The sequence below is a fragment of the Enterobacter cloacae complex sp. BZL2005 genome, from assembly GCF_049238885.1.
Lineage (GTDB): Bacteria > Pseudomonadota > Gammaproteobacteria > Enterobacterales > Enterobacteriaceae > Enterobacter > Enterobacter roggenkampii.
Map to the genome: position 1 here is coordinate 1 of NZ_JBMKGI010000019.1, position 53,673 is coordinate 53,673.

66 protein-coding genes, 1 other RNA gene and 1 other annotated feature (1 of these 68 only partly in view) are annotated in these 53,673 nt (G+C 54.4%); of the genes, 20 read left to right on the forward strand and 47 right to left on the reverse strand.

Annotation, left to right across the window (positions count from 1 at the left end; genetic code table 11):
* Window positions 1–305: 305 nt before the first annotated feature.
* The 3 genes from clpB to rluD all read right to left on the reverse strand — a co-directional run bounded on the left by clpB (window position 306) and on the right by rluD (window position 4,717).
* A complete protein-coding gene (gene clpB, locus ACOTXI_RS21695; protein ID WP_008502466.1) occupies window positions 306–2,879 on the reverse strand; it encodes an ATP-dependent chaperone ClpB in 2,574 nt (857 codons plus the stop codon).
* Window positions 2,880–3,008: 129 nt separating this feature from the next.
* Entirely contained in the window at window positions 3,009–3,740 is a 732-nt protein-coding gene (yfiH, locus tag ACOTXI_RS21700; protein ID WP_023344708.1) for a purine nucleoside phosphorylase YfiH, read from the reverse strand.
* On the reverse strand, window positions 3,737–4,717 hold the full coding sequence (gene rluD / locus ACOTXI_RS21705) for a 23S rRNA pseudouridine(1911/1915/1917) synthase RluD (RefSeq protein ID WP_058654398.1): 981 nt from the start codon (window positions 4,715–4,717) through the stop codon (window positions 3,737–3,739). Before rluD ends, yfiH begins: the two co-directional genes overlap by 4 nt.
* Window positions 4,718–4,848: 131 nt before the next feature.
* Between rluD and bamD the strand changes: the two genes are divergently transcribed.
* The 4 genes from bamD to pheA all read left to right on the forward strand — a co-directional run bounded on the left by bamD (window position 4,849) and on the right by pheA (window position 7,623).
* A complete protein-coding gene (gene bamD, locus ACOTXI_RS21710; RefSeq protein ID WP_008502469.1) occupies window positions 4,849–5,586 on the forward strand; it encodes an outer membrane protein assembly factor BamD in 738 nt (245 codons plus the stop codon).
* A 268-nt stretch (window positions 5,587–5,854) separates the two neighbouring features.
* Window positions 5,855–6,196, forward strand: a complete 342-nt coding sequence (gene raiA / locus ACOTXI_RS21715) for a ribosome-associated translation inhibitor RaiA (RefSeq protein ID WP_008502470.1) — start codon at window positions 5,855–5,857, stop codon at window positions 6,194–6,196.
* A 110-nt stretch (window positions 6,197–6,306) separates the two neighbouring features.
* Window positions 6,307–6,432 (forward strand) — a sequence feature (Phe leader region).
* Entirely contained in the window at window positions 6,308–6,355 is a 48-nt protein-coding gene (gene pheL / locus ACOTXI_RS21720) for a pheA operon leader peptide PheL (RefSeq protein ID WP_102000890.1), read from the forward strand. (Overlaps the previous feature by 48 nt.)
* A gap of 30 nt (window positions 6,433–6,462) precedes the next feature.
* The gene (pheA, locus tag ACOTXI_RS21725; protein ID WP_058654397.1) at window positions 6,463–7,623 is read left to right on the forward strand and encodes a bifunctional chorismate mutase/prephenate dehydratase; all 1,161 of its coding nucleotides are present in this window, start codon (window positions 6,463–6,465) and stop codon (window positions 7,621–7,623) included.
* On the opposite strand, the gene ACOTXI_RS21730 is transcribed toward pheA, so the two are convergent.
* Genes ACOTXI_RS21730 through aroF form a run of 3 tightly spaced genes read right to left on the reverse strand, consistent with a single transcriptional unit; the run spans window position 7,620 to window position 10,755 of the window.
* Complete coding sequence (locus ACOTXI_RS21730) at window positions 7,620–8,492, reverse strand: SMP-30/gluconolactonase/LRE family protein (RefSeq protein WP_058654396.1); 873 nt, start codon at window positions 8,490–8,492, stop codon at window positions 7,620–7,622. The two genes, pheA and ACOTXI_RS21730, sit on opposite strands and share 4 nt — an antisense overlap.
* 60 nt (window positions 8,493–8,552) lie before the next feature.
* Window positions 8,553–9,674, reverse strand: coding sequence for a bifunctional chorismate mutase/prephenate dehydrogenase (gene tyrA / locus ACOTXI_RS21735; protein ID WP_008502473.1), 1,122 nt, complete (start codon window positions 9,672–9,674; stop codon window positions 8,553–8,555).
* Window positions 9,675–9,684: 10 nt separating this feature from the next.
* The gene (gene aroF / locus ACOTXI_RS21740) at window positions 9,685–10,755 is read right to left on the reverse strand and encodes a 3-deoxy-7-phosphoheptulonate synthase AroF (protein WP_008502474.1); all 1,071 of its coding nucleotides are present in this window, start codon (window positions 10,753–10,755) and stop codon (window positions 9,685–9,687) included.
* A gap of 214 nt (window positions 10,756–10,969) precedes the next feature.
* Between aroF and ACOTXI_RS21745 the strand changes: the two genes are divergently transcribed.
* The 4 genes from ACOTXI_RS21745 (at window position 10,970) to ACOTXI_RS21760 (ending at window position 13,745) form a co-directional block, all read left to right on the forward strand.
* The gene (locus tag ACOTXI_RS21745; protein ID WP_058654395.1) at window positions 10,970–11,344 is read left to right on the forward strand and encodes a DUF2799 domain-containing protein; all 375 of its coding nucleotides are present in this window, start codon (window positions 10,970–10,972) and stop codon (window positions 11,342–11,344) included.
* A 138-nt stretch (window positions 11,345–11,482) separates the two neighbouring features.
* On the forward strand, window positions 11,483–12,034 hold the full coding sequence (locus tag ACOTXI_RS21750; RefSeq protein ID WP_021241999.1) for a YfiR family protein: 552 nt from the start codon (window positions 11,483–11,485) through the stop codon (window positions 12,032–12,034).
* Window positions 12,027–13,247, forward strand: a complete 1,221-nt coding sequence (dgcN, locus tag ACOTXI_RS21755) for a diguanylate cyclase DgcN (RefSeq protein ID WP_032675359.1) — start codon at window positions 12,027–12,029, stop codon at window positions 13,245–13,247. Before ACOTXI_RS21750 ends, dgcN begins: the two co-directional genes overlap by 8 nt.
* A gap of 12 nt (window positions 13,248–13,259) precedes the next feature.
* Window positions 13,260–13,745, forward strand: a complete 486-nt coding sequence (locus ACOTXI_RS21760) for an OmpA family protein (protein ID WP_008502478.1) — start codon at window positions 13,260–13,262, stop codon at window positions 13,743–13,745.
* A gap of 2 nt (window positions 13,746–13,747) precedes the next feature.
* Here ACOTXI_RS21760 and ACOTXI_RS21765 read toward each other — a convergent pair whose 3' ends face one another.
* From ACOTXI_RS21765 to ffh, 7 genes are all read right to left on the reverse strand, one after another.
* Window positions 13,748–15,118, reverse strand: coding sequence for a PepSY-associated TM helix domain-containing protein (locus tag ACOTXI_RS21765; RefSeq protein WP_058654394.1), 1,371 nt, complete (start codon window positions 15,116–15,118; stop codon window positions 13,748–13,750).
* Between the two features lie 24 nt (window positions 15,119–15,142).
* Entirely contained in the window at window positions 15,143–15,562 is a 420-nt protein-coding gene (locus tag ACOTXI_RS21770; RefSeq protein ID WP_058654393.1) for a DUF2946 domain-containing protein, read from the reverse strand.
* A gap of 132 nt (window positions 15,563–15,694) precedes the next feature.
* On the reverse strand, window positions 15,695–16,042 hold the full coding sequence (gene rplS / locus ACOTXI_RS21775) for a 50S ribosomal protein L19 (protein ID WP_002914145.1): 348 nt from the start codon (window positions 16,040–16,042) through the stop codon (window positions 15,695–15,697).
* A gap of 43 nt (window positions 16,043–16,085) precedes the next feature.
* On the reverse strand, window positions 16,086–16,853 hold the full coding sequence (gene trmD, locus ACOTXI_RS21780) for a tRNA (guanosine(37)-N1)-methyltransferase TrmD (RefSeq protein ID WP_008502493.1): 768 nt from the start codon (window positions 16,851–16,853) through the stop codon (window positions 16,086–16,088).
* A gap of 31 nt (window positions 16,854–16,884) precedes the next feature.
* The gene (gene rimM, locus ACOTXI_RS21785) at window positions 16,885–17,424 is read right to left on the reverse strand and encodes a ribosome maturation factor RimM (RefSeq protein WP_021241995.1); all 540 of its coding nucleotides are present in this window, start codon (window positions 17,422–17,424) and stop codon (window positions 16,885–16,887) included.
* Window positions 17,425–17,439: 15 nt separating this feature from the next.
* Window positions 17,440–17,688: a 30S ribosomal protein S16 gene (gene rpsP, locus ACOTXI_RS21790; protein WP_003863133.1), complete on the reverse strand. Its 249-nt coding sequence runs from the start codon at window positions 17,686–17,688 to the stop codon at window positions 17,440–17,442.
* Window positions 17,689–17,804: 116 nt separating this feature from the next.
* Window positions 17,805–19,166 carry a signal recognition particle protein gene (gene ffh, locus ACOTXI_RS21795; RefSeq protein WP_008502496.1) on the reverse strand — a complete coding sequence of 454 codons (1,362 nt, stop codon included), beginning with the start codon at window positions 19,164–19,166 and terminating at the stop codon, window positions 17,805–17,807.
* 166 nt (window positions 19,167–19,332) lie between these two features.
* Here ffh and ACOTXI_RS21800 point away from each other — a divergent pair, with 166 nt between their 5' ends.
* Both ACOTXI_RS21800 and ACOTXI_RS21805 read left to right on the forward strand, forming a co-directional pair.
* Complete coding sequence (locus ACOTXI_RS21800) at window positions 19,333–20,124, forward strand: cytochrome C assembly family protein (protein ID WP_032623031.1); 792 nt, start codon at window positions 19,333–19,335, stop codon at window positions 20,122–20,124.
* Window positions 20,125–20,142: 18 nt separating this feature from the next.
* The gene (locus tag ACOTXI_RS21805) at window positions 20,143–21,429 is read left to right on the forward strand and encodes an HlyC/CorC family transporter (RefSeq protein WP_025759264.1); all 1,287 of its coding nucleotides are present in this window, start codon (window positions 20,143–20,145) and stop codon (window positions 21,427–21,429) included.
* 52 nt (window positions 21,430–21,481) lie between these two features.
* Here the strand turns inward: ACOTXI_RS21805 and grpE are convergent, their stop codons facing one another.
* On the reverse strand, window positions 21,482–22,075 hold the full coding sequence (gene grpE, locus ACOTXI_RS21810) for a nucleotide exchange factor GrpE (RefSeq protein WP_008502499.1): 594 nt from the start codon (window positions 22,073–22,075) through the stop codon (window positions 21,482–21,484).
* A 122-nt stretch (window positions 22,076–22,197) separates the two neighbouring features.
* Between grpE and nadK the strand changes: the two genes are divergently transcribed.
* The 3 genes from nadK (at window position 22,198) to bamE (ending at window position 25,300) form a co-directional block, all read left to right on the forward strand.
* A complete protein-coding gene (nadK, locus tag ACOTXI_RS21815) occupies window positions 22,198–23,076 on the forward strand; it encodes an NAD(+) kinase (RefSeq protein WP_008502500.1) in 879 nt (292 codons plus the stop codon).
* A gap of 85 nt (window positions 23,077–23,161) precedes the next feature.
* A complete protein-coding gene (gene recN / locus ACOTXI_RS21820) occupies window positions 23,162–24,823 on the forward strand; it encodes a DNA repair protein RecN (RefSeq protein ID WP_058654392.1) in 1,662 nt (553 codons plus the stop codon).
* Between the two features lie 138 nt (window positions 24,824–24,961).
* A complete protein-coding gene (gene bamE / locus ACOTXI_RS21825) occupies window positions 24,962–25,300 on the forward strand; it encodes an outer membrane protein assembly factor BamE (protein ID WP_008502502.1) in 339 nt (112 codons plus the stop codon).
* Between the two features lie 108 nt (window positions 25,301–25,408).
* On the opposite strand, the gene ACOTXI_RS21830 is transcribed toward bamE, so the two are convergent.
* Both ACOTXI_RS21830 and ACOTXI_RS21835 read right to left on the reverse strand, forming a co-directional pair.
* Window positions 25,409–25,696, reverse strand: a complete 288-nt coding sequence (locus ACOTXI_RS21830; RefSeq protein ID WP_008502503.1) for an RnfH family protein — start codon at window positions 25,694–25,696, stop codon at window positions 25,409–25,411.
* Window positions 25,686–26,123 carry a type II toxin-antitoxin system RatA family toxin gene (locus tag ACOTXI_RS21835; RefSeq protein WP_008502504.1) on the reverse strand — a complete coding sequence of 146 codons (438 nt, stop codon included), beginning with the start codon at window positions 26,121–26,123 and terminating at the stop codon, window positions 25,686–25,688. The genes ACOTXI_RS21830 and ACOTXI_RS21835 overlap by 11 nt, the downstream gene beginning before the upstream one ends.
* Before the next feature lie 156 nt (window positions 26,124–26,279).
* Here ACOTXI_RS21835 and smpB point away from each other — a divergent pair, with 156 nt between their 5' ends.
* From smpB to ACOTXI_RS21850, 3 genes are all read left to right on the forward strand, one after another.
* Window positions 26,280–26,762 (forward strand): SsrA-binding protein SmpB, encoded by a 483-nt coding sequence (gene smpB / locus ACOTXI_RS21840; RefSeq protein WP_008502505.1) that lies wholly within the window; start codon window positions 26,280–26,282, stop codon window positions 26,760–26,762.
* A gap of 89 nt (window positions 26,763–26,851) precedes the next feature.
* Window positions 26,852–27,215: a transfer-messenger RNA gene (gene ssrA, locus ACOTXI_RS21845) on the forward strand.
* 126 nt (window positions 27,216–27,341) lie between these two features.
* Complete coding sequence (locus ACOTXI_RS21850; RefSeq protein ID WP_103786876.1) at window positions 27,342–27,824, forward strand: hypothetical protein; 483 nt, start codon at window positions 27,342–27,344, stop codon at window positions 27,822–27,824.
* A 26-nt stretch (window positions 27,825–27,850) separates the two neighbouring features.
* On the opposite strand, the gene ACOTXI_RS21855 is transcribed toward ACOTXI_RS21850, so the two are convergent.
* From ACOTXI_RS21855 to ACOTXI_RS21890, 8 genes are all read right to left on the reverse strand, one after another.
* Entirely contained in the window at window positions 27,851–28,069 is a 219-nt protein-coding gene (locus ACOTXI_RS21855; protein WP_103786877.1) for an ogr/Delta-like zinc finger family protein, read from the reverse strand.
* Between the two features lie 66 nt (window positions 28,070–28,135).
* On the reverse strand, window positions 28,136–29,236 hold the full coding sequence (locus tag ACOTXI_RS21860) for a phage late control D family protein (protein ID WP_103786878.1): 1,101 nt from the start codon (window positions 29,234–29,236) through the stop codon (window positions 28,136–28,138).
* Window positions 29,233–29,718 carry a phage tail protein gene (locus tag ACOTXI_RS21865; protein WP_103786879.1) on the reverse strand — a complete coding sequence of 162 codons (486 nt, stop codon included), beginning with the start codon at window positions 29,716–29,718 and terminating at the stop codon, window positions 29,233–29,235. Before ACOTXI_RS21865 ends, ACOTXI_RS21860 begins: the two co-directional genes overlap by 4 nt.
* Window positions 29,715–32,495: a phage tail tape measure protein gene (locus ACOTXI_RS21870; RefSeq protein WP_103786880.1), complete on the reverse strand. Its 2,781-nt coding sequence runs from the start codon at window positions 32,493–32,495 to the stop codon at window positions 29,715–29,717. Before ACOTXI_RS21870 ends, ACOTXI_RS21865 begins: the two co-directional genes overlap by 4 nt.
* Complete coding sequence (locus ACOTXI_RS21875; protein WP_000763315.1) at window positions 32,488–32,607, reverse strand: GpE family phage tail protein; 120 nt, start codon at window positions 32,605–32,607, stop codon at window positions 32,488–32,490. Before ACOTXI_RS21875 ends, ACOTXI_RS21870 begins: the two co-directional genes overlap by 8 nt.
* Before the next feature lie 14 nt (window positions 32,608–32,621).
* On the reverse strand, window positions 32,622–32,924 hold the full coding sequence (locus ACOTXI_RS21880; protein WP_001528658.1) for a phage tail assembly protein: 303 nt from the start codon (window positions 32,922–32,924) through the stop codon (window positions 32,622–32,624).
* Between the two features lie 54 nt (window positions 32,925–32,978).
* Window positions 32,979–33,494: a phage major tail tube protein gene (locus ACOTXI_RS21885; protein WP_024552851.1), complete on the reverse strand. Its 516-nt coding sequence runs from the start codon at window positions 33,492–33,494 to the stop codon at window positions 32,979–32,981.
* Window positions 33,495–33,503: 9 nt separating this feature from the next.
* Window positions 33,504–34,676 (reverse strand): phage tail sheath protein, encoded by a 1,173-nt coding sequence (locus tag ACOTXI_RS21890; RefSeq protein ID WP_103786881.1) that lies wholly within the window; start codon window positions 34,674–34,676, stop codon window positions 33,504–33,506.
* Window positions 34,677–35,065: 389 nt separating this feature from the next.
* Here ACOTXI_RS21890 and ACOTXI_RS21895 point away from each other — a divergent pair, with 389 nt between their 5' ends.
* A complete protein-coding gene (locus ACOTXI_RS21895) occupies window positions 35,066–36,070 on the forward strand; it encodes a hypothetical protein (protein ID WP_126287305.1) in 1,005 nt (334 codons plus the stop codon).
* Window positions 36,071–36,294: 224 nt separating this feature from the next.
* On the opposite strand, the gene ACOTXI_RS21900 is transcribed toward ACOTXI_RS21895, so the two are convergent.
* The 18 genes from ACOTXI_RS21900 to ACOTXI_RS21985 all read right to left on the reverse strand — a co-directional run bounded on the left by ACOTXI_RS21900 (window position 36,295) and on the right by ACOTXI_RS21985 (window position 46,331).
* Complete coding sequence (locus tag ACOTXI_RS21900) at window positions 36,295–36,717, reverse strand: tail fiber assembly protein (protein ID WP_023293622.1); 423 nt, start codon at window positions 36,715–36,717, stop codon at window positions 36,295–36,297.
* Between the two features lie 8 nt (window positions 36,718–36,725).
* Entirely contained in the window at window positions 36,726–38,030 is a 1,305-nt protein-coding gene (locus ACOTXI_RS21905; RefSeq protein ID WP_103786883.1) for a phage tail protein, read from the reverse strand.
* A complete protein-coding gene (locus tag ACOTXI_RS21910; RefSeq protein WP_102063550.1) occupies window positions 38,027–38,632 on the reverse strand; it encodes a phage tail protein I in 606 nt (201 codons plus the stop codon). The genes ACOTXI_RS21905 and ACOTXI_RS21910 overlap by 4 nt, the downstream gene beginning before the upstream one ends.
* The gene (locus tag ACOTXI_RS21915; RefSeq protein WP_103786884.1) at window positions 38,625–39,533 is read right to left on the reverse strand and encodes a baseplate assembly protein; all 909 of its coding nucleotides are present in this window, start codon (window positions 39,531–39,533) and stop codon (window positions 38,625–38,627) included. Before ACOTXI_RS21915 ends, ACOTXI_RS21910 begins: the two co-directional genes overlap by 8 nt.
* Window positions 39,520–39,879 (reverse strand): GPW/gp25 family protein, encoded by a 360-nt coding sequence (locus tag ACOTXI_RS21920; RefSeq protein WP_023306992.1) that lies wholly within the window; start codon window positions 39,877–39,879, stop codon window positions 39,520–39,522. Before ACOTXI_RS21920 ends, ACOTXI_RS21915 begins: the two co-directional genes overlap by 14 nt.
* Window positions 39,876–40,454, reverse strand: coding sequence for a phage baseplate assembly protein V (locus tag ACOTXI_RS21925; protein WP_103786885.1), 579 nt, complete (start codon window positions 40,452–40,454; stop codon window positions 39,876–39,878). The genes ACOTXI_RS21920 and ACOTXI_RS21925 overlap by 4 nt, the downstream gene beginning before the upstream one ends.
* 68 nt (window positions 40,455–40,522) lie before the next feature.
* Entirely contained in the window at window positions 40,523–40,969 is a 447-nt protein-coding gene (locus tag ACOTXI_RS21930) for a phage virion morphogenesis protein (protein ID WP_103786886.1), read from the reverse strand.
* Window positions 40,962–41,393, reverse strand: coding sequence for a phage tail protein (locus ACOTXI_RS21935; RefSeq protein ID WP_103786887.1), 432 nt, complete (start codon window positions 41,391–41,393; stop codon window positions 40,962–40,964). The genes ACOTXI_RS21930 and ACOTXI_RS21935 overlap by 8 nt, the downstream gene beginning before the upstream one ends.
* Window positions 41,356–41,604 carry an Rz1-like lysis system protein LysC gene (gene lysC, locus ACOTXI_RS21940; protein ID WP_223151184.1) on the reverse strand — a complete coding sequence of 83 codons (249 nt, stop codon included), beginning with the start codon at window positions 41,602–41,604 and terminating at the stop codon, window positions 41,356–41,358. Before lysC ends, ACOTXI_RS21935 begins: the two co-directional genes overlap by 38 nt.
* Entirely contained in the window at window positions 41,489–41,917 is a 429-nt protein-coding gene (gene lysB / locus ACOTXI_RS21945; protein WP_164928070.1) for an Rz-like lysis system protein LysB, read from the reverse strand. The genes lysC and lysB overlap by 116 nt, the downstream gene beginning before the upstream one ends.
* Window positions 41,914–42,291 carry a DNZ54_00345 family protein gene (locus ACOTXI_RS21950; RefSeq protein WP_126287303.1) on the reverse strand — a complete coding sequence of 126 codons (378 nt, stop codon included), beginning with the start codon at window positions 42,289–42,291 and terminating at the stop codon, window positions 41,914–41,916. The genes lysB and ACOTXI_RS21950 overlap by 4 nt, the downstream gene beginning before the upstream one ends.
* 4 nt (window positions 42,292–42,295) lie before the next feature.
* Window positions 42,296–42,805: a lysozyme gene (locus tag ACOTXI_RS21955; RefSeq protein WP_080154439.1), complete on the reverse strand. Its 510-nt coding sequence runs from the start codon at window positions 42,803–42,805 to the stop codon at window positions 42,296–42,298.
* Window positions 42,786–43,001, reverse strand: coding sequence for an HP1 family phage holin (locus tag ACOTXI_RS21960; protein ID WP_000171565.1), 216 nt, complete (start codon window positions 42,999–43,001; stop codon window positions 42,786–42,788). Before ACOTXI_RS21960 ends, ACOTXI_RS21955 begins: the two co-directional genes overlap by 20 nt.
* Before the next feature lie 3 nt (window positions 43,002–43,004).
* Complete coding sequence (locus tag ACOTXI_RS21965; RefSeq protein WP_000868184.1) at window positions 43,005–43,208, reverse strand: tail protein X; 204 nt, start codon at window positions 43,206–43,208, stop codon at window positions 43,005–43,007.
* The gene (locus tag ACOTXI_RS21970) at window positions 43,208–43,672 is read right to left on the reverse strand and encodes a head completion/stabilization protein (protein ID WP_103786888.1); all 465 of its coding nucleotides are present in this window, start codon (window positions 43,670–43,672) and stop codon (window positions 43,208–43,210) included. The genes ACOTXI_RS21965 and ACOTXI_RS21970 overlap by 1 nt, the downstream gene beginning before the upstream one ends.
* Window positions 43,673–43,765: 93 nt before the next feature.
* Window positions 43,766–44,416, reverse strand: coding sequence for a terminase endonuclease subunit (locus ACOTXI_RS21975; protein WP_103786889.1), 651 nt, complete (start codon window positions 44,414–44,416; stop codon window positions 43,766–43,768).
* A 3-nt stretch (window positions 44,417–44,419) separates the two neighbouring features.
* On the reverse strand, window positions 44,420–45,481 hold the full coding sequence (locus ACOTXI_RS21980) for a phage major capsid protein, P2 family (RefSeq protein WP_103786890.1): 1,062 nt from the start codon (window positions 45,479–45,481) through the stop codon (window positions 44,420–44,422).
* 16 nt (window positions 45,482–45,497) lie between these two features.
* Window positions 45,498–46,331, reverse strand: a complete 834-nt coding sequence (locus ACOTXI_RS21985) for a GPO family capsid scaffolding protein (RefSeq protein WP_024552864.1) — start codon at window positions 46,329–46,331, stop codon at window positions 45,498–45,500.
* Window positions 46,332–46,473: 142 nt separating this feature from the next.
* Here ACOTXI_RS21985 and ACOTXI_RS21990 point away from each other — a divergent pair, with 142 nt between their 5' ends.
* Genes ACOTXI_RS21990 through ACOTXI_RS22000 form a run of 3 tightly spaced genes read left to right on the forward strand, consistent with a single transcriptional unit; the run spans window position 46,474 to window position 49,999 of the window.
* Window positions 46,474–48,240: a terminase ATPase subunit family protein gene (locus ACOTXI_RS21990; RefSeq protein WP_103786891.1), complete on the forward strand. Its 1,767-nt coding sequence runs from the start codon at window positions 46,474–46,476 to the stop codon at window positions 48,238–48,240.
* Between the two features lie 23 nt (window positions 48,241–48,263).
* Window positions 48,264–48,947, forward strand: coding sequence for a terminase large subunit domain-containing protein (locus ACOTXI_RS21995; protein WP_230964503.1), 684 nt, complete (start codon window positions 48,264–48,266; stop codon window positions 48,945–48,947).
* Entirely contained in the window at window positions 48,944–49,999 is a 1,056-nt protein-coding gene (locus ACOTXI_RS22000) for a phage portal protein (RefSeq protein ID WP_061068629.1), read from the forward strand. Before ACOTXI_RS21995 ends, ACOTXI_RS22000 begins: the two co-directional genes overlap by 4 nt.
* Before the next feature lie 294 nt (window positions 50,000–50,293).
* Here the strand turns inward: ACOTXI_RS22000 and ACOTXI_RS22005 are convergent, their stop codons facing one another.
* The 5 genes from ACOTXI_RS22005 to ACOTXI_RS22025 form a co-directional block, all read right to left on the reverse strand.
* Complete coding sequence (locus ACOTXI_RS22005) at window positions 50,294–51,136, reverse strand: hypothetical protein (protein WP_103786893.1); 843 nt, start codon at window positions 51,134–51,136, stop codon at window positions 50,294–50,296.
* A complete protein-coding gene (locus ACOTXI_RS22010; protein WP_032706396.1) occupies window positions 51,136–51,354 on the reverse strand; it encodes a hypothetical protein in 219 nt (72 codons plus the stop codon). Before ACOTXI_RS22010 ends, ACOTXI_RS22005 begins: the two co-directional genes overlap by 1 nt.
* A 286-nt stretch (window positions 51,355–51,640) precedes the next feature.
* A complete protein-coding gene (locus ACOTXI_RS22015) occupies window positions 51,641–51,874 on the reverse strand; it encodes a DinI family protein (protein ID WP_001217561.1) in 234 nt (77 codons plus the stop codon).
* Window positions 51,875–51,885: 11 nt separating this feature from the next.
* A complete protein-coding gene (locus ACOTXI_RS22020; protein ID WP_048977490.1) occupies window positions 51,886–52,074 on the reverse strand; it encodes a hypothetical protein in 189 nt (62 codons plus the stop codon).
* 161 nt (window positions 52,075–52,235) lie between these two features.
* A protein-coding gene (locus ACOTXI_RS22025) for a replication endonuclease (protein WP_421633966.1) crosses the window boundary here: on the reverse strand, window positions 52,236–53,673 show its 3' portion. It continues 971 nt past the right edge of the window; only the last 1,438 of its 2,409 coding nucleotides appear in the window; its start codon lies off the right edge, out of view — the gene reads right to left on this strand; its stop codon occupies window positions 52,236–52,238.

Below are 53,673 nucleotides of genomic sequence, written 5' to 3' on the forward strand. Positions count from 1 at the left end.
TCTGATAAATTGTTAAAGAGCAGTGCCGCTTCGTTTTCGCTGCGGCGCGGGGTGTGCATATTACGCTTTCCCGCTTCAGAGTCAAGCGTTTATTTTCGCTATTCTCTACTGACCCGGCGGCGTGTGTGCCGTTATTCCGTGTCAGTGGAGGCGCATTATAGGGAGTAATTCCGAACCTGCAAGGATAAAGTGAAAATTATTTACTGACTGCTCACTTTCCAGGCAAACCTCACTCCAGACCTCAATTTTCGCCTGGTTTTTAAACAAAAACGAGCCGCAAGCGGCTCGTTTTTGCGTTTTGTGACTTACTGCACTGCCACAATACGATCGTCGTTGGCTTCCAGACGGATAATTTTACCAGGAACCAGTTCCCCGGAGAGGATCTGCTGCGCCAGCGGGTTTTCGATCTGCTGCTGGATAGCACGTTTCAATGGACGCGCACCGTACACCGGATCGTAACCATTCTTACTCAGCAGTTTCAGCGCATCGTCGGAGATGTGAATTTCATATCCACGCTCTTCCAGACGTTTGTACAGACGCTGCAGCTGGATCTGCGCAATCGACGCAATGTGTTTCTCACCCAGAGGATGGAATACCACCACTTCATCAATACGGTTGATGAACTCCGGACGGAAGTTATGGCTTACCACACCCAGCACCAGATCCTTCATGTGGCTGTAGTCCAGTTCACCGAAACGTTCCTGAATCAAATCGGAACCCAGGTTCGACGTCATAATGACAACCGTATTACGGAAGTCGACCGTTCTCCCCTGCCCATCGGTCAGACGCCCATCATCCAGCACCTGAAGCAGAATGTTGAACACATCCGGATGCGCTTTTTCCACCTCATCCAGCAGGATGACGGAATAAGGACGACGACGCACCGCTTCTGTCAGGTACCCACCTTCTTCATAACCCACATATCCAGGGGGCGCCCCGACCAGACGCGAGACGGAGTGTTTCTCCATAAACTCGGACATGTCGATACGCACCATCGCATCGTCGCTGTCGAACATAAAGTTAGCCAGCGCTTTGCACAGCTCGGTTTTACCGACACCCGTCGGCCCCAGGAACAGGAATGAACCAATCGGACGGTTCGGATCGGACAGCCCTGCACGACTACGACGAATAGCATTCGAAACCGCTTCAACCGCTTCATTTTGACCAATCACACGATTGTGGAGATCGTTCTCCATGCGCAGCAGTTTTTCACGCTCACCTTCCAGCATGCGCGCCACGGGAATACCGGTCCAGCGCGCCAGGACTTCCGCAATCTCGGCATCCGTCACTTTATTACGCAACAGACGCATCGTTTTACCTTCTGACTGCGTCGCTATCTCAAGCTGTTTTTCCAGCTCAGGGATTTTGCCGTACTGCAGCTCTGACATCCGCGCCAGGTCGCCCACGCGTCGAGCCTGCTCAATGGCAATTTTTGCCTGTTCGAGTTCAGCTTTAATGGTCTGCGTACCGGAAAGGGAGGCTTTCTCGGCTTTCCACTCTTCTTCAAGCTCAGAATACTGGCGCTCTTTATCGTCCAGCTCTTCATTGAGCATATCGAGACGTTTCTTACTGGCTTCATCAGACTCTTTCTTCAGCGCCTGCTGTTCCAGCTTGAGCTGAATGATGCGTCGGTCGAGTCGATCCAGCTCTTCCGGCTTCGAGTCAATCTGCATACGAATACTCGACGCCGCTTCATCAATCAGGTCGATCGCTTTATCCGGCAGCTGACGGTCAGCAATATAACGATGCGAAAGCGTCGCCGCCGCAACGATGGCCGGGTCAGTGATCTGCACATGGTGGTGCAGTTCATAGCGCTCTTTCAGACCACGCAGGATCGCGATGGTATCTTCAACGCTTGGCTCGGCAACAAACACTTTCTGGAAACGACGTTCCAGCGCAGCATCTTTCTCAATGTACTGACGGTACTCATCCAGCGTGGTGGCACCGACGCAGTGAAGTTCACCGCGCGCCAGTGCAGGTTTCAGCATGTTCCCGGCATCCATTGCGCCGTCTGCCTTACCGGCACCGACCATGGTGTGCAGCTCGTCGATAAACAGGATGACGTTACCTTCCTGTTTCGCCAGATCGTTCAGCACGCCTTTCAGACGCTCTTCAAACTCACCGCGGTATTTCGCACCGGCCACCAGCGCGCCCATGTCCAGCGCCAGTACGCGGCGGCCTTTCAGGCCTTCCGGAACTTCACCGTTCACAATACGCTGCGCCAGCCCTTCAACAATCGCGGTTTTACCGACACCCGGTTCACCTATCAGTACCGGGTTGTTCTTGGTACGACGCTGCAGTACCTGAATCGTACGGCGAATTTCTTCATCACGGCCGATCACCGGGTCAAGTTTGCCCTGCTCAGCGCGTTCGGTCAGATCGACCGTAAATTTCTTCAAAGCCTGACGTTGGTCTTCGGCTCCCTGATCGTTCACGCTTTCACCTCCGCGCATGTTCTCAATCGCCTGAGTCACATTAGCGGTGGTCGCACCGGCGGATTTCAGCAGGTCGGTCAAGGTACCGCGTGATTCAAGCGCCGCCAGAACAAACAGCTCTGACGAAATAAAATTGTCCCCACGTTTTTGCGCCAGCTTGTCGCAAAGGTTCAGGACGCGCACCAGATCCTGCGACGGCTGAACGTCGCCGCCGGTCCCTTCGACCTGCGGTAAACGGCTCAGCGCCTGATCGATAGCGGTGCGTAACTGGCCAGCATTAATGCCAGCGGACGTTAATAAAGGACGTACCGATCCCCCTTCCTGATTCAGCAAGGCGCTCATTAGATGAAGAGGTTCGATAAATTGGTTGTCGTGCCCCAGTGCGAGGGACTGGGCATCGGCGAGAGCAAGCTGGAATTTATTAGTAAGACGATCCAGACGCATAACTCCTCCCATAACAGGTCAAATTTGCTACTGGAGATTAAATGAGGTCATCCCTCAATTATTCAAGGTTAATGACCTGAATTATGTGAAAAGAAAACGGCACGTGCCGGATCGTCTTGATTCTTTAGGTTATATCAGCCAAATGAAACTTGCCATACGGCCCGTCGTCTTGTCGCGGCGATAAGAGAAAAAATCACCCTTTTCGGTGAAGGTGCAGCGATCGCCGCCGAAGATCTGCGTCACGCCGACGCGGTTCAGGCGCTGGCGGGCGAGCTGGTAAATATCGGCCAGATATTTATCCCCCGAAGGCAGGAAGGCGTCCACCGCTTGCGGATCTTTTTCCATAAAGGCTTCGCGAACTTCCGGCCCCACTTCAAAAGCGCGAGGGCCAATGGCCGGGCCAAGCCAGGCCATAATATTGGCGGGCTCATCCTTAAAGCAGGCGACGGTTTCTTCCAGCACGCCTTCACACAGTCCACGCCAGCCCGCGTGCGCTGCAGCCACCTCGGTGCCTGCACGGTTGCAGAACAGCACTGGCAGACAATCGGCGGTCATTACGGCACAAACGGTTCCCGGCGTATTGCTGTAAGAGGCATCAGCGCGTTTGGAAGCATAGGGCTCTCCCGTCAACTTCAGCACCGCCTTGCCATGAACCTGTTCCAGCCAGACCGGTTTCGACGGCAGGTTCCCCGCTGCAAACAGACGCCTGCGGTTCTCTTCCACGTGTTCCAGGTTATCGCCACAGTGTGCGCCGAGGTTCAACGACGCCCACGCGCCCTGGCTCACACCGCCAGTGCGGGTTGAACTGCAGGCAGCCACGCCGGCAGGCAATGGCCACTCCGGGACAATCAGTTTGGTCATAACCAGTCCACTTGATCCTTATGTTCTTCGAAATCAGCACGCATGGCGTCAATAAGGTCCACCATATCCTGCGGGATAGGCGCATGCCACTCCATCTGAATACCGGTGATAGGGTGATAAAGACGCAGCATGGTCGCGTGCAGCGCCTGACGATCGAGTTTACGCAATACGCTGATGAACTCATCCGACGCGCCTTTAGGCGGACGCGGACGACCACCGTAGACCTGATCCCCCACCAGCGGATGGGTAATGTGGGCCATATGCACGCGGATCTGGTGAGTACGTCCGGTCTCCAGACGCAGACGCAGGCGCGTATGAATACGGAAGTGCTCCATAATGCGGTAATGCGTCACCGCCGGTTTACCCATCGGATGCACCGACATATGGGTACGCTTGGTCGGGTGACGGCTAATGGGCTCTTCCACCGTCCCGCCAGAAGTCATATGTCCAATGGCTACCGCTTCATACTCACGGGTGATTTCGCGCAGCTGCAGCGACTCCACCAGACGGGTCTGAGCAGGAACGGTCTTCGCCACCACCATCAGACCGGTAGTGTCTTTATCCAGACGGTGCACGATGCCCGCGCGCGGAACATCCGCGATCGGCGGATAGTAATGGAGAAGTGCGTTAAGTACCGTACCGTCAGGGTTTCCCGCGCCCGGATGAACAACCAGGTCGCGCGGCTTGTTGATCACCAGAATGTCATCATCTTCATAGACGATGTCCAGTGGGATATCCTGCGGCTCGAAGCGGATTTCCTCTTCGATTTCAGCATTGATGGCGACAGCTTCCCCACCTAACACTTTCTCTTTTGGTTTGTCCCAGATCTTGCCGTTTACCATCACGCGCTGGTCAAGGATCCATTCTTTTATGCGTGAACGCGAATAATCAGGGAACAATTCGGCCAAAGCCTGATCTAAGCGTTGACCGAGCTGATTTTCGGAGACTGTTGCGGTGAGTTCTACTCGTTGTGCCATAAACTGCTTCTTCGTTTAACGTTGGGTTTTACGGCTTTGCCGTTTAATATAGTGTGCTATTGTAGCTGGTCTTAATCGGGAGCAGGAACAGAGTTTCTCCCGGACAAACATTTGAGGAAAGTCAAAACGTCATGACGCGCATGAAATATCTGGTGGCAGCGGCCACGTTGAGCCTGGCTTTGGTGGGCTGCTCCGGTTCAAATGAACAGGTCCCTGACAATCCGCCGAATGAAATCTATGCGACTGCACAACAAAAGTTGCAGGACGGTAACTGGAAACAGGCGATAACGCAACTGGAAGCGTTGGATAATCGCTATCCATTTGGTCCGTATTCGCAGCAGGTACAGTTAGATCTCATCTACGCATACTATAAAAATGCCGATCTGCCGCTGGCTCAGGCAACCATCGATCGTTTCATGCGTCTGAACCCGACTCATCCTAACATCGACTATGTGATGTACATGCGCGGGCTCACCAACATGGCGCTGGATGACAGTGCGCTGCAGGGCTTCTTCGGTGTGGATCGTTCCGACCGTGACCCGCAGCATGCGCGTGACGCCTTCAATGACTTCTCTAAACTGGTGCGCGGCTATCCAAACAGCCAGTACGTGACCGACGCCACCAAACGTCTGGTGTTCCTGAAAGATCGTCTGGCGAAATATGAATACTCCGTGGCGGACTACTATACCCGCCGTGGCGCATGGGTTGCCGTGGTTAACCGCGTAGAAGGTATGCTGCGTGATTACCCGGATACTCAGGCTACGCGCGACGGCCTGAAGCTGATGGAAAATGCTTACCGTCAGATGCAGATGACCGCTCAGGCTGAAAAAGTGGCGAAAATCATCGCCGCGAACAGCAGCAACACCTGATTTTGCCTCAATGCAAAACGGCAGCCCGAAGGCTGCCGTTTTTTTATTCGTTTCTGAGCGTCGCTGAAGCGCGTTAGCCTCAACACATCCAGTCAACTATGGCCTCAATTTTTGCCTTCTACAAGGTAAATCTCACCTCTTCCTGCCCTGCCTCACAAAAAAGATTCCCTGACAAAAACCGACAAAATAACGTGATCTAAATCACACATTTTGACATTAGGTCGGGTATGCTGGAATCACCAAGACGGAAAGACAAGAGGTAAAATTTATGACAATGAACATTACCAGTAAACAAATGGAAATTACTCCGGCAATTCGCCAGCACGTCGCAGACCGTCTCGCCAAACTGGATAAATGGCAAACACATTTGATTAATCCACATATCATCCTGTCCAAGGAGCCGCAGGGTTTCATCGCTGACGCAACTATCAATACTCCAAACGGCCACCTGGTCGCCAGCGCAAAACATGAGGATATGTACACCGCAATTAACGATTTGATCAACAAGCTGGAACGGCAGCTCAATAAAGTGCAACACAAAGGTGAAGCCCGTCGCGCCACAACGTCGGTGAAAGACGCCAGCTTCGCGGAAGAAGTTGAAGAAGAGTAATCCTTTAAATTGAGTGTACCGCCAACGCGCCTTCGGGCGCGTTTTTTGTTTTTTATTGACAGGGTGAAAACAGTACGGGTACTTTAACGGTATCACTCACAGGATGACTTTATGAAACCTACGCCGTTCTTCTTCGCATTCTTTTTTACCTTCCCCTGAACGGGAGGCGTTTCGTCGTGTGATAAAGAATGCGAAGACGAACAACAAGGCCTCCCACACCGGGGGGCCTTTTTTATTGATAACGATAAGATGAGACAGGCAACACTATGACACCGGAAAACCCGTTACTGGATCTGCGCGAAAAAATCAGCGCGCTGGATGAGAAACTGCTGGCGCTGCTGGCCGAACGCCGCGCCCTTGCCGTTGAAGTGGGTAAAGCCAAGCTGGACTCCCATCGTCCGGTCCGTGATATCGACCGCGAGCGGGATCTGCTGGAACGTCTCATTCAGCTCGGCAAAGCGCATCATCTCGATGCCCACTACATCACCCGGCTGTTCCAGCTCATCATCGAAGACTCCGTTCTGACCCAGCAAGCGCTACTCCAGCAGCACCTCAATAAAACCAATCCGCACTCTGCGCGTATCGCTTTCCTCGGGCCAAAGGGCTCCTATTCTCACCTGGCCGCACGTCAGTATGCCGCTCGCCATTTCGAAGAATTTATTGAAAGCGGCTGCGCGAAGTTTGCCGACATTTTTAACCAGGTCGAGACCGGCCAGGCGGATTACGCCGTGGTGCCGATTGAAAACACCAGCTCCGGCGCCATCAACGACGTCTACGATTTGCTACAGCACACCAGCCTGTCGCTGGTCGGCGAGCTGACGCTCCCTATCGATCACTGCGTGCTGGTCTCCGGCTCAACGGACCTGAACACGATCGAAACGGTCTACAGCCACCCGCAGCCGTTCCAGCAGTGCAGCCAGTTCCTGAACCGCTATCCGAACTGGAAAATTGAGTACACCGAAAGCACCTCGGCGGCGATGGAAAAAGTCGCCCAGGCGAACTCCCCCAACGTTGCGGCGCTGGGCAGCGAAGCGGGCAGCGCGCTGTATGGTTTACAGGTGCTGGAACGCAACCTGGCGAACCAGACGCAAAATATTACCCGCTTCGTGGTGCTGGCCCGCAAGGCAATCAATGTGTCTGACCAGGTACCGGCCAAGACCACGCTGCTGATGGCCACCGGCCAACAGGCCGGTGCGCTGGTTGAAGCTCTGCTGGTACTGCGTAATCACAACCTGATCATGACCCGGCTGGAATCGCGCCCAATCCACGGTAACCCGTGGGAAGAGATGTTCTACCTTGATATCCAGGCCAACCTGGAGTCTGCTTCCATGCAGAAAGCCCTGCGCGAGCTGGGCGAGATCACGCGTTCCATGAAGGTGCTGGGCTGTTACCCGAGCGAAAACGTCGTCCCGGTCGATCCAATCTAACGTTCGATAAAACGGCTTTTCTTCATCCCTGCCACGCTCATCGGCAGGGTGAAGATGGCGCCGGAGAGCGGATATTTCGCCACTTCCTCCGCATCCATATTTTCCCGCGTGGTGGTAATAAAAAGCGTTTTCATATCATCGCCGCCAAAGCAGACCATCGTCGGGCAACGCACCGGCATGCGATACTCTTCCAGCTGCTCCCCTTGCGGTGAAAAACGCGCGATGCGCCAGCCGTCAAACAGCGCGCTCCAGTAACAGCCTTCCACATCCATCGACGCGCCGTCCGGTATCCCCTCGCCCTCTTTAAACTGACGAAACACCTCTCGCTTACCCGGTTCGCCCTGCTCATCAAGCGGGGTACGGTAGATCACACCGTTTGGCGTATCTGAGGTAAACATCCATTGCTTATCCGGGCTAAACGCTAAGCCGTTGTGCCCGTGGATATCGCACTGGATCACCTTCGGCGTCAGGTCGTTGTCGATGCGCATCAGCAGGGCGCCGTTGTAATCTCCCGGCCCCCAGAACGTGCCCGCATAGAAGCGACCCAGGTGATCGGTGCCTCCATCGTTAAAACGCGCCAGCTGCGGGTTAGAGGGGTTATCACACACCTTGCGGCGCAGCAGGCCGTGTTTATCGGTCAGCCAGATACCCGTTCGCATCGCAACGATAAAACCACCCTGCTCACGCAGCGCGAAACACCCCACTTCCTCGTGGAAAGAGAGTACGGTGTGTTCCGCCGTCGGCAGATGGTAGCGGTGGATCTCGCCTTCCAGAATATCGGCCCAGTAGAGCGCCTGCTCTTCGGCGCTCCACGTCGGGCATTCAGGCAAATGCCCGGTGTAATTCAACAGCAGCTGCGGTTCAGCCATGACAGTTCCCCAAAATGAAAAAAGCCAGCATTGCTGGCTTTCAGTATATACATCATCGCATTACTGGCGACTGTCATTTGCCTGGCGCAACAACGTCCGGCTCTCATTCTGGAAACGCTGCGCATAATCGCCAAACCAGTGCTCGACCTTGCGGAAGCTGTCGATAAACGCCTGCTTGTCTCCGTGCTCAAGCAGCGTAATGGCTTCTCCAAAGCGCTGATAGTAGCGCTTGATCAGTGCCAGGTTGTTTTCGGAGGACATAATAATGTCCGCGTACAGCTGCGGATCCTGTGCGAACAGACGCCCAACCATCGCCAGCTCCAGACGATAGATAGGTGAAGAGAGCGCCAGCAGCTGTTCAAGCTGCACGTTCTCTTCCGCCAGATGCAGGCCGTAGGCAAACGTCGCAAAGTGGCGCAGCGCCTGAATGAACGCCATGTTCTGGTCGTGCTCAACCGCGCTGATGCGGTGCAGTCGCGCGCCCCATACCTGAATCTGTTCCAGGAACCACTGATAGGCTTCCGGCTGACGACCGTCGCAGTAAACCACCACCTGCTTAGCCAGGCTGCCGCTGTCCGGACCAAACATCGGGTGCAGACCCAGCACCGGCCCGGTATGCGCAGCCAGCATGGCCTGCAGCGGACCATTTTTGACGGAGGCCAGATCCACCAGGATACAGTCTTTCGGTAAAGGAGGAAGCTTCCCGACGATCTGCTCCGTCACGTGGATCGGCACGCTGACGATAACCATCCCGGCATCTTTCATGAGCTCCGGCGCCTGCGCCCAGTCCTCTTTTTCCAGAATGCGCACCTGATAGCCAGAAAGCGTCAGCATTTTTTCAAACAGACGCCCCATCTGTCCTGCCCCGCCGACAATCACCACCGGCCGCAGGGTCGGGCAAAGGGTTTTGAACCCCTTGTCGTTTTCGCTGGAATAGGATTCCCGCATCACGCGACGCAGGACGTCTTCAATCAAGTCCGGCGAAACGCCCAGCGCCTGCGCCTCTTTGCGACGGGAGGCGAGCATAGAAGCTTCGCGCTCCGGGACGTAAATCGGCAGGCCGTATTTGCTTTTCACCTCACCGACTTCGGCAACCAGCGCCATGCGGCGCGCCAGCAGATCCAGCAGCGCCTTATCCACTTCATCAATTTGATCGCGCAGTGCGGTCAATTCAGCAACCATAACTACCCTCTTAAGCCAGACGCGTCGCCAGCTGGCCGCTTAAATCTTTATGGATCTCACGCAGCAGTGCATCGGTGGTTTCCCAGCTGATGCAGGCATCCGTCACGGAGACGCCGTGCTTCATGGCACTGCGCGGTTGTTCAGATGATTGATTGCCTTCATGAATATTGCTCTCAATCATCAGACCGATAATCGAACGGTTGCCATCTTTGATCTGGGCGACCACGGATTCCGCAACCGCAGGCTGACGACGGTAATCTTTATTCGAATTACCATGACTGCAATCTACCATCAGTGCCGGGCGCAGTCCCGCCTGCTCCATCTCTTTTTCACACTGCGCCACGTCCGCCGGGCTGTAGTTCGGGGCTTTCCCGCCGCGCAGGATCACGTGCCCGTCCGGGTTGCCCTGCGTTTGCAGGAGGCAGACCTGGCCCGCCTGGTTGATACCGACGAAACGGTGCGGCATGGCAGCCGCGCGCATGGCGTTGATCGCCGTCGCCAGGCTGCCATCGGTACCGTTTTTAAAACCAACCGGCATCGACAGGCCAGACGCCATCTCGCGGTGGGTTTGCGATTCCGTGGTACGCGCGCCAATCGCGGACCAGCTGAACAGATCGCCAAGGTATTGCGGGCTGTTCGGATCCAGCGCTTCGGTTGCCAGCGGCAGTCCCATGCTGACCAGCTCCACCAGCAGGCGACGCGCAATCTTCAGGCCTGCTTCCACATCAAACGAGCCATCCATGTGCGGATCGTTAATCAACCCTTTCCAGCCAACGGTAGTACGTGGCTTCTCAAAATAGACGCGCATCACCAGGTAGAGGCTATCGCTGACCTCCTCCGCTAATGCTTTAAATCGACGAGCGTACTCAATGGCGGTTTCAGGATCGTGAATAGAGCAAGGACCACACACCACCAGCAGGCGCGGATCGCGGCCGGCGATGATGTCAGAAATGGTCTGGCGCGAGTGCTCAATCTGAGCCTCCTGCGCGACGCTCAGCGGAAATTCTGCTTTCAGCTGATCCGGAGTAATTAAAACCTGTTCGTCAGTGATATGTACGTTGTTCAGCGCGTCTTTTTGCATGATGGCGATCCTGTAAAGCTCGTTTGCGATAGTTGTTTTCCTCAATGAGGTGAAACCACGATACCATAAAAAGTAAACATTTCAATCCAAAATAAGTACACATTACTTTACAGTAGCAAATTTATTGCAAAAATCAGCCGTCAAAAACGTAAAGTTTAAATTACAGACATACTTTCTTAAGCCAGGCTATGCTGAAGTAAAAAGGAGAATGGCTATGCGTTCAATTGCTCTCACGCTGTTGTCGCTGTTTTTAACGGGCTGCCAGATCAATCCTTATACCTTCCAGCCCGACTGGACCAGTCCATCCTGGTTTGATGCCGGTAGAGAAGACGCCATGAATGGCCTGCCGGTTAAAGATAACCAGACCCTGGCCGATAGTTTTAACGACACCCACGTTGATCGTAGTGAATATCTTCGCGGCTATGCCGATGGTCAGAAGAGAGTCTGCGAAGAAGGGTTTATTCACGCCTGGGGATTAGCGGGCAAATCTTTCCCTGCCAGTTGCGATACTGCTGAAAACGCGGCAAAACTGCGTGCGTCATGGCAAAAAGGGATGGATGAAAGTTTGCGCTCCAGCAGACTCAATTAAGTCTGTTTTAAATCACCGGAAAATAAACAACAGTAGGATTTAGCTTAGGTTGACCTGAGGCTATTTCTGACATAATGACGGCTCTGACAAACAATGGTATTCTGCCCGCAACTCTTAAGGACATCTATTTCCGGAGCGATGTGGCGGATTCTGGTGAGAAATTTATTCTTGATCTCTTTTTTCCGACTCACTCTGGTGTTAATGCTGTTCATTATGGTGGGCCCAGCGACGGCAGGCACGCTCACGGAAACGGATAAATCGGTACGCTCGATAGTCTCAGGCATTGTGAGCTATACGCGATGGCCGTCACTATCCGGGCAGCCTAAACTCTGCATCTATGCCACTTCTCACTATACGCACGCGCTTAGCGGCGACGAAGGGCACAACGAGTTACCCTATACTCCCGCTATTGTACATAACGATCGGGAAGCCCTGGCCGCGACGTGCGATGCGATTTATTTCGGGTCTGAATCACCGGCAAAACAACTTGAATTAATAAGCCAATATCAGGGCAGAGCATTGCTATTAATCTCAGAGCAAAATCCGGAATGTGTAATTGGCAGTGCCTTTTGCCTGATGATCGATCGTGGCCAGGTCCGGTTCTCCGTCAACCTGGATGCATTGACGCGCAGTGGCGTAAGAGTCAATCCGGATGTATTAATGCTGGCACGGAATAAGCAGCATGGATAAAGATTTCACTTCAACGCCACGTCCGACGTTTAAAAGAACGTTGAGGCGAAACAGCATGATAAGCGTCATTATCACGATGACGTTAATATGGCTGTTGCTCTGTTTTGCTTCCGTTGTGACGTTAAAACAATACGCGCAAAAGAATCTCGAATTAACCGGCGCCACAATGAGCCACAGCCTGGAAGCCTCGCTGGTTTTCAACGACTCGCTGGCGGCCAACGAAACGCTTGCCGCCCTGGGCAAACAGGGGCAGTTTGCCGCGGCGGAGGTGATTAATGCGCATAAAAAGCGGTTCGCCTACTGGTCCTGGAACCCGGAAGATAACAACGACACGCTGGGCGCGCTGGTCAGCCGCTGGCTTTTCCCCGTACCGGTTGCGCAGCCCATCATGCATAACGGCTTAACGATCGGCGAAATTCGCCTTACCGCGCGTGACAGTTTGATCAGCCATTTCATCTGGACGTCGTTTGCCGTACTGACTGGCTGCATTCTCTTTGCCGCCGTCGTCGCGCTCATCATTACCCAGTCTTTGCATCGTGGAATGGTCACGGCGCTGCAGAACATTACCGACGTCGTGCATGACGTGCGCACGAACCGAAATTTCTCCCGCCGGGTGAAAGACGGCCGTATCGAAGAATTTCACCAGTTTGGCGAAGACTTCAATAGTCTTCTGGATGAAATGGAAGAGTGGCAGCTGAAGCTTCAGGCGAAAAATGCCCAGCTGTTGCGGACCGCCATGCACGACCCGCTTACCGGTCTTGCCAACCGCGCGGCGTTTCGTAACAGCATTGCGGCATTAATGAATGACCCTTCAGCCAGAACCAACTCGGCCCTGCTCTTCCTCGACGGTGATAATTTTAAGTTTATTAACGACACCTGGGGACACGCGGCAGGAGACTGCGTGCTGATCGAAGTCGCCAGCAGAATGATGGAGTTTGGCGACAAACGTCATCAGTCCTACCGTCTTGGCGGTGACGAATTTGCCATGGTGCTGTACGGCGTGCACTCTGAGCTTGAGGTTCAACATATTTGTGCTGCGCTTTCGCAGCAGTTTATCCGTCCGTTTGATCTTCATAACGGACAAAAAGCATCGATGTCACTCAGCATTGGCTTTGCTCTGGCCTGGGAAAATACTTCCGTGGAAGCATTACTGGAGAGGGCTGACCGCAACATGTACCAGGTTAAAAACCAGCGTACGAAAACAATAAGTTAGAAAGGATACACTATGTTAAAACGTTACTTCGCGCCCTTAGTCCTGGCCTCACTGGTTCTGGCAGGCTGCCAGTCGCCGCCGGAAGGCAAATTCACTCCTGAGCAAATTGCGGCGATGAAGTCTTACGGTTTTAACGAACTGAACGGTGACTGGTCGCTTGGGATGTCGGACACCATCCTGTTTGATAAAAATGATGCCAGGCTGCGATCGGAGAGTGAAACGCAGATCCAGTCCATGGCCTCTCGCCTGGCGGAAACCGGCCTGACCCACGCGCGAATGGACGGTCACACGGATAACTACGGGGAAGAGAGCTACAACGAAGCGCTCTCGTTAAAACGCGCCAACGCCGTGGCCGATGCCTGGGCGAAGGGGGCAAATATCCCGCGCAGCAATCTCACCACGCGGGGATTAGGTCAAAAATATCCGGTTGCGAGCAACAGTACCTCACAAGGGCGCGCTGAAAACCGCCGCGTCGCAGTGGTGATCAGCACGCCATAAGGCTATTTAGCGGAGGATTCGGCGAGCGTCACCCTGGTTGCCGCTCGCCAGCGCAGCCAGTCCACCAGAACAAACAGCGCCAGACTCACGCCCATGACCGGCAATGCCAGTCCCAACAGTACGCTGATTAACACCGTAACGCCTCTTCCCCACACTGACAAGGCAAGCCAGCTCTGGCAAAGCGTCTGTACCGGACTCACAGCCGATTGCGCCGGACGACGCATCCACCACATCCGGTATCCCCAGATAATGAGCACGCAAAGGGCGAGGCCGAACGCAACCAGCAGCAGCTGATTTGCGAGGCCGAATAAGATCCCCATATGGAAATCCACGCCCCAGCGGGTCAGTTTTGCCATTAGCGGGAAATCCTTGAATCGGGTTCTGTCCAGAACCTGCATCGTATGAGGATCAACCGCCACGGCGTCCACCTGGGTCGGCCAGCTGCGATCGATTTCCGTCACGGTCCAGGCGCGATCCATCGTTTTCGCCGGGCGGATCTCCAGCTTGCCGGCATCAATACCCGCGTTACGCGCCGCGCTTAACACGCCGTCAAACTGCGTCAAATCCATCGCCATTTCCGGCATCACCATTCCACCGTGATGACTGCGGTGTTCGGCATGTTCATCCATGACCTCATGTTGGCCGGATAGCGTCGTGTTCACCTGCGGGGTGAGCCAGTTCATCTCTGCACGCAGCTTATCCACGTTTCCGCCAGCCCACTGGGACCAGGTCAGGCCGGTTGCGGAGAACAGCAGCATTCCACCCAGCAGGCTCCAGCCCAGCGTCACGTGTACCCGACGCCGGTTCTGGAAGCGATTGTTGATCCGCCGTTTGGGCCGGGTATAACACCACAGGGCAATACCGCCCAGCGCGGCGACCCACATCCACGAGGCCGCAAGCTCGCTGTAAAGGCGCCCAATGTCGCCCTGCATCAGGGAAGTATGCAGGTAATCAATGGTCTGACGCAGGGGTAAAATCCCGCTGGTGCCGTATACCGTCAGATCTCCCAGCACCGTCAGGCTTACCGGATCGATAAAGATAGCCCGGTTCTCCGATGGCCCAAGTTTCGGGTCAGCGAACATCACGCGGGTGGTTTCGCCCTCAACCAGCCCCGGACGAACGGCGTGCAAACGTAAATCTGATCCAACGGTTTTTTCCGCCACGGCGATTTGTTCCGCCAGAGGATGTGGCTCGCCCACGGAATCTGTGTGGAGCGCGTGCCGGTAGAGCGCGTTTTCCAGCTGTGGGGTCGCCACATACAACGTCCCGGTCAGCGCGGCGAAGAAGATAAACGGGCCGACAAACAGCCCAACGTAGAAATGAAGGCGACGCAGCAGGTTTCCCCATGCCGCGCGCGAGGTGCAGGTAGTCATACTTTTCCTTTTTAAGGCAAAAAGTTATCGATATTTTTTTATTGGGGAAAAAGCAGACTGCCGCGGCGGCGCGCGGGTATCAGGGTAAAGCCAGGGGAAAAAGTGCCAGTGCTTGACCGCCTGACGCGGCGGCTTAACGCGAAGCCTCTGCAGCACCACGCTGAGCAGGACGATGAGCGCCAGCATCACGCCAGGGACATGCGCTAACAGCACGCAGTAGCCACAGGCTTCCGCATGGTCGACGGGCATCGTGCGCGGCATATCGCCGTGATGCTCGTCCATCGACATCATGCTCATGTCATGATGCATGCCCGGCATGGCGCTCATGGGATCTTTCTGCAATGAGACGGAGATAAGGGGTGCTACCACGATCAGCAGGATCGCGAACAGCGCGGTCAATGCCGCTGCGCGTTTCCAGCTATACTGATGCAGTACGTTATCCACTTCCCCTCCATTCAAGAGGCAAGCATTGTAAATGATTTATGACGAAAGGGTTAACGCGAGAGGTGCGATGGAATAAAAAAAGGGCCGGCCTTTCGGCCAGCCCTTTCTAACAGGATGTCGCTTAAGCGAATCTTAGTTCAGACGCTCTTTAATACGAGCAGACTTACCAGTACGCTCACGCAGGTAGTACAGTTTAGCTTTACGTACAGCACCACGACGTTTAACAGCAATGCTGTCAACTACCGGAGAGTGAGTCTGGAAGACACGCTCAACGCCTTCGCCGTTGGAAATTTTACGAACAGTGAATGCAGAGTGCAGACCGCGGTTACGAATAGCGATAACCACGCCCTCGAATGCCTGCAGACGTTTTTTGGAACCTTCAACAACCCATACTTTCACTTCCACGGTGTCACCTGGACGGAAGGAAGGTACGTCCTGCTTCATCTGCTCTTGTTCAAGTTGCTTAATAATGTTGCTCATAATTTAATCTCTTATCCTGGGTAAACTGATATTCGGGAGCGTATTACGCATTCCCATCATGTTCATGCTGCTGTTGCGCGTGTTCAGTTTTGAACTCGGCCAGCAACTTTGCTTGCTCTTCAGTCAGAGCCAGGTTTTCCAGAAGTTCAGGTCTTCTAAGCCAGGTTCGGCCCAGCGACTGCTTCAAACGCCAGCGACGTATCTCGGCATGGTTTCCAGACAGTAACACTGCCGGTACTTCCATTCCTTCTAACACTTCAGGACGGGTATAGTGTGGACAGTCCAGCAATCCATCGGCAAAGGAATCTTCCGTTGCCGAAGCTTCATGGCCCAGTACTCCCGGAATGAACCGGGCGACGGAGTCAATCAGCGTCATTGCGGGTAACTCACCACCGCTGAGAACGTAATCGCCGATAGACCATTCTTCGTCAATCTCGGTTTGAATTACGCGCTCATCTATCCCTTCGTAGCGACCACAAACCAGAATCAGTTTTTGATTCGTCGCCAGTTCGCTGACGCCCGCTTGATCAAGCTTGCGTCCCTGAGGTGACAGATAAATCACCTTTGCGCCTTCACCTGCCGCGGCTTTTGCTGTGTGAATGGCGTCCCGTAAGGGTTGCACCATCATTAGCATCCCCGGTCCGCCGCCGTAAGGACGATCGTCCACGGTACGGTGCCGGTCATGAGTAAAGTCACGCGGACTCCAGCTCTGGATGCTCAGCAGGCCATTCTTTACTGCCCGGCCAGTTACCCCGTAATCGGTAATCGCGCGGAACATTTCAGGAAACAGGCTAATTATGCCAATCCACATAGCGCCGTCTTTTACCGTTTATCCGGAGAATTTAAAAACCAGGATCCCAATCTACTTCAATGGTTTGAGTAGTGAGATCGACTTTCTTGATAACCTGTCCATCGAGGAACGGGACCAACCGCTCCTTGATGCCAAATGCATCTTTCAGGTTTGCCTTAATGACGAGAACGTCATTTGACCCGGTTTCCATCATATCGATGACTTTCCCCAGGCTGTAGCCTTCAGTAGTGACTACCTGGCAACCCATAAGGTCTTTCCAGTAGTAGTCGCCCTCTTCCAGCTGTGGCAACTGCGACGAATCCACGACAATTTCACAATTAGTCAGCGCATTCGCGGCATCACGATCGTCAACGCCTTTCAGCTTGATGATGATGTCCTGATTGTGGTGACGCCAGCTTTCCAGCTCGACCTCTTCCCACTTACCGCCTTTCTGGATAAACCAGGGCTGGTAATTAAAAATGCTATCAGCGTCTTCAGTGGAGGAAAACACTCTGAGCCAACCACGGATACCGTAGCAAGAACCCATTTTTCCCAATACGATCGGTTCAACAGGTGCTTTATTGCTCATCATGACCACCGTGACAGATTAAGCTGCTTTGTTTGCTGCTTTGATCAGCGTAGCAACGCGATCGGAAACAGTAGCGCCCTGGCCAACCCAGTGAGCGATACGATCCAGATCCAGACGAGTTTCTTCTTCTGCGCCAGCGGCCAGTGGGTTGAAGAAACCAACGCGCTCGATGAAGCGACCGTTGCGTGCATTACGGCTGTCAGTCACAACAACCTGGTAGAACGGACGCTTTTTAGCGCCGTGACGTGCTAAACGAATAGTTACCATAACATCCTCTTGTGTGAATAAAACAACCGGGCCCCATCGAGGAACGGAGCCCGGGTGTCATATTAAAAGCCCGAAAATTTTACTCATTTTCGGGCAAAAAGCAATCTCAAAAGCGATTAACGCCCTGGAAAACCGGGAGGCATCATCCCTTTCATGCCGCGCATCATCTTCGCCATGCCGCCTTTCTTCATTTTCTTCATCATGCGCTGCATGTCGTCGAACTGTTTCAGAAGGCGGTTAACGTCCTGCACCTGCATGCCGCAACCGGCTGCAATACGGCGTTTACGGGAACCTTTGATGATGTCCGGATTAGCGCGTTCTTTAAGGGTCATCGAGTTGATGATCGCCTCCATACGCACCAGCACCTTGTCATCCATCTGTGCTTTCACGTTGTCAGGGATCTGGCCCATGCCCGGCAGTTTGCCCATCAGGCTGGCCATGCCGCCCATGTTTTTCATCTGACGCAGCTGCTCAAGGAAGTCAGTCAGATCGAAACCGTCACCTTTTTTCAGCTTGCTGGCCAGCTTCTCGGCCTGCGCGCGGTCAACCTTGCTTTCGATATCTTCGATCAGCGACAGCACGTCGCCCATGCCGAGGATACGGGAGGCAATACGATCCGGGTGGAACGGCTCCAGCGCTTCGGTTTTTTCGCCCACGCCGAGGAATTTGATCGGCTTGCCGGTGATGTGGCGAATGGAGAGGGCCGCACCGCCGCGGGCGTCACCGTCCACTTTGGTCAGCACCACGCCGGTTAACGGCAGCGCTTCGTTAAACGCTTTCGCGGTATTCGCCGCATCCTGACCGGTCATAGCGTCGACGACAAACAGGGTCTCTACCGGGTTGATAGAGGCATGCACCTGCTTGATCTCGTCCATCATCGCTTCGTCAACATGCAGACGACCGGCGGTATCCACCAGCAGCACGTCGTAGAATTTCAGCTTCGCCTCTTTCAGCGCGGCGTTAACGATGTCGACAGGCTTCTGCGCCACGTCGGACGGGAAGAAATCCACGCCAACCTGCTCTGCCAGGGTTTCCAGCTGCTTGATCGCCGCCGGGCGATAGACGTCCGCAGAGACCACCAGCACTTTCTTCTTGTGCTTTTCGCGCAGGAATTTACCCAGCTTACCGACGCTGGTGGTTTTACCCGCGCCCTGCAGGCCCGCCATCAGCACCACGGCCGGTGGCTGAGCCGCCAGGTTAAGCACCTGGTTCTCTTCGCCCATCGCCGAAACCAGTTCGTTACGAACGATTTTGACGAACTCCTGACCCGGGGTCAGGCTCTTGTTAACTTCATGACCAACCGCCTTCTCTTTCACGCGGTTGATAAAATCACGAACAACCGGCAACGCCACGTCTGCTTCCAGCAGCGCCATGCGCACTTCGCGCAGCGTTTCCTTGATGTTGTCTTCAGTAAGGCGTCCGCGGCCGCTGATGTTGCGCAGCGTGCGCGACAAACGATCGGTTAAATTATCAAACATTGTCTCTCGCCTGAGTAGAAACGTTGGGCCGCCATGAGCGACACATACACAGAATTTTGCCGGAGTATAACATGAAGGCGCCTTTGTTGTTATGCAACGGTTGGAGCAGGCGTCACGTAACGTTATACTGCTTCTCTTTCTTATTAAGACAACTGTCGATGCCTATATGCCTGTTTTCGCACTGATCGCCCTTGTTGCCTACTCTGTCAGCCTCGCGCTGATTATTCCCGGACTGCTGCAAAAAAACAGCGGCTGGCGGCGCATGGCTATTCTTTCGGCGGTGATCGCACTGATTAGCCACGCCTTTGCGCTGGAATCACGCATTATCCCCGGCGACGGCAGCGTGCAAAACCTGAGCGTGCTGAACGTCGGCTCGCTGGTCAGCCTGATGATCTGTACGGTAATGACCATCGTCGCGTCTAAAAATCGCGGCTGGCTGCTGCTGCCGATTGTCTACACCTTCGCGCTGATCAATCTGGCCCTCGCCACCTTTATGCCTAATGAGTTCATTACGCATCTGGAGGCGACGCCGGGGATGCTGGTGCATATCGGCCTGTCGCTCTTTGCCTACGCGACGCTGATCATCGCCGCGCTTTATGCCATGCAGCTCGCCTGGATTGACTACCAGCTGAAAAACAAAAAACTGGCGTTTAACCATGAAATGCCGCCGCTGATGGTGATTGAGCGTAAGATGTTCCACATCACCCAGGTGGGAGTGGTGCTGCTGACGCTCACGCTCTGCACCGGGCTGTTTTACATGAAGAACCTGTTCAGCGTGGAGAATATCGATAAAGCGGTGCTCTCCATCATCGCGTGGTTTGTCTATATTGTCCTGTTATGGGGCCATTATCATGAAGGCTGGCGCGGTCGTCGCGTGGTCTGGTTCAACGTCGCGGGTGCGGGCATTCTCACCCTTGCCTATTTTGGCAGCCGCTTCATACAGCAATTTGCTGGCTAAGAAACAAAGGAGTTCCCCCTGGAACACATCTCAACCACCACGCTGATCGTTATCCTGATCGTCATGGTGGTCATCTCCGCCTATTTCTCCGGCTCGGAAACCGGCATGATGACCCTGAACCGCTACCGGTTACGTCATCGTGCTAAACAGGGTAACCGCGCCGCCCGTCGCGTTGAAAAACTGCTCCGCAAGCCGGATCGCCTGATTAGCCTGGTGCTCATCGGCAACAACCTCGTCAACATTCTGGCCTCTGCGCTCGGCACCATCGTCGGGATGCGCCTGTACGGCAACGCCGGGGTCGCAATTGCCACCGGCGTGCTGACGTTCGTGGTGCTGGTGTTTGCCGAAGTGCTGCCAAAAACCATCGCCGCGCTTTACCCTGAAAAGGTCGCCTATCCGAGCAGCTTCCTGCTGGCACCACTGCAGATCCTGATGATGCCGCTGGTCTGGCTGCTGAACATGGTGACGCGCGTCCTGATGCGGATGGTGGGAATCAAAGCCGACGTCACCATCAGCAGCGCGCTCAGCAAAGAGGAGCTGCGCACTATCGTGAATGAATCCCGCTCGCAGATCTCCCGGCGCAATCAGGACATGCTCCTGTCGGTGCTGGATCTGGAAAAGGTGAGCGTGAACGACATCATGGTGCCGCGTAACGAAATCGTCGGTATCGACATCAATGACGACTGGAAAGCCATCGTTCGCCAGCTAACGCACTCTCCGCACGGGCGCATTGTGCTGTACCGCGACTCGCTGGATGACGCCATCAGCATGCTGCGCGTGCGCGAAGCCTACCGTCTGATGACCGAGAAAAAAGAGTTCACCAAAGAGGTGATGCTGCGCGCCGCCGACGAAATTTATTACGTGCCGGAAGGAACACCGCTCAGCACGCAGCTGGTGAAATTCCAGCGCAACAAGAAGAAGGTCGGCCTGGTGGTCAATGAGTACGGCGATATCCAGGGGCTGGTGACGGTCGAAGATATTCTGGAAGAGATTGTCGGGGACTTTACCACCTCCATGTCGCCTTCCCTCGCGGAAGAGGTCACCCCGCAAAACGACGGCTCAGTGCTGATTGACGGAAGCGCGAACATTCGTGAACTCAACAAAGCCTTTAACTGGCATTTGCCGGAAGATGAGGCTCGCACCATTAACGGGATGATTCTGGAAGCGCTGGAAGAGATCCCGGCGGCGGGCACGCGGGTGCGCATCGAGCAGTACGATATTGATATCCTGGACGTGCAAGACAATATGATCAAGCAGGTGAAAGTCCTGCCCGTTAAACCCCTGCGCGAAAGTATCGCGGAGTAAGGTTGTAGGCCGGGTAAGGCGAACGCCGCTACCCGGCACTATGGATAGCGAATTACGCTTTCGCTTTCGCCACGGTCACCATCGCAGCGCGGATGGTACGGCCGTTCAGGGTATAGCCTTTCTGCATCACGCCCAGCACTTTACCGGCTTCAATCTCTTCAGATTCAACCATCGCAATGGCCTGGTGAACGTTTGGATCCAGCGGAACGTCGGTATCGGCAATCACTTCCACGCCAAACTTACGCACTACGTCGAGCATGGATTTCAGCGTCAGTTCGATACCTTCGATCATTGCGGCGTTGTCCGGATTCGCTTTGTCAGCCACTTCCAGCGCACGATCGAGGCTATCGATCACCGGCAGCAGTTCGTTGACGAATTTCTCCAGCGCAAATTTATGCGCCTTCTCAACGTCCTGCTCGGTACGACGACGCAGGTTTTCCATTTCCGCCTTGATGCGCAGAACACTGTCGCGTTCGCGATTCTGTGCTTCTACCAGCTGGGCTTCCAGATTCGCAATTTTTTCATCGCGCGGGTCCACCTGCTCAGCAGATGCGTCTGGCTCTACAGCCTCAACTTCATCGTGCTGTTCCGTGATAATTTCTTCAGGGGCTTGCCCCTCAGGCGTTTTCTGTTCTTTACTACTCATGAATTTCTCCGCGTTTTTCTGCATTCATCTCGCTAACTTCGCTTATTATGGGGATCAGTTTCCGGGATTCAAGGGAACAAGACAGATTGTCATCATTCATCAGGCACAAGGACCTCCAGAAAATGAATAATCATTTCAGGTGTATTGGGATCGTCGGGCATCCGCGTCACCCTACCGCACTAACGACACATGAAATGTTGTATCGCTGGTTGTGTAGCAAAGGCTATGAAGTGATGGTCGAGCAGCAGATTGCCCAGGAACTGCAGCTGAAGAGCGTCAAAACCGGCACGCTGGCAGAGATTGGCCAACAGGCCGATCTCGCCGTGGTGGTGGGCGGCGACGGCAACATGCTCGGCGCGGCCCGCACGCTGGCGCGTTATGACATCAAGGTCATCGGTATCAACCGTGGCAATCTCGGTTTTTTAACCGACTTGGACCCGGACAATGCGCAGCAGCAGCTGGCCGACGTGCTGGAAGGCCACTATATCAGTGAAAAACGCTTTTTACTGGAAGCGCAGGTGTGCCAGCAGGACTGCCAGAAACGCATCAGCACCGCCATTAACGAGGTTGTCCTTCACCCTGGCAAAGTGGCGCACATGATTGAGTTCGAAGTTTATATCGACGAGATCTTTGCCTTCTCCCAGCGTTCCGACGGGCTGATTATCTCGACACCGACCGGCTCAACCGCCTACTCGCTTTCTGCCGGCGGCCCGATCCTGACGCCCTCATTGGATGCCATTACCCTGGTACCGATGTTCCCGCACACGCTCTCCGCCCGCCCGCTGGTGATCAACGGCGACAGCACGATCCGTCTGCGCTTCTCGCACCGTCGTAACGACCTGGAGATCAGCTGCGACAGCCAGATTGCGCTGCCGATCCAGGAAGGTGAAGATGTGCTTATTCGCCGGTGTGATTACCACCTGAATTTGATTCACCCGAAAGATTACAGCTATTTCAATACATTAAGTTCGAAGCTTGGCTGGTCAAAAAAATTGTTCTGATTTAGCATCCAGTACTTTACTGTATAAAAAACCAGTTTATACTGTATGAAAACACAGTCATGGTTTTTCATACAGGAAAACAATTATGCTGGCACAACTGACCATCAGCAACTTTGCCATTGTTCGTGAGCTTGAGATCGATTTCCACAGCGGCATGACGGCGATCACCGGGGAAACCGGTGCGGGTAAATCCATTGCCATTGATGCCCTCGGCTTGTGCCTTGGCGGCCGCGCCGAGGGCGACATGGTGCGCATGGGCGCAAACCGTGCCGACCTGTGCGCCCGCTTCTCCCTGAAAGACACCCCTGCTGCTCAGCGCTGGCTGGAGCAGAACCAGCTTGAAGATGGACGTGAGTGTTTACTTCGCCGTGTGATCAGCAGCGACGGTCGCTCACGCGGCTTTATCAACGGTACGGCGGTCCCGCTCTCCCAGCTTCGTGAACTCGGCCAGCTGCTTATCCAGATCCACGGTCAGCACGCGCATCAGCAACTCGTTAAACCCGAACAGCAGAAAGCGCTGCTGGATGGCTATGCGGGTGAGTACGCGCTTACTCAGCTTATGGCGGAGCACTATCGCCAGTGGCATCAGAGCTGCCGCGAGCTCGCTCAGCACCAGCAGCAAAGCCAGGAGCGCGCCGCCCGTGCGGAGCTGCTGGAATACCAGCTCAAAGAGCTGAACGAATTTAACCCGCAGGCGGGTGAGTTTGAGCAAATCGACGAAGAGTACAAGCGCCTGGCGAACAGCGGACATCTGCTCTCAACCAGCCAGAATGCGCTCAACCTGCTCGCGGATGGCGAAGACGTGAACCTGCAGAGCCAGCTTTATAACGTCCGTCAGCTGCTTACCGAACTGGTCGGCATGGACAGCAAACTGTCTGGCGTCCTGGATATGCTGGAAGAGGCGGCCATTCAGATCTCTGAAGCCGGTGACGAACTTCGCCACTACTGTGAGCGTCTGGATCTCGACCCGAACCGTCTTTTTGAGCTGGAGCAGCGTATCTCCCGTCAGATCTCGCTGGCGCGCAAGCTCCACGTTACGCCGGAAGAGCTGCCGGGCTACTATCAGTCTCTGCTGGACGAGCAGCAGCAGCTTGACGATCAGGCTGACTCGCAGGAGACCCTCTCTCTGGCGGTGAATCTGCACCATGAACAGGCGCTGGCGACAGCGCAAAAGCTGCATGAAATTCGTCAGCACTATGCTCAGGAGTTAAGCCAGCACATTACCGACAGCATGCACACGCTGGCGATGCCGCATGGCGTCTTCACCATTGACGTTCGCTTTGAAGAGAATCACCTGACGGCGGAAGGTGCGGATCGCATCGAATTCCGCGTCACCACCAACCCGGGGCAGCCGCTGCAGGCGATTTCCAAAGTGGCCTCCGGCGGTGAACTGTCACGTATTGCGCTGGCGATTCAGGTGATCACCGCGCGTAAAATGGACACCCCGGCGCTGATTTTCGATGAAGTGGATGTCGGCATCAGCGGCCCGACGGCGGCGGTGGTGGGTAAACTGCTGCGCCAGCTCGGCGAATCCACGCAGGTGATGTGTGTCACCCACCTGCCGCAGGTCGCGGGCTGCGGTCATCATCACTTTATTGTCAGCAAAGAAACCGACGGCGAAATGACCGAAACGCACATGAAGCCGCTGGATAAACGTGCGCGTCTGCAGGAGCTGGCACGCCTGCTCGGCGGCAGCGAAGTCACGCGTAACACGCTCGCGAACGCGAAAGAACTGCTGGCGGCATAAACTTTTTCGGGATCTCAGGGTCATACAGAACAACAAAAACGCCGCCAGACCGGTTTCAAAGTGGGGCAAGGTCTATTATCATCGGCATATTACATATGAGCCGCGTTCTGCTCGGGCCCGAAAAGGAATCAAATCACTATGCGTTGTAAAATGCTGACCGCTGCCGCAGCGGTTCTTCTGATGTTGACCGCAGGCTGTTCCACTCTGGAGAAAGTGGTTTACCGTCCTGACATCAACCAGGGGAACTACCTTACCCCTAACGATGTGTCCAAAATCCGCGTGGGGATGACACAACAGCAGGTCGCTTATGCACTGGGAACCCCGATGATGTCCGATCCGTTCGGCACTAACACCTGGTTCTATGTATTCCGCCAGAAGCCGGGCCATGAAGATGCGACCCAGCAGACCCTGACGCTGACCTTCAGCAGCGCCGGTGTGTTGACCAACATCGACAACAAGCCTGCCCTGACTAAATAATCCGGTGTCAGAAATGCAAAAAGGTGCTCATTGAGCACCTTTTTTGTATCTGAGTTCTTACGAAGAATCGTAGCCCCGGTAAGCGCAGCGCCACCGGGGAAGAAAGCGCTACTTACTGGCCTTCTCCGCGCGTTGGCGACGCAGCTCTTTCGGGTCGGCAATCAGTGGACGATAAATCTCCACCCGGTCGCCCTCTTTCAGCACATCGCCCAGCTTCACCGGACGGCTGTAAATCCCGACCTTGTTCTTCGCCAGGTCGATATCGCTGCGAAGCTCGAGGATGCCGGAAGCACGGATGGCCGCCTCAACGGTCGCCCCCTCTTCCAGCGTCACGCGCTGCAGATACTGCTTCTCCGGCAGCGCATAAACCACTTCTACAGCAATCTTATGCGACACTGTAAACCTCTTTGGCGCGGGTGGTGAACGCCTGAACCATATTCGATGCCAGCTCTTTAAAGATGCGGCCAAACGCCAGCTCAATCAGCTTATTGGTGAACTCGAAGTCCAGATGGAACTCAATGCGGCAGGCGTCAGCGCTCAGCGGCGTAAACTTCCAGCCTCCCATCAGGGTTTTGAACGGACCATCCACCAGATGCATCAAAATACTCTGATTGTTTGTCAGCGTATTACGGGTGGTGAACGTCTTGCTGATCCCCGCTTTGGAGACATCCACCGCCGCGGTCATCTGCGTCGGGCCAGACTCCAGAACGCGGCTCCCGGTGCATCCCGGAATAAATTCTGGATAAGACTGAACATCGTTCACTAACTGATACATTTGTTCCGCGCTGTAAGGCACAAGCGCAGTACGGCTAATCTGAGGCATAGCATTTCCCATGGTCACACAACGGACAAATAATAACATTTATCACCTGTTAAAAAAACGCTAAGCCTCATCTCGTGCTAAGATAGCGCGTTAGACCTCACAGGACGCAATGAGGTGACTTTTTGAAATCAGATTACCGACGGCTTTACGACACTTATGACGAAGAAAAAAGCACATAAACCAGGCTCGGCGACCATTGCGCTCAACAAGCGTGCTCGCCACGAGTATTTCATTGAAGAAGAATTCGAAGCTGGCCTTGCGTTGCAGGGCTGGGAAGTAAAATCGCTGCGCGCCGGGAAAGCCAACATCGGCGATAGCTACGTCATCCTGAAAGATGGCGAAGCCTTCCTGTTCGGCGCGAACTTTACGCCGCTGACCGTCGCCTCTTCACACTACGTGTGTGACCCTACGCGCACGCGCAAATTGCTGCTGAACAAGCGTGAGCTGGAATCCCTCTACGGACGCATCAACCGCGAAGGTTTCACCGTGGTCGCCCTGTCGCTGTACTGGAAAAACGCCTGGTGCAAAGTGAAAGTTGGCGTCGCGAAGGGTAAAAAACAGCACGACAAACGTACTGACCTGAAAGAGCGCGAGTGGCAGCTGGACAAAGCGCGCATTATGAAAAACGCAGGACGTTGATTCTGCACACTTATTGTACTATTCAATAAGTTAGCGTTCCGGGCTGGTATCCAGGAAGTGAAATCTGGTATACTCAGTTCAACACTATTGGGGCTGATTCTGGATTCGACGGGATTTGCGAAACCCAAGGTGCATGCCGAGGGGCGGTTTGCCTCGTTAAAAGCCGCAAAAAAATAGTCGCAAACGACGAAAACTACGCTTTAGCAGCTTAATAACCTGCTCTGAGCCCTCTCTCCCTAGCTTCCGCTCTTAAGACGGGGATCAAAGAGAGGTCAAACCCAAAAGAGATCGCGTGGAAGCCCTGCCTGGGGTTGAAGCGTTAAAACTAATCAGGCTAGTTCGTTAGTGGCGTGTCTGTCCGCAGCTGGCGTGCGAATGTAAAGACAAACTAAGCATGTAGTACCGAGGATGTAGAAATTTCGGACGGGGGTTCAAATCCCCCCAGCTCCACCAAATAAAACAAGGGGTTACGTGAAAACGTAGCCCCTTTTTAATTGGTAGTGGCGGCAAAATGGCGGCAGCCACTTTTCCCACCGTTCATCAACGACTGTAGCCGTTTATGTAATAAAGGTGATTCACATGGAAGAAATGCATTTTGTTTACATCAATGCTAATGCACGCATTGGTGCACATTCGATAAGTAATATTAGCCACAGCGATAGCCACATTCAGGGGATATGCCAATCAACTCATTCGATTAGGACATTTCGTAAGGATAGAATCATTCAGGAATTCTCATCAGCAGATGAGGCTCAACAGTCCTGCCAATCTTTCCTCCCTGAGAACTACCTCCATTTAACCAAAATAATTAAGCCCAAAACCCTCACTTTTGATGTCTGCTTTACAGGTTTCAAAAAGGCAGATAAAGAGCGTTTGATTGAAGTTGCCGAGGCGCACAGCCTGACCGTAAGAAGTTCAGTTACTCAAAATCTGCAGATGCTCTGTTGTGGATACAATGCTGGCCCTTCCAAAGTAAATGCTGCACGTATGAAGGGAACGATCGTCATTGATGAGGAAAGTTTTGTGCATTTTATAGAAACGGGTGAAATTCCTGACGCATAAAAAACCTGCCGCAGCAGGTTCTTGATTTAAAAATTCATGTGCCCTTGACCACCCGGCGTAGGGTGTGGTGGGGCATTGTTAATTATTGTCGGCGTAACGATAAACCTCACTACCGTTTCATGGGTGACAAATGTGCTGCCGCAATTAATGTTCTGGCACTGGCAGTAACGCTCCTTCGTGCTATTAGTAACCTGAAAGCTGCTCCGGGTGTGTGCCGCATGTCCACACTTTGGGCAATTCATCATTTTTTATTCTCCGCCACCATTAAAATATCAATAATGATACACAAAGAATCAATATTGAGAACTTATTTATTCCATTTCTAAATCATCAATTTTAACCTCCAGCTCCAGACTGGTAGTAAAACCATTATCCGGGCTGACCGTATGCGTTAACGTTGTAATGGTCCATTCGGCATCGTCGATAGGCTGCTTAAAGCCGCTCACCTTTACTGGCATTTCGGTGTAGAGATCTGCCCGCCCCTCTGCGAGCTGCAGGGAGAAAGACGCAACACCACGCTGCAGACGCTCCCACTGCATTTTTGCCGCACGCTCAGCATTGCTGCGATTTGCGTAAGTACGGTTAAGAACCAGCACGTTTTCATCCGTTCCCACCAGATAATCACCCTGTTTTGCTTCCGGCTCTTTGGGCGCGGTGGTTTTCTTCCGGCGGCGCTTAACCCTGGTTGTTTCTTTTTTCTTGGGTTCGCGGGTATGCAGCCAGCTGGCAATTACTCCGGTATAGGCACCACGATCAGCCAGGGTAAAACGATGACCGTCACCGGATTTACGCTCAATGGTGATAACCGGCAACGGCTTACCGCTCGCCGTTCTTCCCTGCCCCTGCCGGATAAACAGCAGGTTTCCATCCTTAACGGAAGCAATCGCCCCATACTGGCGCGCCAGCTTCATCAGGAAACTGGCATCGCTTTCATTGGTCTGGTCCATGTGATCCAGCGCCTTGTCCGTCAGGTCTTTACCCAACGCCATTTTGAGGTTATGCCGTGCTGCGATTTCCGTTACCACATCGCCAACGGTTGTCTGGTGCCATGACTTTTCGCGCCGGGTATTGAGGGTTTCACGAAAATCGGCACTACGTGCGCGAATGGTCAGGTGGTCAGGAGCACCGCTATGCTCAATCTCATCCACCGTGAATGCCCCTTTTGGGAAAAGCGGCTGGCCCTTCCATCCCAGCGCCAGCTGAATAACGGCACCACGTCGCGGCAGAACTATCTGCCCGTCGGCGTCGTCCAGCTCCAGATCAAGCTGGTCAGCCTCAAAACCCCGGTTATCGGTCAGCGTCAGACTCATCAGGCGCGCGTCCAGCGCGGTAGTCACGTCCTTACCTTCAATGGTGATACTGAAAGCCGGGCTTTTGCCGTTCAGGTCAAAAAGATCAGAGCTAAAATTCACTGCAGCAACCCTCCAACCGTATTTTTAATATTACCTATCGCAGACGTTGCAGAGTCCTGCAGGTTACTGAGCTGATCGCTGAGACTGCCGAACATATCAGACAGCGACTCATCAACCCTTTTCAGGGTCAGCGTAAACTCAATACGGCGAGGCACTCCGCTTTCAAAAAATTCCGTTTTTGTCTGACTCAGGCTCTCGATCACAAACATGCCGTAAATGGTCCCGCTTCCCTCAATCAGGGGCCATGCTTTGCCCAGCTCTGCCATTTGCTCCAGCGCGAGCAATGAGAGCCTGCCCCCGGTGACTTCCGGCAGCAATACGCCAGATAACGTCAGCGAGTCATTATCCGGGCCAATAAACTGCGTTGATGGTCGGCGGTTCACCCGGCTGTTGGCGGCGTGTCGCCAGCTTCGCTGATACTGCAGCTCCTGATACGGCACTGTACGCAGCATGAAGACATATAACCCCAGCACCATCATCATGAATCATATCCCCCTTGATCACTGAAACTACTGCGCGCTTTAGCCCTGGCTTTGCGCTCGCGCTCGTCAAGCTGCCGCGCGACTTCGCGGGCAATATCCTGCGCACTCTGCCCTGGCTGGGCAGTGATATGAATGGGCGCGTTAATCTCATAACGGATCACTGGCGGTACGCTGGCAGATTTCGCAGGTTGACTTTGTTTGTATGCCATTGCCGGCAAGCTGTACGGATGCAGAGGTGCAGCCTCCGCAGGCGCTGCCGCTACGCCCATAACACCTGCAACGACGGAAGCCAGCGCGGCAGTGCGCCGTCTGCTGGTAACATTTGCGGGACCGTTCACAATTTCTGGGCCGTTCTCCCCAACGATGCCAAACTGACCACGCGGGATCGTGCCGCCATTGTCATACATTCCGGCAAACGGAACCGCAGCAGCCGCTGCTCCACCAACCACCTGCACCTGTGCTTTGCCTTGTGTTTTATCATTTCCGGTCATCCAGTCAGGCAGATAATCGGTGACTGAGGAAAGCTTGCTTTTAAGAGTCTCCCATTTGGCATTAATCCCATTGAGAATACTGTCAATAATGGCGCTGCCCATGTCCTGAAACTTCGCAGGAAGCGCGGCAACATCAGCCAGGATCGAATTCCATTTATCACTGATGGCCTGCCTGACACTGGCCCATGCCTCAGACACTCCGGCCTTAATGGCGTCCCAGTTTTTGGCAATCAAGCCCGGCAGGGTGTAATTGAAAAACAGGGATTTGATACCTTCCCATGCTGCGCTGGCTTTTTCTTTAATCCATTCCCATGCAGCGCCCGTGGCGCTACAGACCGCATCCCACATCGCTTTGAACTTCGTCCCGAGCGTGTCCCAGTTCTGCCAGATGTAGATGGCTCCCATGGCAATCAGCCCGATCACCGCCAGAATGGGGTTTGCGAACATCAGACGCCCCAGCCACACGATCCCCTGCCCCACGGCCCCGATGGCCTTTCCAATCAGCCCGAATGCTGATGAAAATTTCAGCCCCAGCACACCTGCACTCACTCTTACGAGGGCAACCGGCCCCAGCACTGAGGCCAGAGCCAGAGAAAGCGCGCCCGTAGCAGTCGCAACAACGGCAAATCCCGCCGCCAGCTTAAACAACACAGAAGTCAATTGCGGGTGTCGCTTAACAAAGCCATCCAGACCTGACGCCAGTTCCCCCAGCCAGTCAGCCAGCTTTTTTAATGCCGGGGCAACGGTTTCACCGATACTCGCCATCGCATTTGTAAAGGAGCCTGTCGCGGCTTCCCATTTGTTGCCGAGGGTATTCAGGGATGCATCTACGCGTTCACGTAGTGATGCCTGGTTTTCAAGTTTAGCCGCCGTTTCTCTGTATCCCTCAATCCCTTTATTGATCATGATGTTCAGAGCCTGAAGGGTTTCAGCATCATCACCAAAAAGGGTATTAATAACGGACTGTCTCTTGCCATCGTCAGTAATTTTTCTCAGCTTCTCCAACTGCGCATACAGGTTTTCCAGGCCAGCAAACTGCCCCTTATTATTCTGAAAACTTAGCTTTATCCCCGTTCCTGCCAGCGCGTCGTTTGCCTTTGCAATCTTTTTATTGTTCAGGGTAGCCTGAAAAATCTTGCGGTAGGCATTACCAGCAGACTCTCCCGCCATGCTCGCCTGATCAGCCATCACCAGAAGAGGGGCAAATGTCTTAGCCGCGTCCAGCCCCTTTTTATGAATAATGTCCATCGCGCTGCTGATTTTTGAGAAACCCTGCAGCATATTTCCTGAATCTACCCCCGCGTAGAATCCTTTCTGGATCACGTCCATCAGATTCATCATGTCTTTTTCGGAGGTCTGAGTAGCATCTTGTAACTTAGCCGCAAACTCAGCTGCTGCTGTGGGAGCCATCTGTAACTGCACGCCAAGATAAGCTGCTGACTCTCCCAAGCCGCCCAGGATGACCTGCGCCGACATACCCTGACGGCGTAGCATAGTCATCATGTTCTGAAAGTCGGCTGTTGTTCCCGGCAGCTTATCGCCCAAAGCAACTGCAAGCCGGTTAATTTTTTCAAATTCAGGCGCTACCTTTCCGCCCGGTCCCATCATTGATCCGGCGAGCTGATTCGCTGCATTTTCTGATTCTGAATAGGCTTTTACTGGAGCCAACAACGTCATGCCAGTAGTTACCCCAGCCGCCATCGCCCCTGCACCATTACCTGCCAGAGAGTTCCTTAACTCGCGGGTCTTTTCTGCCTTGGCTTTGATAGCGTTGAGCTTTCGCTGACGCTCGCCAACTTCACGCAGCCTGCGCTCTTGTTCAGCTAATTGTCGGTTATACCGCTCAGTTTCCCGTGCAATCCGCGCCGTCTCGCGCGCTCCGCCCCCAGCCGATAACCCCAGCCGATAAAGCTCAGCCCTGGCTGCCGCCATTTGGCGAGTTTCCTGTTGCTGTTTTTGTTCAAGACGAGAAACAGCACGCCACTGAGCTTCAAGCGCCTGCGTTTGTTTTTTTGTCGGAGATTCCAAAGATGACATTTCGCGCGTCATCATTTGAGCGCGTAGCCTCGCCTGATCCAGTTCGGCACCAGTACGGCTAACACTCTGAGTTAGCTGGTCGAAGGATTTAAGCTGACCTCCAGCATCACTCAGCTTTTTAATCTGTTCGCGGGTTTGTCGAATAGCTGATGCCAGCTCCTTAGAGCCAGCCTGTGCATTTTTAAATGGGCGGGTCAACTTATCCACCGCCCCCAGAACTACCTGCAGTCGCAGGTTATTATCACTCATCGCTGGCCCCGCTTCGCTGAATTGCCTTATGCCGCCACTCCAGCACATCAGTCAGCGGCATAACGTCAGTGATGGACGGCGACCAGTGAAAGATGGTGGCAATGTCTGCCACCAGGTCATCAACCGTCAGGTTGTCGGCAAATCGGCAAGCACCGACTTCGGCAACAAAAAAGTCACCACCTCTACAGCCATTGCTGTCAGATCGGCAGGGTCCAGCTCTGCCATTTCCTGCGCGGTCAGCGTCGGGGTGGAGATACGCGGGATCACAGTCATCATCGCGCCCACGTCCATATCCATAATGGCCTGCAGACGGGTGCCACGCAGTGCGCCTGACTGCGGCTTGCGCAGCACAATCTCGGTAATTTCAGCTTTACCGCGCATGATTGGGGTATCCAGTTTTACGGTCTTTTCAGTCAGTTTGTCGCTCATGTTCGTTTCCTGTTAATGAAATACTGACGCGGCTGCCCGCGCCGTTAAGGTTAATCAGAGGCCGAGGGCGTTGCGGTGTTCTTCCATCAGGTCCACGCCGTCAACGATTTCAACCATGTTGACCAGATCGACCTCATAGAGCACCTCACCGTTAATGGTCAGCTTCGCGTAGCTGTTGGTGCTGCTGACTTTGGTGGTGCTGCTCTCGCCGGTTTTCCACTCGCCGGAATCCACTTCTTTATGACGCCCGCGCACAACCAGCTCAACGGCCTGCACTTCGCCGGTATCGTCACGCTGAATGGAGCCGGTGAAACGCAACTGGATGCCGTCAACCGTGGCTTTGCCCATCTGCTTGAATAACAGCAGTTCGGTGCCGCCGATTGAAAATTCCGTGTCCAGTGCGCCGTCATCCAGCCCCATGTCCACGTCCACCGCACCCGGCATACCGCCGCCGCGATACTTCTCAAATTTGCGGGTGAATTTCGGCAGGGTCAGAGACTCAACGATCCCCTGCCAGTTGTTCCCGTCGTTGAACAGGTTCAGGTGTTTTAACTTGCGTGGTAAAGCCATGGTGTCCCCTTACGCGCTGACCTGGCTGGAGAAATCCAGCAGGTACTGATCGGTGATGCGCTGGCGCAGCATCAGGTTTTCAAGCGGCGGCACCGGCGTGTAGTCGTAGTCGATGGTGAGCTTCCCGGCTTTCAGGGAGTCTTTATCGTTCACTGACTCATCCAGCCAGCAGTCTGCGCCGATGATGTAGCCCTGCGTTTTCAAGCTGCGCAGCTTGGCGCGAATACCTTCGATAATGTCACGGGCCAGCGACGGGTTAAGCACGCCATCTACCGCCCACATGTGCGCTTCTGCGATGGTGTCAGCCAGCACCTGCGCTGTGCGGGTGTAGTTCTCAAAGGCAAACAGCGGATCGTCACTGAGGCAGCGGGAACCCCAGAAACGGAAGCCGTCTTTGCGGATAAGGGTGGTGACGTCATTCTGGTTCAGCAGTCCGGCATCGGTTGCGGGGTCCTGCAGATCCCAGAACACATCGGCGGAAATGCCGGTGACGCCGTTCACGCCCACGTTGGACAGGGTCTTGTGCCAGCCGGTCTGCTCGTCAATTTTGGCTCGCAGGCCGAGCGCACGGGCGGAGGCGTAAGCCGTCGCGTCTGCATTCAGCACAGTGTCAAAGTTGATAAAGTCAGGCCAGATCAGCATCCCCTCGCGCTGGCTGAAATTGTCACGGTAGGCAATTGCTTCTTCTACCGTTTTGCAGCCGTAGGCGGACAGATAGGCAAACCCGCGCAGACTCTGCGCCACGCTCAGCAGCTCAGCGGCAACCGCCTGCGTGTCGTGTCCCGGCACGCCGAGGATGCGCGGCTTGACGCCCAGCTGCGACTGCGCCGAAAGCAGCGCTTTCATGCCCGTTTTTTTACCGTCAGCAGTCACGCCGCCGATAATGTTGGAGGTGGTTTCCGCTTCGGTTTCGCCCTGCGCCACGCGCACAACCACGGTCACAGGTTTAGCCTGGTCAGCAATCGCATCAAGCGAGCGGGCCAGCGTGCCGGACTCGCCCGCCTTACCGCTGGCGGTCAACACGTCAGTCAGCAGGACCGGCTTATTGAGGGGAAACATGGACGCATCAGCATCATCGCCGGTGCAGACCATGCCCACGATGGCGGTGCTCACCGTGGTGATAGGTCGGGTGCCTTCGTTGACTTCAACAACGCGCACCCCGTGGTGGTAATCCTTAGCCATAAGGCAGTCTCTCCGGTTTGCAGGGGGTGTGCCTATGTTCTGGTTGATATGCGCGCGGCGCACGCGCCGGGCGATGTGTGGGGAATGGCACAATTGAGATTGATGAAAAATGATGGTTAGCAGTGCATTTAAATTCTTTGAAAGGTTGGTTTGGCGATTGATCAGATCGCACAATCCGGGCTGAGTTTTCTCAAAGTGATCTACTGTTTGGCGCAGCTATTTAGAGTCTATCCCATTATGTGTTCGCGCCCTGCCGTTTCATGTAATCTATATTTATTTCCCGCATGAAATTAAATGTTAATTTTGTAGTGCCAACTGAATGCCCATAGGTGTTGGGCCGCGCTATTTCTCAAAAATACAACTTGAAGTTCATTGCGTATAGACCAGACTTGAAAAAAAAACTGGAAAATGAGATGATATGTCTAATATATATAATATTGGTGTTTTACATGTTTTTTACATTTAGATTCACTTTTATATTGTTTTCTGCATTAGCAATCTCAGCATGCAATGACAGTGAAACATTTCCACAAGTTCAAAGTTCAGTTTACGATAATAGTCTTGGCCCTCTTTGCTGGCCTACGCAATTCACTAAAGAACATGATAGTCTTATCATTACTGACTACAAAAACAACCGGATTCTAGTAAATAGAAATGAAAAATGGGAAAGGACTAACCTTACCATTAATGGAGCACACTCTTTAGTTACAGACAAAAAAGGTAATTTCATAATTGATGACACTGAAAACAATAGGATAATCATTTCAACATCACTTTCGGACTCCTCTATTATAAAATACATTACATCTGTAAATGGAAAACCTCTTAATAGACCACATTCCGTTGTTGTTTCCAATGATGGATATATATATGCAATAGATGCATTGAGATTAATAAAAATAAGCAAGGATTATAAAAAAACAGCTGAGCTATGGTTCAAGCCAGGAGACCTAGGATATGCCAGGTCATTGAAAATGATAGATGGTTACTTGTACGTAATAAACTCCAGCAAGGGCGATCTAATTAAAATAAATGACTTCGATAAAAATAGTTACGAGATAATAAAAACAATTAGCCATAAAATTGATGATGCAGCTGGTTCATATGAAAGAACTGGCCCAATACTCAATGATATTGATAAATTTAAAGGGTGGTATTATGCAAGTAATTACTTTACTTCTTCTTGGTCAAAAAAAACTGATGCAGAAAGTCACAAATTAATAAGATGGAAGACATGGCATGATTTCAAAAAAGGTAATTTCCAAGATGTAAGCTACCTCCTACCAAAGGGGCAGTTACCATATTTTATTCACAATACCGGAGATTCGTTGCTACTAACAACATTCAACCACGAAAACCCTTGTAGTGGAGAAAATGGAATAGTTGTAAAGTAGTTAAAGAAGGTATCACTCCATAAATCACATGGCGAAATGTTAATTTTTTCATTCTGCCATATTTATATCCGATTAACGCGAAGGTGCAGGTTTCAGCACCTTCGCGTTATCATTAATTCGGCGTGACAGAGTCCCGGCGTTCCCCCCTCCGAAAAACAGGTGGGTTCATAAATAGAATTTACTCGCAATATGAATTGAGTGGGTTCCTATGAAAAAATCACGTTTCACTGATAGCCAGAGCTACTTTGTGATGACGGCAGCATCTGACTGCCGTCTCCAGCTTTGATGTACGCTCGCAACTCCTTACGATAATTGCTCCATGCAGTCAGCTCTGCTTTTACCGCTTCTTCCGTTGTGCCGTCGTAATCCTCATCTTGAATCTGCTCGTTTAGGGCATTAATAACAGAGGTAGCATGGTCATACTCAGATTGAGCTGTAGCGATATTTTCGGCTGTATAGTCGACAACTTGGTCTAACAGAACAGGAAGACCATCAGGACCTGGACTGATCACTTTACCTTCTGCTTGTTTAGTTAGCGCGTCCTGCCATCTCGCTTCACTAATCTCGATGAGGTCATCTGGAAGTGCAGGGTAACTAATTCCGTCAGAGTAAAACGCGTTGTTCGATGGTGAGTAATATATTTTCATTGTTACCCTCAATAACCAATCGCTAGCCAAGCAAACTGACCGGCATTAGATGCACTAGAACCAATCGCAGAAAAGAATGTAAATGAAGATTTACTGGCATCTGTATTTATCCCAAAGGTAACCACGGAGGTTGCAGACTCCGTAATGTCATTCGCTAACACTAATAACCGCTTATTAGGAAAGGCAACCGGCAATGTGATTACTCCGGTGCTATTGCTAACAGTCGCCTTCCCCCACTGGACATAAAATTCAGTTTTTACTCCTGCAATTAGCACGGGGACGGTGAAAAATCCGTTGTCAGAAGCTACGCCTTTACCTACCCCTGCTTTGGCGATATCGCCCAAACCAAGGTATTGGAGAAGTTCTGAAATATTTTTGCCACTGAGACTTGTCAGCGTGGCATCCAGTGGCTGTTTGCCTGCCAGCGCATTTGTCATGGTGGTGGCAAAGTTAGGATCATTACCCAACGCTGCAGCCAGTTCATTCAGCGTGTCCAGCGCCGCCGGGGATGATGCCACCAGTGCCGCAATAGCTGATTTCACAAAAGCAGTAGTTGCAATCTGCGTGTTGTTCACCGTTTGCGCAGCGGTGGGAGCTGTAGGAGTTCCGGTCATTGCCGGGCTTGCAAGCGGTGCTTTCAGCGCCAGCGCGTTATTTAGCGCAGTGACCACCGCCTGCACAAACGCTGTGCTGGCAATTTGTGTCGTATTGGTTCCTGCCGGCGCGGTTGGCGCTTTCGGTGTACCCGTCAGCACTGGACTTTCTTTTGGCGCATACTGAGTATGAGGGTCTGCTGCGGCAAGATGTTCCGCCATCAGGTCATCCACATACACCTTAAGCTCCAGCACCTTGTCATCCACATACTTGCGGGTTGCCAGCACCACTGCCGGGTCAATTTTCAGGGTGATATTGTCGGTGCTGCTGGTAATCAGCACCATGCGCACTGTCTGCGTACGCCCACTCCCCTCCGCCAGCTGCGGCTTGTAGCTCTCAGGGCAGTTGCCCACAGCAATCAGCGCACCTGTTTCGTCGAACAAACCAACCTCACGAATCCACCACCCGCCCTCGTTTTCGGGGATCACCTGCTCAGCAATAATCTGGCTGCTGTTCTGCGGGTCGATATACAGCATATTCAGCGCTGCACGGCGTTCCTCAGCAACTAATGCGGTCTGTTGCGCGTTAGGTGTGGGCAGCACACCGCCACCGCTGCCCACCGCCATATGGGTAATTTTCAACGGGACACCGAGTGCGGCGGCGCTTGCCAGTTTCGCCGCGCCGATATCCGTCAGCAGGGTATAAAATTTTGCGCTCATGGGTTCACTCTCATTGTGTCAATAACATGGACCGCCCCGCCCTCATATGCGGTGCCGCCGGAAATAATGGTTTCATTGATATACGGGTAGATCGTGATTTCTTCGCCGGTGTAGGTGGCTGCACCCACAAAATACGGGCCGCCTGTCTGCAGGTTGATGGACATACCAACCAGATGACGGCTGCATGGTTTGGCATCACCGATCAGGCGCTCCAGTTCCAGATAGGTTTCTTCTGTTATGCCCTGGTCCTGCACGCCAATGTCCAGGCGAAACGTGCCCGGCGTCTCGCCGGTCTGCCACCATTCAATGATGCGGATCAGAAAACCAAACGGCTCCACCACGCGCCGCACGGCGCTGGTTGTCCCCTTGTGCTGATGGATATAGAAAGCATCCTGCACCACACGGCGCTTGACGCTCTCCGTCCAGCTTTCGTCCCAGCGGTCAACGGAAAACGCCCACGCCAGATACGGCAAAAAGCTGACCGGACACGTTGCCGGGTTCCATAAATCGCGCAGCGGCACCTGCAGATCGGAAATCCCGCTGCAGGTCTGCGCCAGTCGGCGCTCAAGCGGCGATGAACCTGGCGGCAGCAGGCTATTCATCCGTGCCCCCGTTGGTTACGCTCCATTCCGTACAGGACGCCGCCTGCGTCTTATCCAGCACCACATCATCCAGCGGGGAGGCCAGCTCCACACGCTGGACGCCCTCAACGTGCAGCGCGGCATAAATGGCGCTACGGCGGATATCACGGCCCAGCCGCGTCTGGCTGGCGATGTACTTCTGCAGGCTGGCTTTTGCTGCCGCCATCACCGGCTCAGCTTCCGGCCCCGGATAAAGAAAAATCGTTGCATCCACGCTGTACGGGATTATTTCGGCGCTGCGCACCGTCAGGCGGTCTGCCACCGGGCGCACGTTCTCGCTGTTAAGCGCCTGCTCCACCACCGCCAGCAGATCAGCCCCTGCCGTACCGTCACCCTCACGACTCAGCACGGTCAGCACCACCTCCGCCGGTGCCGGACTGGTTGCGCTGGCGTCTGCCACCCGCCCGTCCGCGCTTTTAGCGTGAAACTCATAGGCCGCCGTCGGCCCCGCAACGGACAACCCCTCAAACGCAGCCGGAACACGCAGGCGCAGCGCATCATCGCTTTCCATGACGGCAGCAACCGGCGGCACCGCGTCGTTATCGGCAGGCGTTACCGTCAGGCGTTTTACGTTGTAGTTGGCTGCCAGCTGATCGAGATCGCCGCCGATGGCATATGCCACCATGACCGCCTGCGCGGCCTCGTTAATGCGCTGGCGCAAAAGGATTTCACGGTAGGTGCTTTCCTGTAGCTGTTTGGTGACGGGTTCAGATTCCAGTGCTAATGTTCGCATAACAGCCTCCTGTTCATTTGCCGGGTAAAGGGCCACAAAGGCGGCCTTGCGCTCAGCCAGCAGCGACTCAAAATCCGGCACGTCCACTATTTGCGGCGCGGGCAGCTGGGAAAGGTCAATCACTGCCATTGTCTGCTCCTGTTGATACCGAAAGGGAAACCGGCGCGCCGTTATTGCGCTGCCCGGTAAGCTCAACCACCATGGAGCCGTCAAAATTGCTGCTGATGGTGATGGAATCCAGCGTAAGCCGTGGCTCCCAGCGACTCAGCGCCACATAGACCGCAGACATGACCTGCAGGCGTAGCGCCGGGTTCTGCGGCTGGTCAATCAGGGCGGACAGCAGGGAACCATATTCCCGGCGGGCGATCCGGCTGCCCTGGGGAGTCAGCAGAATATCCCGCACTGACTGGCGCAGATGGTCAGTATCAGTAATGGCCTTGCCGTTGCCCTGGCTCATGCCGATATACAGCGTCATACCGGTCCTCCTGACGTATCGCCGCCGGACTTAACGCCGATGTGACCGTGTTTATCCACCACGATCCCGTTGGAACTCATCGCGCCGCCGCCCTGGGTGACGCCGCCATTGATCACCATCTCGCTGTTAATGCGCGTGGTGTCAGCCTCCACCACAAACTCACCGGTTTTGAGAGTGATATTGTCCGCCGCCTCGATCACCATGGATTTGATACCCCGGACATGCCACCGCCCGGTGGCGGGTTCATACTCAAACCAGCCCCCGTCCGGGTACTCCGTCACGCAACCGTCCACGGAATCCGACGGCGGCGCAAACTGATTGGAGTAGATGGCAGGCAACGCAAAAGCAGTTTCCAGATTGCCGCCCATGCTCAGCACCACCACCTGCTCATCCGGCGACGGGCACCACCATGTACGGGCACCACCGGCACGCAGTGTCAGCCAGTTAATCCAGTTGGTTTCAAGCTCGCCCACTCTCACCCGGCACAGCCAGTTTTCCCGGTCCACTTCGGTCACGGTGCCGGTGCGGATCAGGTTGGTGATAAGGCGCATGATTTCGGTCAGTTGTGCATTCATAACGAAAGGTTGCCATCAGAGGGAAAAGGGAGGCAGTGCGGGCGCTTGTACCAGCGGTGGCACAAAGATCACCCCGCCAGCCAGCGCAGCAGGGTGTCACGGGTGACGGTTTCCACTTCTTCATTCACGCCCAGCAGTCGGCGCTCTGCGTAGCGGGCCTCCGGGCCTTTTCGGCTGACGCGATCCCGCAGGCCGTAATGGTGAACACGGGCAATGCGCTGCACCTTGCCATCAAACTGCACGCTGGCGGAGTCCGCACTGGCGGTGGTTTTCAGGTATTTTGTGGTGCGAAGCCTTGCAAACATCTGACGTTTGATGCGTCCCTTCTTGCTGCGGGCAGTCACCCGGCGCGGCTCATAGCCGCTGCCGTCAGGATTACGCTGCAGCCTGATGTTCTGCTGCTGCGTCCGGCGCAGCTGTTGCGCCAGCTGCCGCATCATACGGCTGCGTGCAGCAGGCTCCAGATTCGCCAGCAGTGCCGTCAGCCAGTCATCCACCCTCTGCAGTTCATCCACGTTTCACCGTCCACATTTCTTCGGGTTCGTCCGGCTCCGGCACCGCTTCAACGCTTGACACGCTGCCGTCAGTGCTGACCAGCACGCGCTCAGTCAGTTGCAGGTTCATGCTGATATCGCACACATCGTTGCGCAGAATATCCACTTCAAAGGTGAACAGTTTTTCGCGCAGATCCGGGTTGTTGATGGCGTCCGGCTGGTTGTCACTTAGCCACAGCAGCACAGGAGCCATCAGTAGATTCTGGTCGCCGCTGAAATCCTCGATCACCACGTTCAGGGTGTAGCGGTATTCCCATGACATGGAGCTGGCACCGGTTGCCACCAGTGAGCCGTTATCAACGAAAAGGTGCAGCTTGTCCGGGTTGTCGCGGACATAAGCAACCGCTTTATTCAGGGCGCTGCGTAAGGACTGCGGTTTGTTCACTGTCTCGCTCCTGACACGCAATAATCGTGTCCACTTTGTCAGCACAGACCGCCCAGGCGGCCTCGGTTTCATCCAGCACCGCATTCAGATCGCCGTTACTGCGCGGCGCTGACCTTTCCAGGCGGCACTGCGTCACTCTGGGACAGCCACTCACGGTAAGCTGCACCTCCGGCGAGGGCCGGACGCTCCCGCAGCCGGATAATGTCAGCAGGCAAAGGAGTGTCAGCCCAGCGGCGCAAATCCTCGTTTTCACGTTTCAGTTCCTCGATCCGGTGCTGGCGGCTGCGCAGAAGTGCGGTGGTCTGTTCCGCTGCTGCATAAAGCCGCGTCTGCTCCCGGCTGTTGGTTTCGGTCAGAATGGACAGGCCGATCAGCTGGCTGTTTTTCTTCGTCAGCTCCTGCGTTTTGCTTTTCAGCGCCGCGCCCTGCGTTTCGATGGTGTGGCTGGCATTGTTAAGCCGCCACGACTGCCAGCCCAGCGCCGCAAGTGCCAGCGCCAGCACTACCGCCAGTGCACGCATCAGGCCGCCATCGGCTCATGAAGCTGCGCGCGGGCAATCTGATACAAAACCAGCGTCAGCAGGTAAAACACCAGGGTGATCACCCATCCCGAAAACGCCAGGCACAGAACAATAAGCAGCCTGATTACCCATGTACGCACGGGTTTTACGGGGTGCGCCCTGAATTTCAGCAGTGCCGCCCTGACCTCATCGCGCACACGATCTCCGGCGAACCACCCGACAGCGCACAGCGCAGCGAGCAGCCAGGCGAGGAAGCATGACACCCAGACAGACGCACCAACCAGAACCGGCGCACCGCTGCGCGGATACAGCAGGCTGATAACCAACAGCGCAGCCCATGCCAGCTGGAAAAAAACGCTCATGACTTTCTTTTTCATTCCGTTATGCTCCTTTTAAGCACCAGGCCATTTCCCGCGCGCGGCGGTTGTCCAGCCCCTGATTAAAAACACCTTTGACATATACCCAGCGCGACAGCTGATGGCAGGCATCCGCCCAGCGCCGCTGATTCAGCAACTTAACCAGCGTGGAGCTGCAGGCGTTGCCAGTGCCCACGTTGAAAGCAAACGACACCACCGCGTCATAGACCTTTTGCGGCATAGGCTGCACTACACATTTATCCAGCGCCCGCTCCACGCGCAGCACGTTGGTGATAAGCCCCTGCGCCGCCTGCCGCTCCGTGATGGTTTTGCCCGGCACCACTCCGGACGTATTGCCGATCCCGTCTGTCCACACGCCCGCGCTGCACTGATAAGGCTGCAGGCGGCATCCCTCGTAATCGGCGATCAGTTTCAGCCCCTCAACGGAGGTATGAAGCGACTGGAAACCGGGCAGCGTGGCGGCGATAGCCAGCACCGCCCCGACAAGGCAGCGCTTAACGATTGAAGGATTCATATTCCCCCCTCGAAATCTTGCCGCCACGTAACAATTTGAAAGACTGGTGTTTGTAGTACCAGTTGATAGCCAGCATCAGCACACCAATCAGTACGCCGCCAACCGTTGACGCATCCTTGAGCGACAGATCGCCCAGCCATGCCAGCAGCACGGCGATGCAGTAAGTGATAAAGGCGCTGATTCGTTCAAGCGTCATAATTCAGTCCCATAGCTGGACGGTCTGCGCCGTGGTTGACGCCGTAATGTCCGGCAGCTCCACCTGCAGCCCGTGCGGTAAAAATGGGCCGTACTCAGCCAGCCCCGGATTTGCCTGCAGAACCTGCTCAGTGACACCCTGCGTGCGCCCGTAATGACGCCAGCAAAGCGCGTCCACCGTGTCATACTGATGCGCACGCACTTTCATCAGATAAGCTCCACCGTACAGTGCGGTGCATCCTGCACCCGGCTGATAGCCCATCGGGCATCACGCCACAGATCGCCGCTGGCCTCCGCCAGCTCCTCCCCTCGCTTCATGCCTGACGCTGTGGCGTCATAGTCCTGATAACGCTCATTGAGCACGGCGCGCGCCCAGCAAAAAACAGCGTTGTGGTAGTGCTGGATACGCTCGCTTTTGCCGTCCAGCATTTCTGCGGGAACCTCAGCAAGTGTCCGCCAGCCCAGCATCTGCTGACGGTTGCGGAAGTCGAACAGCTCAGCGTTAACCTCAGAAATAGCCGTCAGCACGACCTGCTTTAAACGCGGCTGCGTCACCGTGCCGTCAGTGCGCATCACACTGCGAAACTCCGACAGGTCCACATCAGGCCAGAACGGCGTATTTTTGATGACCTCCGCCTGTTCCGGTGCCTGTTCTGGCGCAACAAACTTCATGCGGCTTTCTCCTGAATAAGTGGGCGGTGGACGGGGTTTTGATGTGGCAGTGCCTTTCGCCACCCCGTGCCGCCCGTGCGCGGGGCACGTTCTTTAGCGGCTGTCATTGCGCAGTCTGCGCTCCAGCTGCTGTTTTTCTTTTTTTACACCGCAGCGAGGATCGAGCTGCAGCGCATGGGTAAGGTGATTCAGGGCAGATGCCGGGTTGCTTTCGCTCAGTACAGAACCGATGGCTTTATGCAGGCGCGCCCGCGACTGGTCCGGCATATCCAGATCGGTTGTCAGGTCCAGCGTCTGCTGGAGCAGAACGGCATCAAAACCAGCAGCGGCAAGCAGGGCGCTTTGCGCCGCGTCTGCCATTTCTTCTGCCAGCACTGTCTGCACGTTACGGTTGCCCAGCGGCATCACCCAGCCATGGCGGAGCGCATGACGCCCGATTTCCAGCGCACCGGCATAATCACCGGCGTCGATACGCCACAGCATCACGTACATCAGCACGTCATCCTGCTGCGCACCTCCGGCAGCCAGCACGCCCTCCGCCCAGGCGGAATATTTCGGCAGCAGCTCTACCTTGATTTCCGCCTTTTTCACCGTGGACTGGACGCCCTTAAGGCGGCGGCGGTCTTCTGCCAGCTGCAGCAGCATCAGGTCATAGCCCGACGCATGGCGAACACTGCCGCCCTCACGGGCGGCCTGTTCGGCCTGAATGCGCAGGCGGTGCTGCCGTGCGGGACTCAGGCTCATGCGTTATTCCCCACCTTCCGGTGCGGCAGGCGCGCTGAAATCACCGATTTCGATGTTTTCTACCAGCGCCGCGCAGCGGTAGTCCTCGACCACATACGCCTCGTTGACGGATTCAAAGTTTTCAATCCGGTCACGTTTCGGGTTGTCGATAACAGAACGGCGGCGTGTGTCTTCCTGCCAGTAGATGGACAGGTTATCCAGACGGGTGATCAGCAGGGCATTTGCCGGGAAGTAAGGCGCGCGCACTGCCTGCAGGCCACCCATACGTTTCTGGCTGATGATCAGATCGGCGGCGATTTTCTCGCTGTTGTCCTGCTCTTTGTTGACCAGCGGGAAATACTTGTCAGACAGCAGTTCACGTCCACAGACGACAACCAGATCGTCATCATCCTGATAAACCGCGTCGATCAGCTCGTTGACGGCATCCATCACCACGGCGTCCAGGTTGGCATAGTCGCCCCCCTTACCCACCTTGACCGCGCCTGCAGTTGTTGCGCCGTCTTTTGTTGTGCTGCCCATGACGTGATCCGGCGCGTCTTCGCGGATTTTCTGCAGCCAGCCTTTATTGACGTCCTGCAGCAGCGGGTTTTCAGCACGATTGGAGGTTTTGGCGCGCTTCACGCCGTTAAAGCCGATCATGATGCGGTCCAGCGCCTGACGCTTGACGATGGCGTTGCGGATACGCACCTGGAAATCCTGGAATTTCGCCCACAGGTCCAGTTTTGGGTAGGTCAGTACCGTATCAAAGTTGGTCTGCTCGCATTTGTATTCCACGTCTTCCATCAGCGTCGGATCGGTAGGCTCTCGCTCTTTGGTGGTGGTATCGGTGGTTCCGGCAATGGTGCTGCCAACGCCCAGCCCCAGCAACTGCCCGGACTGCTCAGTGACCGGCGTGATGTTAACCAGTGTCAGGAAAGCGGCGGACTGCTGGATCTGGTCTTCCAGCGTCTGCTGCACGGACGGCTCCACGGTGAACTTACTGGAGAGTTCTTCCACCTCCACACCGTTCAGGCGCGCCAGCTGCTGCAGGTAAGCGTTAAAGGCAAAGCGGGTTTTCTTTTTCATCGGGTTTTATGCTCCATCAGCAATTGGTCAGGGTGCCTGCCGGTGCGTCACCGCCCGGCGCGCGCTGGCGGTAGTCTTTACGGCTGTCTTCGCTGCTCAGCTTCTGCTCAAGTTCGGCAAAGGCGGCCTGCTGTTCCTGCAGGGAGGACTCCAGCTCAGAAAGGCGCTTGTCCTGTTCGGTCAGGGATTTATCCGTGCGCTCGCTCAGGTTCTGCTGCTCGGTGGCGACCAGTTCCACAGCTTTATGCACGTCGGAGAAACGCGCCTCATCGGTCTGCTCTTTTTTGGTGAACAGCGCGGTGACGCGGGCAAAGAGGGACGGCTTTTCGTCCTGGGCTTCTTCCAGTTCGATCAGCGTTTCAACCGCTTCCGAAAACAGGTTTTCAGGGTTCTGCTTACGGTTCGCCAGCGGGTTATGCGCGGCGCTGGCGCTGAATGCCAGCATTTCGGTGCCAAGGCTCGCCGGATCGTCCGTTGCACCCAGCCCCACAAGGTAGGCTTTGCCGGTGTCGGCAAACTTCGTGCTGACCTCCATGGAGGTGAAAAGCTTCTGGCCTTTCTTCACCAGTTCCACCAGGGCGTCCGTGGGTTCGATATCGGCATAAAGCGCCATCTTGCCCGCCAGCGGCCCGTCCTTGATTTCTTCTGCAACCAGCCCCGTCACCCTGCCGTAGCGGTTAAAGGTGCTGTCCGGCAGATAAGACTTGATGTGCTCAAGATTAATCAGCGCTGTATAGACCGTCGGGTTGTAGCTGGCAGCCATCTGTACCAGCCATTCACGCTGGATTTCGCGCCCGTCAGTGGTGGCACCTTCCACCCCAATACGGAAACGCTTTGCTTTCACTGTCATGAGCCGTGCTCCGTTAGAAATAACTTACTGGAGCCTTATGTTTGCGGTGATGGGGGGAGTGAAACAACGCGCGGCACTTGTACGGTAAACCACACAAACCGCAGCCGGGGAAAGCCGTCAGGCAAGGCCGTATGTTTGGGCCATGAACACGATACTGACCCCCGCAGACCTCGATCCCCGTCGGCAGGCAATGCTGCTGTACTTTCAGGGATACCGCGTAGCCCGCATTGCTGAAATGCTGGGCGAGAAAGTTGCAACCGTTCACAGCTGGAAGAAGCGCGACAAATGGGGCGACTATGGGCCGCTGGATCAGATGCAGCTCACCACCGCCGCACGTTACTGCCAGCTCATCATGAAGGAGCAGAAGGAAGGGAAAGACTTCAAGGAAATTGACCTGCTGGCGCGCCAGTCAGAGCGCCACGCCCGGATCGGTAAATTTAACGATGGCGGGAACGAAGCGGACTTAAACCCGAACGTTGCCAACCGTAATAAAGGGCCACGCCGCCAGCCCGAAAAGAATGTTTTCACCGACGAACAGACCGAAAAGCTGGAAGAAATCTTCCGCAACGGCATGTTTGAATATCAACGCCACTGGTGGCAGGCAGGCGTAAAACACCGCATTCGCAACCTGCTTAAATCACGCCAGATCGGGGCAACATACTTTTTTGCCCGCGAAGCGCTGATTGACGCCATCACCACAGGGCGTAACCAGATTTTCCTCTCAGCCAGTAAGGCGCAGGCGCACGTCTTTAAGCAGTACATCATCGACTTTGCAAAAGAGGTGGATGTTGAGCTGAAAGGCGACCCGATGACGCTGAGCAACGGCGCGTGCCTGTACTTCCTCGGCACCAACGCCCGCACAGCGCAGAGCTACCACGGCAACCTGTACCTTGATGAATATTTCTGGATACCGAAATTCCAGGAGCTGCGCAAGGTTGCCTCCGGTATGGCCATTCACAAGAAATGGCGACAAACCTACTTCTCCACGCCGTCCAGCCTGACCCACAGCGCCTATCCGTTCTGGTCCGGCGGACTGTTCAACCGGGGCCGCGCCAAAGCGGACAAGGTGGATATTGACCTGACCCATAACAACCTTGCGCGCGGCGTGCTCTGCCCGGACGGACAGTATCGCCAGATCGTCACCGTGGAGGATGCGGTGCGCGGCGGTTGTAATCTGTTCGACCTGGACCAGCTGCGCATGGAGTACAGCCCGGACGAATACCAGAACCTGCTGATGTGCGAATTTATAGACGATCTGGCGTCAGTGTTCCCGCTCAGCGAGCTGCAGGCGTGCATGGTGGACAGCTGGGAAGTATGGGCAGATTTTCAGGCGCTGGCGCTGCGCCCGTTTGGCTGGCGCGAAGTCTGGATCGGATACGACCCGGCGAAAGGCACGCAGAACGGTGACAGCGCCGGGTGCGTGGTGGTGGCACCGCCAACCGTGCCGGGCGGCAAGTTCCGCATTCTTGAGCGGCACCAGTGGCGCGGGATGGACTTCCGCGCCCAGGCTGACGCTATCAAAAAGCTGACGCAGCAGTACAACGTGACCTATATCGGCATCGACTCGACCGGCGTCGGTCACGGTGTCTACGAGAACGTGAAAGCGTTCTTTCCTGCCGTGCGAGAGTTTGTCTACAACCCCAACGTCAAAAATGCCCTGGTGCTTAAGGCATACGACATTATCAGCCACCGCCGTCTGGAGTTTGACGCGGGACACACCGACATTGCGCAGTCCTTTATGGCTATCCGCCGGGCCACCACCGCCAGCGGCAACCGCCCAACCTATGAAGCCAGCCGCAGCGAAGAAGCCAGCCACGCAGATTTGGCCTGGGCAACGATGCACGCACTGTTTAACGAACCGCTGCAGGGCGAAGCCGCCAATACCAGCAACATTGTGGAGATTTTCTGATGCACTCAACCCCAACTAACCTCATGACCACCGCCAGCCTGCCTGTTGATCGCCCTTTCTTTGCTTACCAGCATGAATGGAACAGTGGCGCACGCAGCAGAAACCGCGTGCTAACAAAAATGCGTCAGGCTGGCGCGGATTTCTTTTTCGCCTACAAAGCCCTGAACGATGCACTGCATACCGGACGGAACCAGATTTTTCTGGGCTGCACTCCGGCATCAGCCCTGACCGTCAAAACCTACATGTCAGCTTTTTTAAGTGAGGCCGCAGCCTGGACAAATCTTGGGAAAATAAAATCAGGTAAAGCTCATCTGGAACTACCAAACGGTGCAGTCATTTATTTTATCGGGCCGAAAAGCCTCGCCGCCGCGCTCCATGGAAACGTCTACGTGTCAGAGTATGCCAGGGCTGACTCCCCGAAAAATATGATTGCGCTCGCCAAAAGCCTGTCCATGCACGCGCGCTATCACGCTACCTACTACACCACCCCAAGCCCGAACCCGGAAGCATGGCAGGAATACAAGAAGCTGATTGCCCGCAACAGCACAACCAGCATGACCTTTACCGCTGATGACGCTGCAGCATCCGGGGCAACGCTCTTTGATGATGAATGGCTGAATGACATGAAAAAAGAATTATCAGCAGAGGACTGGAGAATGCTGTTTATGTGCGAATGGCCCCAGGCTGACAAGGAGCAGGCGGCATGAGCAAACGTAAAAACAAGAATAACCGCGCAGCGGTAGATCACAACGTTAAATCAGGCGGCGCTGCGGCGGAGGCGTTCAGCTTTGGCGACCCGGTGCCGGTGTTAGACCGACGCGAATTACTGGACTATGTGGAATGCGTGCAGATGGACCGCTGGTATGAGCCGCCGGTGAGCTTTGACGGACTGGCGCGGACCTATCGCGCCGCCGTGCATCACAGCTCACCGATTGCCGTTAAGCGTGACATTCTCAGCAGTACCTACATCCCGCACCGCCTGCTCAGCCAGCAGGCTTTTGCCCGTTTCGTCCAGGACTATCTGGTGTTCGGCAACGCCTATCTGGAAAAGCGCACTAACCGGCTCGGCGGCGTTCTCTCGCTGGAGCCAGCACTGGCGAAGTACACACGGCGCGGCGTGGACCTCGACACCTACTGGTTTGTGCAATATGGCCTGACCACGCAGCCCTATGAATTTACGCAGGGCAACATCTTTCATCTGCTGGAGCCGGATATTAACCAGGAGATTTACGGGCTGCCCGGCTATCTCTCCGCCATCCCGTCAACCCTGCTCAACGAGTCCGCAACGCTGTTCCGCCGGAAGTATTACATCAACGGCAGCCATGCGGGTTTCATCATGTACATGACCGACGCAGCACAGAATCAGGAGGACGTGAACAATATCCGCCAGGCAATGAAAAGCGCCAAAGGGCCGGGCAACTTCCGCAACCTGTTTATGTATTCGCCCAACGGTAAAAAGGACGGTATCCAGATCATCCCGTTATCGGAGGTTGCGGCGAAAGATGAGTTTCTGAACATCAAGAACGTGAGCCGCGATGACATGATGGCAGCGCACCGCGTACCGCCGCAGATGATGGGCATTATTCCCAACAATACCGGCGGCTTTGGTGATGTGGAAAAGGCCAGCCGCGTCTTTGTCCGCAACGAGCTGATGCCGCTGCAGAAGCGACTGCAGGAGCTTAACGACTGGCTGGGCGAAGAAGTGATCCGCTTTGAGCCGTACACGCTGGGACTGACAGAAGACAAGCGCAACGACTGACCCACCGCACCACGACAACAAGACCACCTCTCACAGCGCCCCAGCAGCATTCTGCGGGGCGCTTCTTTTTTGCTGCCGCTCCCTCACCCTCACCGATTGAAGCCGCCAGCGTGCCGGAGGTTGCGCCGGATTTTCACCATTTCACCCCGTTGCGCGCGCTCGTATCCCCGCCACGCCTGCCCGCTTTGTGTAGTGGTTTTCATGCACCTGCATGACATAAGCAAAAGCCCGCCATTCCTGGCGGGCCTCAGCAAAAACGATCCTCAAACGATCATGCGGATTCATGCAGCATAGTCATGCACTACCCTGCTCTGCGTCGCCAGCGGGCCTTCTCCTGCGTGTTGATGGCTTTTTACCACCCAACTTGCGGCAGTCTTTTCTGTCGCGCGCTTCGTCTTCTTTAAATTTGTTATACGTTTCAGTGTCAAAAAACGAGATAGTTTCAACTTCATCTTTAGGGATCAGCACACGGAAATCCTGAATATTCAGGCGCGACATTCCACTAATGACGCCGCTTTCAAGATAGTGCTGATGGTAGTTTGTCGTGATATTTATCGTTAGGTCGTCTTTGTAACGATATCCGCTCAGCATGGGGAGAATTTCAAGGTGTTCAGACAATCCATTTTCCAGCGCCGGACAAGTCACCAGCCCTACATAGATTTTGCGTGATGAAAGTGTAGCGATGATAGGGAATTGACGCGCTGATGCTTCCATGAGTAGCGACTCAAAGGCATTGTTTCCCACAGCCTTTGCCAGTGCATCCCAACGGCGATCACCCTTCGAAGTACGCCGTTTGTTTAGCCAACCGAACAGAGCCGCCAGAACTATTGAAATCACAACCCACGCGATCTGCTTAATTTCATTGATGCGCTGCGGCTTATCCGTTGTGGTGGATAACATCCCGTTAAAGCTGTCTGGAGTCAGATTCAGCGCATTGGAAAGCCAGCGAAACCCACCACTGATGTTAAGAGCGAAGGTAAGAAAGCCGCCAGCGAGGAAAAAGACAATTCCCCATGCAGCCACAAAAAAATAAGCGTCCCAGCCATTGGAACGCTTATATCTATAACGCGTTGAAAGTGATAGGTTTACATATATAAAACCACTAACCAAAATCACTGCTAAAAGTAATGTTGCCATTATCGGGTTCTGTAATAATGTTTTGCTTTGACAGTGCTCGTTTTGATGCCTTCAAGCTTATCCATCTGATCTCTGATGGCTTTCATAGCTTCTTCATTGGACAAATCTACGGACACAAAACCATCTTTACTCAGATTGAGCTTGTCCTGGTTCTCTTTCAGAACCCGTGCCAAACGTTCAACTGGATTACCCAGCCTCAATGCGGCGATACTTGACATAACCCCTCCTTCTTATATGGCGCGGAAGTGTACACTTCGTCACCAGCAACCACAACAGCAAATTCCTTATAACTAAGACAACCGTTTTAACTGTTGGTTGCGTTACTTAACTTAAGTTCATTGCCCCTAATCGCGCAAGATGTTTCTGCCTTAAACCGCTGCATTTAGCATATATAGTGCCTCTTATGAGAAGTAGGCACTAACCAAGACAATTTCTAACGCCTCGCGTGGCTCGTTGTTCAACCTTGCGGACGGTAAAAACCAGTTTTATCGTCCGCAACGTTCGCTAATGTAACCAGCTGTCGTCCTCCCAGACCTGCTGCATTATTTCCATCACTCGCTTTTTGTCTTCATCCAGCTTTAACCCGCTCAGCTCAACGCCGTTGGCGCTGCCCTTACGGATACGAATTGCTGTTTTGGGATACAGAGGGCGCAAATTACGGTAAAGCTCGGATTCAAGGGCGTCCAGTGTAGCCTGGCTAATCTTCTGCTCTTTATCGATCATTATTTCAATGCGCATACAGATCCCCCTTAACTGGTGACGTCCATTGACCGGCAGTATTCATGGCTGCGGATTTTCGCCATCAGCTCGTCGGTCATTTCGGACACCCACTGGATAGCCAGCCGCTTTTCTTCGTCGCTACACTCACTAGCCGCTACAAGCTTGATAAAAAAATCAATGCGCTGGAGTTTCAACGACTCCAAAAGATAATCCTGCATTTTCCCTCCTATCACTACTACGGACACACAATAACTGTATGTATATCCACTGGTTATAAATACAGTATAGTAGGATTTGGTGAATGTAAAACGTTTTTTAGCTGTCAATTAGATCGCTCTGATGCGGATCAATAAGAGCAAGAATTGTTAAAAATGCGGCATCAGTACCACTGACGCCATTTGTCATCTTCCTGCAGACGGTGGTTTCGGTAAAAAATACGCAGCCCGGCACCTGACGGAATACTGCTGCCGCGCAGAAGCAGGTCAATCTCTGACTCGCTAACATCGAACCCTCTGGAACTCAGTTCTGCCTCAAGCTGCAGGCGCTGCTGATCAGAAATAGACTGTTTATATGCTTTTTTCCGCTTCGGTTTTACCAGCCTTAACCTGGCTGTCAGCTCCCGCCGTTCCTTCTGGCCCATGCTGTGGAGATATTCCTGCAGCTCCTTCTCATCCATGGTTTTTATATCGGGTAAATCACCCCCTGATTTGTTCAGATTTTCAATAGGGGGACAGTTATTGCCACGAGTCCAAGGGGCGCAAGCGCCCTGGTCGGCTGCCGCCTCCTGAACGTCAACGGCCTTACGAACCTTTTTCCACTTCACCGCGTGCGTGCAAATCTTGCCCTCTGCAATCGGGGACCAGATGCCATAGATACGAATACCGTGATCGCCGTAGGCGCTCGGCTCGTCGTTAAGCTCGTATGCCGTGCGGACAAGGTGATGTTTGCGGGGAACCAGTACACCGCCCTGCTTCATGATGTAGGTGGCAAAGCAGCCCGCATCTGCAGCCGCCAGTACCGCATCCAGACGCGGGTTATCCAGTACCGGTGCGCCAGCTTTGCGTTCGCCCTGCACTCTCGCCGCCTGACCAGCCAGCAAGCGCAGCTCTCGGTATGCCTGACGTCCCGGAATACCAAAGAAACGGAACTGCTGGACACGATGCAGTGACGCCCAGGCGCTGACATGCTCGGCGCTGTCTCGCAGTGATCTGCCGGTTTCTTTGCTGATTTCTTTAGCCAGCCCGCGCCCGTCGATGTTCTTGCTGATGTATTTGGCGATGTAGCTGGTCGGCGTGCCCTTGCGCGGGTTGATTAGCTCGGACTTGAAGCGCGGCCCGGTATTGGTGCCCAGCTCCTCGCGGTCTTCACGGATGGCAAACTTGCGCAGCATCGCAGTGATGGAACGGCGGTCTTTTTTGCGCATGAAGCACAGCAGATGCCAGTGCACGGTGCCGTCATGGTGCGGCTCTGCCACGCGGACGCCATACCAGCGCAGACCCGCCTTGTGCATGGACTTGCGGAAAGCGGCGAACGTATCAACCAGATAGTCACTGCTCTGCCGGACGGTAGCGCTGGTCCATTTCGGATTAGGTCTGCCGTTGTTGAGGGTTGCGTGGAAGCGTGACGGGCAGGTGATGGTATAAAACACCGCGCAGTCTCCGCGCATTTCCGCTATCAGCTCCAGCCCTTTGACGCAGGCCATCATTTCGTTGCGGCAGTGTGCCGGGTTGCTGTTGCTGGCGTTCACCACGTCTTCCATGTCCAGCGTGTCACCGTCTTCGTTGACCAGCTCATGCGAGCGGAAGAACTCCAGCGAT

Excerpts from the sequence above, each read along its gene's own strand:
- clpB (WP_008502466.1), bottom strand. The coding sequence starts at position 2,879 with ATGCGTCTGGATCGTCTTACTAATAAATTCCAGCTTGCTCTCGCCGAT.
- yfiH (WP_023344708.1), bottom strand. The coding sequence starts at position 3,740 with ATGACCAAACTGATTGTCCCGGAGTGGCCATTGCCTGCCGGCGTGGCT.
- rluD (WP_058654398.1), bottom strand. The coding sequence starts at position 4,717 with ATGGCACAACGAGTAGAACTCACCGCAACAGTCTCCGAAAATCAGCTC.
- bamD (WP_008502469.1), top strand. The coding sequence starts at position 4,849 with ATGACGCGCATGAAATATCTGGTGGCAGCGGCCACGTTGAGCCTGGCT.
- raiA (WP_008502470.1), top strand. The coding sequence starts at position 5,855 with ATGACAATGAACATTACCAGTAAACAAATGGAAATTACTCCGGCAATT.
- pheA (WP_058654397.1), top strand. The coding sequence starts at position 6,463 with ATGACACCGGAAAACCCGTTACTGGATCTGCGCGAAAAAATCAGCGCG.
- ACOTXI_RS21730 (WP_058654396.1), bottom strand. The coding sequence starts at position 8,492 with ATGGCTGAACCGCAGCTGCTGTTGAATTACACCGGGCATTTGCCTGAA.
- tyrA (WP_008502473.1), bottom strand. The coding sequence starts at position 9,674 with ATGGTTGCTGAATTGACCGCACTGCGCGATCAAATTGATGAAGTGGAT.
- aroF (WP_008502474.1), bottom strand. The coding sequence starts at position 10,755 with ATGCAAAAAGACGCGCTGAACAACGTACATATCACTGACGAACAGGTT.
- ACOTXI_RS21745 (WP_058654395.1), top strand. The coding sequence starts at position 10,970 with ATGCGTTCAATTGCTCTCACGCTGTTGTCGCTGTTTTTAACGGGCTGC.
- ACOTXI_RS21750 (WP_021241999.1), top strand. The coding sequence starts at position 11,483 with ATGTGGCGGATTCTGGTGAGAAATTTATTCTTGATCTCTTTTTTCCGA.
- dgcN (WP_032675359.1), top strand. The coding sequence starts at position 12,027 with ATGGATAAAGATTTCACTTCAACGCCACGTCCGACGTTTAAAAGAACG.
- ACOTXI_RS21760 (WP_008502478.1), top strand. The coding sequence starts at position 13,260 with ATGTTAAAACGTTACTTCGCGCCCTTAGTCCTGGCCTCACTGGTTCTG.
- ACOTXI_RS21765 (WP_058654394.1), bottom strand. The coding sequence starts at position 15,118 with ATGACTACCTGCACCTCGCGCGCGGCATGGGGAAACCTGCTGCGTCGC.
- rplS (WP_002914145.1), bottom strand. The coding sequence starts at position 16,042 with ATGAGCAACATTATTAAGCAACTTGAACAAGAGCAGATGAAGCAGGAC.
- trmD (WP_008502493.1), bottom strand. The coding sequence starts at position 16,853 with ATGTGGATTGGCATAATTAGCCTGTTTCCTGAAATGTTCCGCGCGATT.
- rimM (WP_021241995.1), bottom strand. The coding sequence starts at position 17,424 with ATGATGAGCAATAAAGCACCTGTTGAACCGATCGTATTGGGAAAAATG.
- rpsP (WP_003863133.1), bottom strand. The coding sequence starts at position 17,688 with ATGGTAACTATTCGTTTAGCACGTCACGGCGCTAAAAAGCGTCCGTTC.
- ffh (WP_008502496.1), bottom strand. The coding sequence starts at position 19,166 with ATGTTTGATAATTTAACCGATCGTTTGTCGCGCACGCTGCGCAACATC.
- ACOTXI_RS21800 (WP_032623031.1), top strand. The coding sequence starts at position 19,333 with ATGCCTGTTTTCGCACTGATCGCCCTTGTTGCCTACTCTGTCAGCCTC.
- grpE (WP_008502499.1), bottom strand. The coding sequence starts at position 22,075 with ATGAGTAGTAAAGAACAGAAAACGCCTGAGGGGCAAGCCCCTGAAGAA.
- nadK (WP_008502500.1), top strand. The coding sequence starts at position 22,198 with ATGAATAATCATTTCAGGTGTATTGGGATCGTCGGGCATCCGCGTCAC.
- recN (WP_058654392.1), top strand. The coding sequence starts at position 23,162 with ATGCTGGCACAACTGACCATCAGCAACTTTGCCATTGTTCGTGAGCTT.
- bamE (WP_008502502.1), top strand. The coding sequence starts at position 24,962 with ATGCGTTGTAAAATGCTGACCGCTGCCGCAGCGGTTCTTCTGATGTTG.
- ACOTXI_RS21835 (WP_008502504.1), bottom strand. The coding sequence starts at position 26,123 with ATGCCTCAGATTAGCCGTACTGCGCTTGTGCCTTACAGCGCGGAACAA.
- smpB (WP_008502505.1), top strand. The coding sequence starts at position 26,280 with ATGACGAAGAAAAAAGCACATAAACCAGGCTCGGCGACCATTGCGCTC.
- ACOTXI_RS21850 (WP_103786876.1), top strand. The coding sequence starts at position 27,342 with ATGGAAGAAATGCATTTTGTTTACATCAATGCTAATGCACGCATTGGT.
- ACOTXI_RS21855 (WP_103786877.1), bottom strand. The coding sequence starts at position 28,069 with ATGATGAATTGCCCAAAGTGTGGACATGCGGCACACACCCGGAGCAGC.
- ACOTXI_RS21865 (WP_103786879.1), bottom strand. The coding sequence starts at position 29,718 with ATGATGATGGTGCTGGGGTTATATGTCTTCATGCTGCGTACAGTGCCG.
- ACOTXI_RS21870 (WP_103786880.1), bottom strand. The coding sequence starts at position 32,495 with ATGAGTGATAATAACCTGCGACTGCAGGTAGTTCTGGGGGCGGTGGAT.
- ACOTXI_RS21880 (WP_001528658.1), bottom strand. The coding sequence starts at position 32,924 with ATGAGCGACAAACTGACTGAAAAGACCGTAAAACTGGATACCCCAATC.
- ACOTXI_RS21885 (WP_024552851.1), bottom strand. The coding sequence starts at position 33,494 with ATGGCTTTACCACGCAAGTTAAAACACCTGAACCTGTTCAACGACGGG.
- ACOTXI_RS21890 (WP_103786881.1), bottom strand. The coding sequence starts at position 34,676 with ATGGCTAAGGATTACCACCACGGGGTGCGCGTTGTTGAAGTCAACGAA.
- ACOTXI_RS21900 (WP_023293622.1), bottom strand. The coding sequence starts at position 36,717 with ATGAAAATATATTACTCACCATCGAACAACGCGTTTTACTCTGACGGA.
- ACOTXI_RS21905 (WP_103786883.1), bottom strand. The coding sequence starts at position 38,030 with ATGAGCGCAAAATTTTATACCCTGCTGACGGATATCGGCGCGGCGAAA.
- ACOTXI_RS21910 (WP_102063550.1), bottom strand. The coding sequence starts at position 38,632 with ATGAATAGCCTGCTGCCGCCAGGTTCATCGCCGCTTGAGCGCCGACTG.
- ACOTXI_RS21915 (WP_103786884.1), bottom strand. The coding sequence starts at position 39,533 with ATGGCAGTGATTGACCTTTCCCAGCTGCCCGCGCCGCAAATAGTGGAC.
- ACOTXI_RS21920 (WP_023306992.1), bottom strand. The coding sequence starts at position 39,879 with ATGACGCTGTATATCGGCATGAGCCAGGGCAACGGCAAGGCCATTACT.
- ACOTXI_RS21925 (WP_103786885.1), bottom strand. The coding sequence starts at position 40,454 with ATGAATGCACAACTGACCGAAATCATGCGCCTTATCACCAACCTGATC.
- ACOTXI_RS21950 (WP_126287303.1), bottom strand. The coding sequence starts at position 42,291 with ATGAAAAAGAAAGTCATGAGCGTTTTTTTCCAGCTGGCATGGGCTGCG.
- ACOTXI_RS21955 (WP_080154439.1), bottom strand. The coding sequence starts at position 42,805 with ATGAATCCTTCAATCGTTAAGCGCTGCCTTGTCGGGGCGGTGCTGGCT.
- ACOTXI_RS21960 (WP_000171565.1), bottom strand. The coding sequence starts at position 43,001 with ATGACGCTTGAACGAATCAGCGCCTTTATCACTTACTGCATCGCCGTG.
- ACOTXI_RS21965 (WP_000868184.1), bottom strand. The coding sequence starts at position 43,208 with ATGAAAGTGCGTGCGCATCAGTATGACACGGTGGACGCGCTTTGCTGG.
- ACOTXI_RS21970 (WP_103786888.1), bottom strand. The coding sequence starts at position 43,672 with ATGAAGTTTGTTGCGCCAGAACAGGCACCGGAACAGGCGGAGGTCATC.
- ACOTXI_RS21975 (WP_103786889.1), bottom strand. The coding sequence starts at position 44,416 with ATGAGCCTGAGTCCCGCACGGCAGCACCGCCTGCGCATTCAGGCCGAA.
- ACOTXI_RS21980 (WP_103786890.1), bottom strand. The coding sequence starts at position 45,481 with ATGAAAAAGAAAACCCGCTTTGCCTTTAACGCTTACCTGCAGCAGCTG.
- ACOTXI_RS21985 (WP_024552864.1), bottom strand. The coding sequence starts at position 46,331 with ATGACAGTGAAAGCAAAGCGTTTCCGTATTGGGGTGGAAGGTGCCACC.
- ACOTXI_RS21990 (WP_103786891.1), top strand. The coding sequence starts at position 46,474 with ATGAACACGATACTGACCCCCGCAGACCTCGATCCCCGTCGGCAGGCA.
- ACOTXI_RS21995 (WP_230964503.1), top strand. The coding sequence starts at position 48,264 with ATGACCACCGCCAGCCTGCCTGTTGATCGCCCTTTCTTTGCTTACCAG.
- ACOTXI_RS22000 (WP_061068629.1), top strand. The coding sequence starts at position 48,944 with ATGAGCAAACGTAAAAACAAGAATAACCGCGCAGCGGTAGATCACAAC.
- ACOTXI_RS22005 (WP_103786893.1), bottom strand. The coding sequence starts at position 51,136 with ATGGCAACATTACTTTTAGCAGTGATTTTGGTTAGTGGTTTTATATAT.
- ACOTXI_RS22010 (WP_032706396.1), bottom strand. The coding sequence starts at position 51,354 with ATGTCAAGTATCGCCGCATTGAGGCTGGGTAATCCAGTTGAACGTTTG.
- ACOTXI_RS22015 (WP_001217561.1), bottom strand. The coding sequence starts at position 51,874 with ATGCGCATTGAAATAATGATCGATAAAGAGCAGAAGATTAGCCAGGCT.
- ACOTXI_RS22020 (WP_048977490.1), bottom strand. The coding sequence starts at position 52,074 with ATGCAGGATTATCTTTTGGAGTCGTTGAAACTCCAGCGCATTGATTTT.